This is a genomic window from Streptomyces sp. NPDC058697 (genome assembly GCF_042715345.1).
GTDB classification, from domain to species: Bacteria; Actinomycetota; Actinomycetes; order Streptomycetales; family Streptomycetaceae; genus Streptomyces; species Streptomyces liliifuscus.
Genome location: NZ_JBHXSU010000006.1, coordinates 484,762 through 542,432, shown reverse-complemented (window position 1 = coordinate 542,432; position 57,671 = coordinate 484,762). Strand labels below are relative to the sequence as shown.

Annotated in this window: 44 protein-coding genes and 1 other RNA gene (2 of these 45 only partly in view); 31 read left to right on the top strand and 14 right to left on the bottom strand. The window is 69.7% G+C overall.

Going from position 1 to position 57,671, the window contains the following annotated elements:
• From ACFWXQ_RS18330 to ACFWXQ_RS18310, 5 genes are all read right to left on the bottom strand, one after another.
• A protein-coding gene (locus tag ACFWXQ_RS18330; protein WP_383953784.1) for a CDP-glycerol glycerophosphotransferase family protein crosses the window boundary here: on the bottom strand, nt 1–801 show its 5' end (the start). Its footprint begins 1,455 nt before the window's first position; the window shows 801 of its 2,256 coding nt (coding positions 1–801); it begins with the start codon at nt 799–801; its stop codon lies off the left edge, out of view.
• A 170-nt stretch (nt 802–971) separates the two neighbouring features.
• The gene (locus tag ACFWXQ_RS18325) at nt 972–1,775 is read right to left on the bottom strand and encodes a carbohydrate ABC transporter permease (protein WP_383953790.1); all 804 of its coding nucleotides are present in this window, start codon (nt 1,773–1,775) and stop codon (nt 972–974) included.
• 107 nt (nt 1,776–1,882) lie between these two features.
• Entirely contained in the window at nt 1,883–3,235 is a 1,353-nt protein-coding gene (locus tag ACFWXQ_RS18320; protein ID WP_383953786.1) for a carbohydrate ABC transporter permease, read from the bottom strand.
• A 9-nt stretch (nt 3,236–3,244) separates the two neighbouring features.
• A complete protein-coding gene (locus ACFWXQ_RS18315) occupies nt 3,245–4,648 on the bottom strand; it encodes an ABC transporter substrate-binding protein (protein WP_383953787.1) in 1,404 nt (467 codons plus the stop codon).
• A gap of 298 nt (nt 4,649–4,946) precedes the next feature.
• Nucleotides 4,947–8,798, bottom strand: coding sequence for an FHA domain-containing protein (locus tag ACFWXQ_RS18310; RefSeq protein ID WP_383955637.1), 3,852 nt, complete (start codon nt 8,796–8,798; stop codon nt 4,947–4,949).
• A 437-nt stretch (nt 8,799–9,235) separates the two neighbouring features.
• On the opposite strand from ACFWXQ_RS18310, the gene ACFWXQ_RS18305 reads away from it, so the two are divergent.
• The 4 genes from ACFWXQ_RS18305 (at nt 9,236) to ACFWXQ_RS18290 (ending at nt 14,613) form a co-directional block, all read left to right on the top strand.
• Nucleotides 9,236–10,906: a serine/threonine-protein kinase gene (locus tag ACFWXQ_RS18305; protein ID WP_383955640.1), complete on the top strand. Its 1,671-nt coding sequence runs from the start codon at nt 9,236–9,238 to the stop codon at nt 10,904–10,906.
• A 181-nt stretch (nt 10,907–11,087) separates the two neighbouring features.
• Nucleotides 11,088–12,332, top strand: coding sequence for a serine/threonine-protein kinase (locus ACFWXQ_RS18300; RefSeq protein WP_386268544.1), 1,245 nt, complete (start codon nt 11,088–11,090; stop codon nt 12,330–12,332).
• 252 nt (nt 12,333–12,584) lie between these two features.
• Entirely contained in the window at nt 12,585–13,691 is a 1,107-nt protein-coding gene (gene prfB / locus ACFWXQ_RS18295) for a peptide chain release factor 2 (RefSeq protein ID WP_189843485.1), read from the top strand.
• A gap of 304 nt (nt 13,692–13,995) precedes the next feature.
• A complete protein-coding gene (locus ACFWXQ_RS18290; protein ID WP_383956743.1) occupies nt 13,996–14,613 on the top strand; it encodes an LPXTG cell wall anchor domain-containing protein in 618 nt (205 codons plus the stop codon).
• Nucleotides 14,614–14,773: 160 nt separating this feature from the next.
• On the opposite strand, the gene ACFWXQ_RS18285 is transcribed toward ACFWXQ_RS18290, so the two are convergent.
• Nucleotides 14,774–14,968, bottom strand: coding sequence for a hypothetical protein (locus ACFWXQ_RS18285; protein WP_055615824.1), 195 nt, complete (start codon nt 14,966–14,968; stop codon nt 14,774–14,776).
• 354 nt (nt 14,969–15,322) lie between these two features.
• Between ACFWXQ_RS18285 and ftsE the strand changes: the two genes are divergently transcribed.
• The 6 genes from ftsE (at nt 15,323) to dacB (ending at nt 21,178) form a co-directional block, all read left to right on the top strand.
• Nucleotides 15,323–16,012: a cell division ATP-binding protein FtsE gene (ftsE, locus tag ACFWXQ_RS18280; RefSeq protein WP_143632723.1), complete on the top strand. Its 690-nt coding sequence runs from the start codon at nt 15,323–15,325 to the stop codon at nt 16,010–16,012.
• 89 nt (nt 16,013–16,101) lie between these two features.
• Nucleotides 16,102–17,019 (top strand): permease-like cell division protein FtsX, encoded by a 918-nt coding sequence (gene ftsX / locus ACFWXQ_RS18275; protein WP_055615826.1) that lies wholly within the window; start codon nt 16,102–16,104, stop codon nt 17,017–17,019.
• Between the two features lie 67 nt (nt 17,020–17,086).
• Nucleotides 17,087–18,253 carry a S41 family peptidase gene (locus ACFWXQ_RS18270; RefSeq protein ID WP_383943587.1) on the top strand — a complete coding sequence of 389 codons (1,167 nt, stop codon included), beginning with the start codon at nt 17,087–17,089 and terminating at the stop codon, nt 18,251–18,253.
• A gap of 105 nt (nt 18,254–18,358) precedes the next feature.
• On the top strand, nt 18,359–18,892 hold the full coding sequence (gene smpB / locus ACFWXQ_RS18265; RefSeq protein WP_186001021.1) for an SsrA-binding protein SmpB: 534 nt from the start codon (nt 18,359–18,361) through the stop codon (nt 18,890–18,892).
• Nucleotides 18,893–19,043: 151 nt separating this feature from the next.
• Nucleotides 19,044–19,431: a transfer-messenger RNA gene (ssrA, locus tag ACFWXQ_RS18260) on the top strand.
• 133 nt (nt 19,432–19,564) lie between these two features.
• Nucleotides 19,565–21,178, top strand: a complete 1,614-nt coding sequence (gene dacB / locus ACFWXQ_RS18255; protein ID WP_383943585.1) for a D-alanyl-D-alanine carboxypeptidase/D-alanyl-D-alanine-endopeptidase — start codon at nt 19,565–19,567, stop codon at nt 21,176–21,178.
• 73 nt (nt 21,179–21,251) lie between these two features.
• On the opposite strand, the gene ACFWXQ_RS18250 is transcribed toward dacB, so the two are convergent.
• From ACFWXQ_RS18250 to ACFWXQ_RS18225, 6 genes are all read right to left on the bottom strand, one after another.
• On the bottom strand, nt 21,252–22,259 hold the full coding sequence (locus ACFWXQ_RS18250; protein ID WP_383943581.1) for a LacI family DNA-binding transcriptional regulator: 1,008 nt from the start codon (nt 22,257–22,259) through the stop codon (nt 21,252–21,254).
• Between the two features lie 2 nt (nt 22,260–22,261).
• Entirely contained in the window at nt 22,262–24,532 is a 2,271-nt protein-coding gene (gene yicI / locus ACFWXQ_RS18245; protein WP_383943578.1) for an alpha-xylosidase, read from the bottom strand.
• A 34-nt stretch (nt 24,533–24,566) separates the two neighbouring features.
• Nucleotides 24,567–25,388: a carbohydrate ABC transporter permease gene (locus ACFWXQ_RS18240; RefSeq protein WP_383943575.1), complete on the bottom strand. Its 822-nt coding sequence runs from the start codon at nt 25,386–25,388 to the stop codon at nt 24,567–24,569.
• Entirely contained in the window at nt 25,385–26,389 is a 1,005-nt protein-coding gene (locus ACFWXQ_RS18235; protein WP_383943572.1) for a carbohydrate ABC transporter permease, read from the bottom strand. The genes ACFWXQ_RS18240 and ACFWXQ_RS18235 overlap by 4 nt, the downstream gene beginning before the upstream one ends.
• Nucleotides 26,386–27,684 carry an ABC transporter substrate-binding protein gene (locus tag ACFWXQ_RS18230; RefSeq protein ID WP_383943569.1) on the bottom strand — a complete coding sequence of 433 codons (1,299 nt, stop codon included), beginning with the start codon at nt 27,682–27,684 and terminating at the stop codon, nt 26,386–26,388. The genes ACFWXQ_RS18235 and ACFWXQ_RS18230 overlap by 4 nt, the downstream gene beginning before the upstream one ends.
• Before the next feature lie 178 nt (nt 27,685–27,862).
• Nucleotides 27,863–29,425 carry an MFS transporter gene (locus ACFWXQ_RS18225; protein WP_383943566.1) on the bottom strand — a complete coding sequence of 521 codons (1,563 nt, stop codon included), beginning with the start codon at nt 29,423–29,425 and terminating at the stop codon, nt 27,863–27,865.
• 83 nt (nt 29,426–29,508) lie between these two features.
• Here ACFWXQ_RS18225 and ACFWXQ_RS18220 point away from each other — a divergent pair, with 83 nt between their 5' ends.
• The 12 genes from ACFWXQ_RS18220 to ACFWXQ_RS18165 all read left to right on the top strand — a co-directional run bounded on the left by ACFWXQ_RS18220 (nt 29,509) and on the right by ACFWXQ_RS18165 (nt 45,993).
• Entirely contained in the window at nt 29,509–30,480 is a 972-nt protein-coding gene (locus ACFWXQ_RS18220; RefSeq protein WP_383943564.1) for a LysR family transcriptional regulator, read from the top strand.
• A 485-nt stretch (nt 30,481–30,965) separates the two neighbouring features.
• The gene (locus ACFWXQ_RS18215; protein WP_383943561.1) at nt 30,966–32,189 is read left to right on the top strand and encodes a hypothetical protein; all 1,224 of its coding nucleotides are present in this window, start codon (nt 30,966–30,968) and stop codon (nt 32,187–32,189) included.
• A complete protein-coding gene (locus tag ACFWXQ_RS18210) occupies nt 32,189–34,384 on the top strand; it encodes a glycosyltransferase (protein WP_383943558.1) in 2,196 nt (731 codons plus the stop codon). The genes ACFWXQ_RS18215 and ACFWXQ_RS18210 overlap by 1 nt, the downstream gene beginning before the upstream one ends.
• A gap of 317 nt (nt 34,385–34,701) precedes the next feature.
• Nucleotides 34,702–35,937: an acyltransferase gene (locus ACFWXQ_RS18205; RefSeq protein ID WP_383943555.1), complete on the top strand. Its 1,236-nt coding sequence runs from the start codon at nt 34,702–34,704 to the stop codon at nt 35,935–35,937.
• 281 nt (nt 35,938–36,218) lie between these two features.
• Nucleotides 36,219–36,908: a hypothetical protein gene (locus ACFWXQ_RS18200; RefSeq protein ID WP_383943590.1), complete on the top strand. Its 690-nt coding sequence runs from the start codon at nt 36,219–36,221 to the stop codon at nt 36,906–36,908.
• Nucleotides 36,896–37,933 carry a hypothetical protein gene (locus ACFWXQ_RS18195; RefSeq protein WP_383943552.1) on the top strand — a complete coding sequence of 346 codons (1,038 nt, stop codon included), beginning with the start codon at nt 36,896–36,898 and terminating at the stop codon, nt 37,931–37,933. The genes ACFWXQ_RS18200 and ACFWXQ_RS18195 overlap by 13 nt, the downstream gene beginning before the upstream one ends.
• 832 nt (nt 37,934–38,765) lie before the next feature.
• Nucleotides 38,766–39,083 (top strand): hypothetical protein, encoded by a 318-nt coding sequence (locus tag ACFWXQ_RS18190; protein ID WP_384093027.1) that lies wholly within the window; start codon nt 38,766–38,768, stop codon nt 39,081–39,083.
• The gene (locus tag ACFWXQ_RS18185) at nt 39,080–40,435 is read left to right on the top strand and encodes a hypothetical protein (RefSeq protein ID WP_383943546.1); all 1,356 of its coding nucleotides are present in this window, start codon (nt 39,080–39,082) and stop codon (nt 40,433–40,435) included. Before ACFWXQ_RS18190 ends, ACFWXQ_RS18185 begins: the two co-directional genes overlap by 4 nt.
• Before the next feature lie 735 nt (nt 40,436–41,170).
• The gene (locus ACFWXQ_RS18180; protein ID WP_383943544.1) at nt 41,171–41,890 is read left to right on the top strand and encodes a hypothetical protein; all 720 of its coding nucleotides are present in this window, start codon (nt 41,171–41,173) and stop codon (nt 41,888–41,890) included.
• 28 nt (nt 41,891–41,918) lie between these two features.
• Nucleotides 41,919–43,076 (top strand): hypothetical protein, encoded by a 1,158-nt coding sequence (locus ACFWXQ_RS18175; RefSeq protein ID WP_383943541.1) that lies wholly within the window; start codon nt 41,919–41,921, stop codon nt 43,074–43,076.
• Between the two features lie 148 nt (nt 43,077–43,224).
• The gene (locus ACFWXQ_RS18170) at nt 43,225–44,607 is read left to right on the top strand and encodes a nitrate/nitrite transporter (RefSeq protein ID WP_383943538.1); all 1,383 of its coding nucleotides are present in this window, start codon (nt 43,225–43,227) and stop codon (nt 44,605–44,607) included.
• 156 nt (nt 44,608–44,763) lie between these two features.
• Nucleotides 44,764–45,993: a uroporphyrinogen-III synthase gene (locus ACFWXQ_RS18165; RefSeq protein WP_383943535.1), complete on the top strand. Its 1,230-nt coding sequence runs from the start codon at nt 44,764–44,766 to the stop codon at nt 45,991–45,993.
• Here ACFWXQ_RS18165 and ACFWXQ_RS18160 read toward each other — a convergent pair.
• Entirely contained in the window at nt 45,942–46,523 is a 582-nt protein-coding gene (locus tag ACFWXQ_RS18160) for a DUF1772 domain-containing protein (RefSeq protein WP_383943532.1), read from the bottom strand. The two genes, ACFWXQ_RS18165 and ACFWXQ_RS18160, sit on opposite strands and share 52 nt — an antisense overlap.
• Before the next feature lie 245 nt (nt 46,524–46,768).
• On the opposite strand from ACFWXQ_RS18160, the gene ACFWXQ_RS18155 reads away from it, so the two are divergent.
• From ACFWXQ_RS18155 to ACFWXQ_RS18130, 6 genes are all read left to right on the top strand, one after another.
• Entirely contained in the window at nt 46,769–47,368 is a 600-nt protein-coding gene (locus tag ACFWXQ_RS18155; RefSeq protein WP_383943529.1) for a CGNR zinc finger domain-containing protein, read from the top strand.
• A 195-nt stretch (nt 47,369–47,563) separates the two neighbouring features.
• Entirely contained in the window at nt 47,564–48,085 is a 522-nt protein-coding gene (locus tag ACFWXQ_RS18150) for a sigma-70 family RNA polymerase sigma factor (protein WP_010039908.1), read from the top strand.
• A gap of 38 nt (nt 48,086–48,123) precedes the next feature.
• Entirely contained in the window at nt 48,124–48,894 is a 771-nt protein-coding gene (locus ACFWXQ_RS18145) for a zf-HC2 domain-containing protein (protein WP_383943526.1), read from the top strand.
• Nucleotides 48,895–48,976: 82 nt separating this feature from the next.
• The gene (locus tag ACFWXQ_RS18140) at nt 48,977–51,472 is read left to right on the top strand and encodes a HelD family protein (protein WP_383943523.1); all 2,496 of its coding nucleotides are present in this window, start codon (nt 48,977–48,979) and stop codon (nt 51,470–51,472) included.
• A 416-nt stretch (nt 51,473–51,888) separates the two neighbouring features.
• Entirely contained in the window at nt 51,889–53,304 is a 1,416-nt protein-coding gene (locus ACFWXQ_RS18135) for an NAD-dependent malic enzyme (protein WP_383943520.1), read from the top strand.
• A 453-nt stretch (nt 53,305–53,757) separates the two neighbouring features.
• On the top strand, nt 53,758–54,039 hold the full coding sequence (locus tag ACFWXQ_RS18130; RefSeq protein ID WP_007382399.1) for an HU family DNA-binding protein: 282 nt from the start codon (nt 53,758–53,760) through the stop codon (nt 54,037–54,039).
• 339 nt (nt 54,040–54,378) lie between these two features.
• On the opposite strand, the gene murA is transcribed toward ACFWXQ_RS18130, so the two are convergent.
• Nucleotides 54,379–55,725, bottom strand: coding sequence for a UDP-N-acetylglucosamine 1-carboxyvinyltransferase (gene murA, locus ACFWXQ_RS18125; protein ID WP_055614624.1), 1,347 nt, complete (start codon nt 55,723–55,725; stop codon nt 54,379–54,381).
• Nucleotides 55,726–55,976: 251 nt separating this feature from the next.
• Between murA and ACFWXQ_RS18120 the strand changes: the two genes are divergently transcribed.
• The 3 genes from ACFWXQ_RS18120 to ACFWXQ_RS18110 form a co-directional block, all read left to right on the top strand.
• A complete protein-coding gene (locus tag ACFWXQ_RS18120) occupies nt 55,977–56,549 on the top strand; it encodes a YqgE/AlgH family protein (RefSeq protein WP_055614623.1) in 573 nt (190 codons plus the stop codon).
• Nucleotides 56,550–56,578: 29 nt separating this feature from the next.
• Nucleotides 56,579–56,878, top strand: coding sequence for a DUF3039 domain-containing protein (locus ACFWXQ_RS18115; RefSeq protein WP_143632673.1), 300 nt, complete (start codon nt 56,579–56,581; stop codon nt 56,876–56,878).
• 338 nt (nt 56,879–57,216) lie between these two features.
• A protein-coding gene (locus ACFWXQ_RS18110; RefSeq protein ID WP_383941991.1) for an extracellular solute-binding protein crosses the window boundary here: on the top strand, nt 57,217–57,671 show its 5' portion. Its footprint extends 832 nt past the window's final position; the window shows 455 of its 1,287 coding nt (coding positions 1–455); the start codon lies at nt 57,217–57,219; the stop codon falls past the right edge of the window.

The window sequence follows — 57,671 nt, the reverse complement described above, 5'->3', positions numbered from 1 at the left end:
GCGCTTGAGGAACACGGCCGACAGATGGTCGACCATGCGGTGGAACAGGACCGGCCGCCAGTGCGCCAGTTCGGGGTGCGCGTCGAGATGCGCGAAGACCCGGTCGTACTGGTCGAAGATGTCGAAGTGCCTGCTGCTGACCGTGCCGAGGATGTTCCCCCGGCGGCGCTGGCGGTAGTGGACGCAGACGCGGTCGAGCGTCGCGATCGTCCCGGCGGCCATCAGGACCGGGGACGTCCAGGGGGTGTCCTCGTAGTAGCCGGGCGGGAAGGCGAAGCCCTCTCCGGCGATGAACTCCCGGCGGTACGCCTTGTTCCACACGACCATGAGGACCTTCAGCAGCCCCGGCCGGTCGTCGAGCGTGAATGGCGCCGGCGCGTCCTCGGTGAGCTGGCCCGCCTGTACGTTGCGTACCGTCTCGCCCGACCAGAAGGTGCGCGCGTAGTCGTAGACCAGGACGTCCGGGTCGCCGGTCTCCTTGACGCGGTCGGCGATGGCCCGCAGGGCGTCCGGGGTGAGGGTGTCGTCGCCGTCCAGGAAGATCAGGTAGTCGCCGGTCGCGTACCGCATACCGGCGTTGCGGGCCCGGCCGAGGCCCACGTTCTCCTTGAGGTGGACGGCCCGCACACGGGGGTCGGCGGCCGCGAACTCGTCGATGATCGCGCCGCAGGCGTCGGGTGAGCAGTCGTCGACCGCGATCAACTCAAGGTCGGTGAAGGACTGTTCGAGAACGGATGCCATGCACTCGTGCAGATATGCCTGCACCTGGTACGCGGGGACAATGACACTGAACCGGGGCAAGGGACATCCTTGTGTCGGCGCGGGCATACTGCCCGGAAACGGCCGAAGGGGTTACCGGGTTACGCCGGATGCGGCATGTGGGGGACCCCGGGTGAACGCGAAGGGGCGGACCGGTGACGGCCCGCCCCTCGCGATGTGTACTCCGGGTGCCCGACCCGGGTGTCCGGACGCTACTTCACCGCGCCCGCCATCACACCGGACACGAACTGCCGCTGGAACGCGAAGAACACGGCCAGCGGGATCACCATCGAGATGAACGCGCCGGGCGCGAGCGTCTCGATGTTGCCGGAGAACTGACGGGTCTGCTCGGTCAGGGCGACCGTCAGCGGCCGTGATCCGGAGTCCGAGAAGACCAGCGCCACCAGCATGTCGTTCCACACCCACAGGAACTGGAAGATGCCGAGCGACGCGATCGCGGGCGCGCCGAGCGGCAGCACCACGGTGGTGAACAGGCGGGTCTCGCTCGCGCCGTCGAGCCGTGCGGCCTCCAGGAGTTCACGGGGGATCTCCGCGAAGAAGTTCCGCAGCAGGAAGATCGCGAACGGCAGGCCGAAACCCACGTGGAACAGGACGACACCGATGATGGTGCCGAAGATCCCGAGGTCACCGAAGAGTTCGGACAGCGGGATCAGGGCGATCTGCACCGGCACCACGAGCAGCGCCACCACGGCCAGGAACCACCAGTCGCGGCCCTTGAAGTCCATCCAGGCGAAGGCGTATCCGGCCATGGCCCCGATGACGATGACCAGGGCGGTGGCCGGCACGGTGATCCAGATCGTGTTGAGCAGGGAGTCGGTGATCGCCTCCTTGCCGAGCAGGGTCGAGTAGCTCTCGGTGGTGAGCTGGGACGGCTTGCTGAAGACCGTCCACCAGCCGGAGTCGGCGATGTCGGTCGGGTCACGGAAGGACGAGGCGAGCAGCCCGACCGTCGGCGTCACCCAGAGCAGTGCGACCAGGATGAGGAAGACCCGCATCACACCGCCGGTTGCGCCGCTCGCCAGCCTGGAGACGAGCGACCGCTCGGGCGGACCGGCCGCTTCCGCGGTCTCCGGCGGGGCTTTCAGAGGTACGGAGGGTGCGGTCACCGTCGGCGCTCCCTTCGCAGTCGGCGGATGTTGACGATCATCACCGGCATGACGAGCAGCAGCAGGACCACACCGATCGCGCTGGCGAGGCCGAGGTCTCCGCCACCGCCGGTGTACGAGTTGTAGAGCTGCAGGGCCAGGACGTTGGCCTCGTCCTGGGTGGGCTGCGGGGCGATGATGTAGATCAGGTCGAAGATCTTCATCACGTTGATGATCAGCGTGATCAGCACGACCACCAGGACCGGAGCGAGCAGAGGGACCGTGACCCTGCGGAACACCTGCCATTCGTTGGCCCCGTCGACCCGGGCCGCCTCCAGGAGGTTGCGGTCCACCCCGGCGAGACCCGCCGCGATGAGCACCATCGCGAAGCCCGCCCACATCCACGCGTACGAACCGATGATGGCCGGTGTGATCAGGCTCGGGCCGAGCCAGTCGACGCCGTTGTAGGGCGCCGCGAAGTTCGAGGACGGCAGGCGTAGTTGGGCACCGTCGGCGGAGGCCGGCAGCGTGAACGTACCGTCGTCGCCCGCTTTCGCGGAGGCCACGACCTTGCCGTCCTTGACCGCCTCGACCTTGATGCCCGGCAGGGCCTTCTCACCCGCGTCGACGGCGCCCTTCTCACCGCCGCCGCCCAGTTTGAAGTCCAGCCAGACCGTGCCGGACACCCCGTCGCCCGAGGCCTCGGCGGGCTTGGCGTCCCCGGGGCTGCCGGGCACCTTGTTCGGGGCGATGCCGACCAGCGGGATCAGGGCCGGGGAGCCGGCGCTCACCGTGCCCGTGGAGGTGAAGGAGCCCCCGCCGGACGCCTTGAGGTCGCTCTCGGCCGAAGGGCGTGCCTTCGGATAGACGGACGACTCGGCGAAGGTGTCGTGCACCCCCACCACCACGGCGTTCGCCACCCCCTGATCCGGGTCCGCCTCGTACACGAGCCGGAAGATGATGCCCGCGGCCAGCATGGAGATGGCCATCGGCATGAAGATGACGAGCTTGAACGCCGTTGCCCAGCGCACCCGTTCGGTCAGCACGGCGAAGATCAGACCGAGCCCGGTGACCAGCGCCGGGGCGACCGCGACCCAGATCGCGGTGTTCTTGACCGCGGTGAACGTGGCGTCGTCCGTGAAGATGTCGCCGTAGTTGCCCAGCCCCACGAAGCCCGAACCGTCGGCGTCGTACAGACTGCGCCAGATCGAGTACCCGATCGGGTAGACCACGAGCGCGCCGAGCAGCACGATCGCGGGCAGCAGGAACAGTCCTGCCACCCACGGCCGGGTACCGATCACGCTCTTGCGTTTTCCGGCGGGGGGCACCGGACTCGCCGGGCCCCCCGCCGTCGCCACCTGCGACGACATGGGCTGCCGTCAGCCCTTGTACGCCTTGGCGGCGTCCGCTTCGAGCGCCTGCTGCGCGCCCTCGACGTCCGAGGGGGTCTTGAGGAAGTCCTGCAGCGCCTTCCACTCGCCCGCGCCCTGGGTGCCACCGAAGGCGGCCGGGGCCTGGTCGGACATGTCGAAGCGGAACTCGTCGCCCGCGTCGAGCAGCGCCTTGGCGATGTCCCCGGCCACGGCGTCCTTGTAACTCTTCAGGTCCATCTCCTTGTTGGGGGAGATGAAGCCGCCCTGCGCCGCCCAGATCTCGGCCGCGTCGGTCGAGGCGAGGAAGGTGATCAGGGCCTGCGAGGCCTTGTCGTCCTTCAGGATCACGGCCACGTCACCACCGCTGACCACCGGCGACTCGTCGCCGACCGCCGGGAACGGGAAGACCTTGGCGTCCGTGCCGATCTTGGCCTTCGTGTCGGCGTTGATGTTCGCCGCGACGAAGTCGCCCTCGTAGACCATGGCGGCCGGGGTGTCGCCCGAGAAGGTGTTCGTCACGGACTTGGGGAACTCGGTGCGCAGCGCGCCGGCCCTGCCGCCCGCGATCAGGTCGTCCTTGCCCCACAGCTGGGCCAGCGTGGTCAGGGCCTCCTTGACGGAGGGGTCCGTCCACTTGATCTCGTGCTTCGCCAGCTGGTCGTACTTCTCCGGGCCCGCCTGCGAGAGATAGATGTTCTCGAACCAGTCGGTGAGGGTCCAGCCGTCCTGGCCGCCGATGGAGACCGCGGGCGAACCGGCGTCCGACAGCGTCTGCGCGGTCTGGAGGAACTCGTCCCAGGTCTTGGGCTCCGCGGTGATCCCGGCCGCCTCGAACGCGGCCGTGTTGTACCAGACCAGGGACTTGTTGGCGGCCTTCGCGTAGACGCCGTACTGCTTGTCCTTATAGGCGCCCAGGTTTTTCCAGCCCGCCGAGAAGTTCTTGTCGATCTGCGCCTGTGCCTCGGCGCCCAGGGGCTTGACCCAGCCCTTGTCGACGAACTGGTGCAGCACACCGACCTGCGGCAGGAACGCCACGTTCGGCGGCTTGCCGCCCTGGATCTTCGTGCCCAGGAAGGTGGACGTGTTGTTGCCGGTCGGCACGAAGCTGACCTCCGCGCCCGTGCGCTTCTCGAACTCGTCCAGGACCTTGGTGAAGTTGTCCTGCTCGGGGCCGGTCCAGACGGCCGCGACCTCCAGCTTCTGGCCGTCGAGCTTGGGGAGCTCGACACTGGCGGCGCTGCCGGTCTCGCTTCCCCCGCCTCCTTCGTCGCTCTTGTCGTCGTCACCGCCGCACGCCGTGAGCGTGAGCGCCATCGCCCCCGCGACGACGGCGGCCGCGGTTCGCGCGGTCCTGCCCAACTTGTGCGACTTGTTGTGCGGCCTGTGTGTACGGAGAGTGTTGCTGCGCATGACTTGCCCCGTTCTTCGTCGAACGTCCGAGCGCTGTCCCGTGCGCTCTTGGTCTACGCCCGTGCGGTTGGGGGCGGCAAGAGCGCCTGCGCTGTCAAGACCGTGATCGTAACCGCGTCGTGACGTGGGGACTTGGGGGCGTGCCCTGGACCCCGAGGGGGGTGAGATTTCGGGTGCGGGTCCGGCCGTGGCTGATCGCGCAGTTCCCCGCGCCCCTGAAGACCTAGGGGCGCGGGGAACTGCGCAGTCTTTTGGGGGTTCGGGGGCGGAGCCCCTGAGGCAGCCCCCGAACCCGCCGCTAGAGAAGCGACGGCACCTCCGTCGCTGAGACGGAGCGGGCGGCTCGCTCCAGGGCGCTGGCCAGGAGGGCCAGGTCCGTGGGCCCGTTGCCCAGCTCACGGACGGGTCGGCGCGCGGGAGGATCGCCCATGCGGGCCCACTCCAGCGGGACGACAGTCGGACGCAGAGTCGCCGTACGAGGAATACGCCCCGTGACCCGGCCCCCCTGGAACGGCGTTGACCGACCGGCCGGTCCGCCGAGCCTCCCCCGCCCGGCCGGGGGCTCCTCCGGCCCGGCCACCACCGCTTCGAGGACAACCCGAAGCGTCGCCCGCCGGGCCAGCTCCGTCTCGTCCGTCCGCTCCCCGCCCCCGGTCGCCGCCACCAGATGCACCCCGAGCCGCTCCCCGTCCCGCGCCACGGCTTCCAGCGCCCGCACGACCGAACCGGCGGCCGGGCGCCCGGGGGAGCCCAGCGCGGGGGAGAGCAGCGCGTCCAGGTCGTCGACGACCACAACGAGCCGGGGGAGCGGAGGCCCCGTGTCCGAACGGGGCCGGCTTGCGACGGGACGCAGCCGGAGGGTGGAACTGGAGGACGTGTCGAGATCCCCGGCACCGGCGGACCCGCCGGCCGTACCGCCCTGCCTGGCCGCTCCCGAACCAGCCGATCCAGCGGATCCAGTCGCACCCGCCGAACCCGAACCTGCGGACCGCTGGGCGACGACACGGCCCGACGCCCCCTGCCGGTCCTGCCGATCCTGTCGCGCCTGCCTGTCCTGCCGGTCCTGCAGGGAGTGCCACTCGGCGAAGTCGAGCCGGCCGAGCAGTTCGGCCCGCCGCTTCAGCTCGGCGGCCAGGGACTGGGCGAACTCCCGCATCCGTACGGGATCGTGGGCGCCCAGATGCGTCGTGACGTGAGGCAGGTCCGTACACACCTGGAGCCCGTCCCCGCGCGCGGCCGCGCCACCGCTGCCCGTGCCGTCCCGGCCGTCGATGAGCACGATGCCGAGCCGGTCGGGCCGTTCCGCGGCGGCGAGCGAGGCGGCCACCGAACGCAGCAGTTCCGTACGCCCGCTGCCGGAGGGGCCCTCGACCAGCAGGTGCGGTCCCTCGACCGCGAGGTCCGCGCAGACGGGCCCGCGGGGACCGGCGCCGAGCACGGCCGTGGCCCGGCCGCCGAGCGCCTCCGGGTCGTCGGCCGCGTCCGCCCAGCGCGCCATCAGCGACGCCGGGGTGGCCCTCGCCAGGCCCAACTCGTCCAGGAGCCGGGCCGCTTGGGGCAGCGGCGCGGACACGCGGGTGTGCCGCTCGCCCGCCACGCCGTCCGCGCGGAGCGGCGCCAGCGCCCGGGCGAACCGCTCGGCCCAGGCCATGGACACGGCGTCCACGGCGGCGACCGTGCCATGGCCCACCGGCCCGCCCTGCGCGAGGGATGCGGAACCGCCCGCCTGCTTGCCGTGCGCCACACGCAGCAGGCGCAGCGCTGTCGCCACGTCCCCGCTGAGCAGCGCGACGGCACCGCACTCCCGGAAGGCGGGCGAGGCCGCGCAGGCAGCCTCGTACGTGTCCGTCACCGGTGAGGCGGGCGACGCGGCCGGCGTCTCGACGAGACAGATGACGTGGATCCCGGCCTGCGGCCCCTCGGCCGCGAGCCGTGACACGGCCTCCCGCACACCGGCCGACCCGGGGTCCCCGTCCACCACGACGACGGTGTGGGGGCCCGGCCACTCGGTGTCCGACGGATCGTCGGACCGCGCCCAGGAGGGCCGCCTGGCCCGCCCTCGGGCAGCCGCGTCACTGGTCTGCGTACCGCTGCGGGGGAGTCCCAGGTGGGTGATGTTGCTGTCGCGTGCGGTGGGGTGGGCGCGGGGCAACACCGGGCCGGCGGAATCGGTGCGCTCACCGGCGCGGGTCGGGTCGCCGTCGGACGGGTGCCTCGACCGGGCCCCACCGTCGGAGGAGGAAGAAGAGGTGGAGGCAGAGGGAAAGGTGGACCCGGGGCGGCCGCTCGCACCGCCGTCGTGGACCCCGTGGCCCCGCTCGCCACCGCTCGGCCGTTGTACGGCCGAGAACGCCCCGCTGTCGTCCGGTGAGCCGTCGCCCAGGCGAAGCCCTCCGCCGGTGGATCCGGTGGACACGGAGGCCCGGCCCACCTCCGCCAAGTGGTCCTCAAGCCTGCGGACCAGCTCCTCCGTACGTGCCGTCGCCTGTTCGCGGTCGTAGGCGAGGAGGAGACGGCAGTCCTGGCCGTGGGTGGGACGGAGATGGGGGAGCCAGCCGAGCCAGGACCACTCGGCGGTGCGCTCCTCCACGGACCGCGAGCGGTCCGTGCTGATCAGGGTGATTTCCAGGGCGTCGGGCGAGTGCAGCGCGGCGAGCTGGGCGACCACCGCGCGGGCGAGCCCCGAGAGACGGCCGCGCGGCCCGGCCAGGCCCAGCGCCCCGACCTCGCGAAGCCCCGCGGTCACCGGCACCGAGGGGAGCAGGCCGGAGCCGTCGGGCGCGCTCCGGTCCGCCGTGCCGAGCCGCACCGTGAGCGTCTCCGGGTGTCCCGGGCCGCGCTCCCACAGCCGCGGGTCCGGTCCGAGCGCGGCAAGCAGCAGTGCGGCGGGATCGGGCCACCGCTCGGGAGCGGACGCGCCCGCGACGACTGGTTCCTCGGCTGCCGGTGTCTCGTACGCGTCCTCGTACGCCTCGTCGTGCTCCGTGTCCGGCTCGTCGCTCCGGCCGCCCGCCAGCCGCCGGGCCCAGGCGGAAAGCCCGCCGCGCTTGCGCACACCACGCGGCACGGTTGTCCCCCGGAGGGGAGTGCCTTTTCGGCCGCCCTCACCGGGTGCGGGTACGTCCGCGTTCTCCTCGGAAGCCGCTGTGGAAGGCGCTCCGGAGTCCGTGCTCTCGATCCGGGGCGGCCTGCCCTGCCCCGGCACGACGGTCGGGTCTGCGGGCGTGCGCCGCTGAGGCGAGGACGTGGTCCCGGCGGGCCCATGGGAGCGCCCGCCCTCGGCGGAGCCCCACCCGGCGGTGCCGTACCCGTGATGCGTCTCGGCGGTCGGCGGCGCGACCTGGAAACGGGACGCGGCCTCCGGAGCGCCCCCGCCGTCGTCCCTGTCGCCCCCGTCACGCGCGTGGGGCACCCTCGCCGCTCCGGCCGCCTCACCTGGTGCCGGCGCCGGTGCCTGCTGTTCCGTACGACCGGACGTGGCCGTCGGCTGTTCCCGCTCGGGGGTCTCCGGTGCCGTCACGACCCGGACGTGTCCCTCGCCGTCCGGCGCGGTCTCCCGCACGACGGCCGGTTCGCCCGCCGGGGCCAGGCGCAGCGCGGATTCGCCCACCCGGAGGAGTGCTCCAGGCGCGAACCGCACCTGGCGCTCGCTCACGCGCCGGCCGTCCAGCGTCGTGCCGTTGGTGGAGCCCAGGTCCGCCACCGACACACGGCCGTCCGCCGCGACCGTCACGGCGCAGTGCAGGCGGGAGACGTCCGGGTCGTCCAGCGGCACGTCGGCTTCGGCCGAGCGGCCGATGTCGATCCGGCCGCCGTGCAGGAAATGGACGCCTCCCGCATCGGGTCCGGCCACCACGCGCAGCTGGGCCGCGGCGGGGTCGAGGTCGGGACCGGGCTCCGAGGGGGCGCCGAGCGACAGCACGGCGCCGTCCATGAGAGGTGGCTCACCCAGCGTGCAGCGCTGCGCGTCGAGCCGCTCCGCCCCCGCGTACAGCACCCCGGCTCCCTCGCCCCCGACCGCCGAGGCGAGGCCCGAGGCCACCGCCGCGAGCGCGGTCCCGGCGGGTGCTGTCACCAGCACGTCGCAGGACGCGGGGCGTCCCTCGGGGCGCGTCCCCAGCGGGTCTACGACGGTCAGCCGGATCTGCATCGCCGTCAGCGGTCCCTTCTGTCGCGGGCGCCCGCGACGAGGCTGCACCGCGGTCCCCCACCGCAGATTCCCCCACCGCACACGGGCACTTCGGCCAGTACGGGAAGCATCCTCGCACCTGCCACTGACAACACGCCCGTCCTCCACCGGCAAGTGATCTTGATTGGTCGGCTCTGCCCGCAAAAGTGCCTGACCAATGCCCGAGCGATGTCCGCTTGAGATCGGTCACGTCAAGATGCGGCAACCAAACCACCCAAAGCGAGCGTCTTTTCATCGAACACATACAGGAACGCCTTACGTAATGCATGGGCAGGCGGGGTGAGGGAAACCGCAGCGGGACGACAGCCCGGTGCCACGTTCGACGGCACTACAGTGGGTCGGAACCACCCGCAGCAGGGTGGACGGATCAGTCAGGCAAGCAGCAGGGAGCGCATGACGTGCGGCCGGTAGGGAGCAAGTACCTCCTTGAGGAGCCGCTTGGGCGCGGCGCCACAGGCACCGTCTGGCGCGCCCGCCAGAGGGAGACAGCGGGCGCCGAGGCGGCAGTACCCGGTCAGCCGGGTGAAACGGTGGCGATCAAGGTCCTCAAGGAGGAGCTCGCCAACGACGCGGACATCGTGATGCGGTTCCTGCGGGAGCGCTCCGTGCTGCTCCGCCTGACCCACCCGAACATCGTGCGCGTACGGGACCTCGTGGTCGAGGGCGATCTGCTGGCCCTGGTCATGGACCTGATCGAGGGCCCGGACCTCCATCACTACCTGCGCCAGAACGGCCCGTTCTCGCCGGTCGCCGCCGCGCTGCTGACCGCCCAGGTCGCCGACGCGCTCGCCGCCAGCCACGCCGACGGAGTCGTGCACCGCGACCTCAAGCCCGCGAACGTCCTGCTCAAGCAGGACGGCGGCCAGATGCACCCGATGCTGACGGACTTCGGCATCGCCCGTCTCGCCGACTCCCCGGGCCTGACCCGCACCCACGAGTTCGTCGGCACGCCCGCGTATGTCGCGCCCGAGTCGGCCGAGGGCCGCCCGCAGACCTCCGCCGTCGACATCTACGGCGCCGGAATCATGCTGTACGAGCTGGTCACCGGCCGTCCCCCGTTCGGCGGCGGATCGGCCCTGGAGGTCCTGCACCAGCACCTGAGCGCCGAGCCGCGCCGGCCCTCCACGGTCCCCGACCCGCTGTGGACGGTCATAGAGCGCTGCCTGCGCAAGAACCCCGACGAGCGGCCCAGCGCCGAGAACCTCGCCCGTGGCCTGCGTACGGTCGCCGAGGGCATCGGCGTGCATTCGAACTCCGCGCAGATCGCCGCCGCCGAGGCCGTGGGCGTCCTGCTCGCCCCGGACCTGGCGCCCGCCGCCGTGCCGGGCGACTTCGGTGCCGCCGACCCCACCCAGGTGCTCCCACAGGGCGCCGCCTCGTACGACCCGAACGGCGCGACCAGCGTCCTGCCGCACACCGGCGCCGCCGACCCCACCGCCGTACTGCCGAACCGTGGTGCGGCCGACCCGACGTCCGTGATGCCGCCGGTGCCGCCGGGACAGCCCGGGGGCGGTCCCGAGGACCCGCACCCCTGGCAGAACCAGCTGCGGGCGGCCCGCGACCGCAACGAACCGACGCAGATGCAGCCGTACCTCGACCCGAACGAGGACCCGCTGCGGCGGCGCCCGCAGCGCCAGGTCGCCAGGCCCCAGCAGCAGCCACCGCCGCAGCCGAGGCCCCAGCAGCCCCAGCAGCGCAGGCAGCGGCCGCCCCAGAACCAGCCCGGTTACGGCTATCCGCAGCAGGGACAGCAGCCCCAGGGGTACGCGCCCCAGCACCAGCCTCAGCAGCGGCAGGCTCCGCCCCAGCAGCCTCAGCAGCCCGCGCCGAGGCCGCCGCGCGAGCCCCGGCAGCGCAGCTCCAACCCGATGAAGATCCCCGGGCTCGGCTGCCTCAAGGGATGCCTGTTCACCGTCGTCATCCTGTTCCTGGCCGGGTGGGCGATCTGGGAGTTCAGCCCGCTCCAGGGCTGGATCGGCACGTCCAAGAGCTACTGGGGGCAGCTGACGGACATGGTCGGCACGGTCACCGGCTGGGTCAAGGACCTGGACAACGGTTCCGGGGAGTAAGTCTTCTCAGGTGCCAATAAGCCTTTTCAGGTATTTCAGAGCATTGCCCCTTCAAATCCCCGGAACCGCGGTGCGGTTCTGGGGATTTGTCGACACCTGGGGGGTGATTTCTGTCGCCGAAGAGGAGGTTGGCGCTCTGGGCGCGTAGCTTTATCGGCAACACGCGCCCGTAGGAGCAGTCTTGGTACGGAAGATCGGCAGCCGGTACACCGCCAACCAGATTCTGGGGCGGGGCAGCGCCGGCACGGTGTGGCTCGGCGAGGGGCCCGAGGGCCCCGTCGCCATCAAGCTGCTGCGCGAGGACCTCGCGTCCGACCAGGAGCTCGTGGGCCGTTTCGTGCAGGAGCGGACGGCCCTGCTGGGCCTGGACGACCCGCACGTCGTCTCCGTACGGGACCTCGTGGTCGACGGCAACGACCTCGCCCTGGTCATGGACCTCGTCCGCGGTACGGATCTGCGGACCCGGCTCGACCGGGAGCGGCGGCTCGCGCCCGAGGCGGCCGTCGCCATCGTGGCCGACGTCGCGGACGGACTCGCCGCGGCGCACGCGGCGGGGGTCGTGCACCGGGACGTCAAGCCGGAGAACGTGCTGCTCGACATGCAGGGGCCGCTCGGACCGGGCGGCTCGCACCCCGCGCTGCTCACCGACTTCGGGGTCGCCAAGCTCATCGACTCACCGCGGCGGACCCGGGCGACGAAGATCATCGGTACGCCGGACTATCTGGCGCCCGAGATCATCGAGGGGCTGCCCCCGCGGGCGGCCGTCGACATCTACGCGCTGGCGACCGTGCTGTACGAACTCCTTGCCGGGTTCACGCCGTTCGGCGGGGGACACCCGGGGGCGGTCCTGCGGCGGCACGTCACCGAGACCGTTGTCCCGCTGCCCGGGATTCCCGAGGAGCTGTGGCAACTGCTCGTGCAGTGTCTGGCGAAGGCGCCCGCGTCCCGCCTGCGGGCGTCCGAGCTGGGCGAGCGGCTGCGGGAGCAGTTGCCGATGCTGGCGGGGATGCCGCCGCTGGACGTGGACGAGCCGGAGGGGGACGAGGACGGGGGCGGCGGGTACGACGACGCTCCCGCCGAGCCGCAGGCTCCGCGGGAGCGGGTCCGGCGTGGGGCCGTTCCCCTCGTGCCCGGCGCCAAGCCGGACTCGAACCGGGACACGCATACGTCGATGAGGGTGCCCGGGCCCGACGAGCTCGCGGGCGGCGCCCGTGGGACGGCCCGGGCGCCGCGGGCCGCGGGGGCGCCGCGGCCGGGGTCCGCGCGCCATCGGGCCGCCGCGGCTCGGCGTCGGCGGATCACGTTGGGGGCGGCGGGGGTGGCGCTCGTCGCCGCGGTGGGGGTTGGTGCGTGGCTTGCCACCTCGGGGGACGACGCCGGCGCGACGCCCTCCGAGACGGAGACGTCGGCACCGGCTTCGCCCTGACGGGCCGATTGTCGTTTGTCTGGTGCGGGCCCGGTGGGGGCTGGTCGCGCAGTTCCCCGCGCCCCTTAAGAGCACGGGGCTACCGCCCCTAAAGACGAAAGGCAGGGGCGGTAGCCCCTCTTTCGTCTTTAGGGGCGCGGGGAACTGCGCGCTCAGCCCCCACCGGCCCGCACCCGACAAACCGAGCCCCGCCAAACACAAGCCCCCCGTTCCACCGGCGGAGCCACTTCGTGGAGCCGTTACGCTGGAGGCGTGGCAGTCGTCGATGTATCCGAAGAGCTCAAGTCCCTCTCCTCGACCATGGAGTCGATCGAGGCCGTCCTGGACCTCGACAAGCTGAGGGCAGACATCGCCGTGCTCGAGGAGCAGGCGGCAGCGCCGTCCCTGTGGGACGACCCGGACGAGGCGCAGAAGATCACCAGCAAGCTGAGCCACCTCCAGGCCGAGGTGCGCAAGGCCGAAGCGCTCCGCGGGCGTATCGATGATCTCAGTGTCCTCTTCGAGATGGCCGAGGAGGAGGACGACCCGGACACCCGCGCCGAGGCCGAGACCGAGCTCACCGCCGTCAAGAAGGCGCTGGACGAGATGGAAGTCCGCACCCTGCTCTCCGGGGAGTACGACTCCCGCGAGGCCCTCGTCAACATCCGTGCGGAGGCCGGTGGCGTCGACGCCGCCGACTTCGCCGAGAAGCTGCAGCGCATGTACCTGCGCTGGGCCGAGCAGCACGGATACAAGACGGAGGTCTACGAGACCTCGTACGCGGAAGAGGCCGGCATCAAGTCGACCACCTTCGCCGTCCAGATCCCGTACGCCTACGGGACGCTGTCGGTGGAGCAGGGCACGCACCGGCTGGTGCGCATCTCGCCCTTCGACAACCAGGGCCGCCGCCAGACCTCGTTCGCGGGTGTGGAGATCCTTCCCGTCGTCGAGCAGACGGACCACATCGAGATCGACGAGTCCGAGCTGCGGGTGGACGTGTACCGCTCGTCCGGGCCCGGCGGCCAGGGCGTCAACACGACCGACTCCGCGGTGCGGCTCACCCACCTCCCCACCGGAATCGTCGTCTCCTGCCAGAACGAGCGGTCGCAGATCCAGAACAAGGCGTCCGCGATGAACGTGCTGCAGGCCAAGCTCCTCGACCGGCGCCGGCAGGAGGAGCAGGCCAAGATGGATGCCCTCAAGGGCGACGGCGGCAACTCCTGGGGCAACCAGATGCGTTCGTACGTCCTGCACCCGTACCAAATGGTCAAGGATCTGCGCACGGAGTTCGAAGTCGGAAACCCCGAGGCCGTTTTCAATGGCGAGATCGACGGGTTCCTGGAGGCCGGAATTCGCTGGCGCAAGCAGCAGGAGAAGTAGGCGACATTTGTAGACGTCGTTTTGTCGACAGGGCAACTGTCATCCATCGGACGGCAGTTGCCCTTTGTGTAGGCCGATGTCTGGGTTTTACATCACACTCACATGACGCTGTGCCGGTCAAAAGAGCTTGATCTGGACATCGCGGTCGCAACGACCTTGACGTTGCATTGAAAAGTGGGAAAGCTGACGCGCGGCATGCGTATCTCTGGGGCGCATGTGAACCGGGAGCTCCACGGAGCTTTCCCCGACGTCGCGGCCCCGGGCGCTGCACCATTGACGATGAGCTACTGGGGGTAGCAACCAGATGACCAAGAAGACGCGTATCCGGATCGCGCGGATAGCCGCCGGCGCGGTGATCGCCGCCGGTGCTTCGCTGACCGCCGCCGGTGCCGCTTCGGCTCTCGACGTCGGTGTCGAGGTGGGCGGTCTGAACGTCGGCGCCACCGCCGACCAGAGCGGTGTCGAGGTCGGCATCGGTGTCGAGGACCCGACGACCCCGGCCCCGACTCCCACGGAGCCGACCGAGGAGCCGACGGTTATTCCGACGGACCCCACCGAGGAGCCGCCCACCGAGGAGCCCACGGAGGAGCCGACCGAGGAGCCCACCGAGCCGACGGAGGAGCCGACCGACAAGCCCACCTCTGAGCCGAGCGACCCGGGCAACGACAACGGCGGCAGCACCGGTGGCAACGACACCGACCCCGACGGCGGCTCGCAGCCGGTCGAGCAGGGCGCGGGCAAGGAGAGCCTGACCGACACCGGTTCGGACACCTCCGCCCAGGGCACCGGTGGCGAGCTGGCCGAGACCGGCGCCGCCGAGAACATCACGTACCTGCTGATCGGCGCCGCGACGATGATCGCCGGCGGCATCGGCTTCCGTATGCTGCCCCGCCTCATGAACGGCCGCGGCGCGGCTGCCTGACGGACGTCATGGGCGTACGCGCTAGTGAGTGCGTGACGTGAGTGCGTGAGAAGGGCCCGGAGCTTGAAGCTCCGGGCCCTTCTTCATGTCTTGTCCGCGCCGTGTGCCGTCCGCTGCCGCCGTGCCTCGTGCCGTGCCCCGCTCGTGCCTCGCGCGCGTCCTACGCGGTCTGGTGGGCCAGCAGTGCCACTGCCGCGATCAGGATGGCGAGCAGTGCGATCAGCGCCATGGGGTTGAGGCCGCCTCCGAAGGGGCCCTCCTGCTGCAGCCGCGCTCGGTTCGCGCGGCAGACGGGGCAGCGGCCCTCGTTCACGGGCGCGGCACAGTTCGCGCACACCAGCCGGTCGTACGTCATGCGCTCGCCCTCCTTGCACCGGTTCCACGTACACAACGCTCTCGGGAACGGATACGTTCCCCCTCCACTGTGCCAGGTTCCTCCGGAGGGTGCGCGGGTTCTTGTGCGGGGGCTGGGCAGGGCGCCTCCTGAGGGGTGGCTTGCGTTGTCCCGCGGCTACAGGCTGTGTGTGGCTGGTCGCGCAGTTCCCCGCGCCCCTTACGGGGCGGGGTCCTCGAGCCCTCTTCTCAGGTTGCCCCGCACAAAAGCGCACAACCCTTGCGCAACCTCTCCCGGCGACTGCGCGCGTGTACCCGGGTCGCGTATGGTCACGCTCATCTAGCCCCGATATCCCCGACGGCCTGTGGTGCATCCGTGATCCGATTCGACAACGTGTCCAAGGTCTACCCCAAGCAGACCCACCCCGCTCTGAGGGATGTGTCCCTGGAGGTCGAGCGAGGCGAGTTCGTGTTCCTGGTGGGGTCCTCCGGCTCCGGAAAGTCCACCTTCCTGCGGCTGATCCTCCGCGAGGAGCGGACCAGCCACGGTCAGGTGCACGTCCTGGGCAAGGACCTCGCGCGCATCTCCAACTGGAAGGTGCCGCAGATGCGCCGCCAGCTCGGGACGGTGTTCCAGGACTTCCGCCTCCTGCCGAACAAGACGGTCGCCGAGAACGTGGCCTTCGCGCAGGAGGTCATCGGCAAGTCGCGCGGCGAGATCCGCAAGTCCGTGCCTCAGGTGCTCGACCTCGTCGGGCTCGGCGGCAAGGAGGACCGGATGCCCGGTGAGCTGTCCGGCGGTGAGCAGCAGCGGGTGGCGATCGCGAGAGCGTTCGTCAACCGGCCCAAGCTGCTGATCGCGGACGAGCCCACCGGAAACCTCGACCCGCAGACCTCCGTCGGCATCATGAAGCTGCTCGACCGGATCAACCGGACGGGCACGACCGTCCTGATGGCGACGCACGACCAGAACATCGTGGACCAGATGCGCAAGCGCGTCATCGAGCTGGAGAAGGGCCGACTAGTCCGCGACCAGGCGCGCGGCGTGTACGGCTACCAGCACTGACCGCGACCTCCCTCACGCTCTCGGCGCCACCGCAGAGCAGGGGGGAGGACTCCCCACGCATCCGCCACGGAAAGGCCTGAGAAGACGCCATGCGCGCCCAGTTCGTTCTGTCGGAGATCGGTGTCGGTCTCCGCCGCAATCTGACGATGACCTTCGCGGTCGTCGTCTCGGTCGCCCTGTCCCTAGCCCTGTTCGGCGGTTCGCTCCTGATGAGCGACCAGGTGAACACGATGAAGGGCTACTGGTACGACAAGGTCAACGTCTCGATCTTCCTCTGCAACAAGAGCGACGCGGAGTCCGACCCCAACTGCGCCAAGGGAGCGGTCACCACCGAGCAGAAGAAGCAGATCGAGACCGACCTCGACAAGATGTCCGTCGTCGAGACCGTCTCGCACGAGTCCAGCGACCAGGCGTACAAGCACTACAAGGAGCAGTTCGGCGACTCCCCGCTCGCCGCCTCGCTCACCCCGGACCAGATGCAGGAGTCCTTCCGCATCAAGCTGAAGGACCCGGAGAAGTACCAGGTCATTGCGACCGCCTTCGACGGCCGTGACGGCGTGCAGTCCGTGCAGGACCAGAAGGGCATCCTCGACAACCTCTTCGGGCTCCTCAACGGCATGAACTGGGCCGCCCGCGCGGTGATGGCGATGATGCTCGTCGTCGCGCTGATGCTCATCGTCAACACGGTGCGCGTCTCCGCCTTCAGCCGTCGGCGTGAGACCGGGATCATGCGCCTGGTGGGCGCCTCCGGCTTCTACATCCAGGCGCCGTTCATCATGGAGGCCGCGGTCGCCGGACTGATCGGCGGCGGGGTGGCGTGTGCCTTCCTGCTGATCGCCCGGTACTTCATCATCGACCACGGTCTGGCCCTGTCGGAGAAGCTGAATCTGATCAACTTCATCGGCTGGGACGCCGTTCTCACCAAGCTGCCGCTCATCCTCGCGACGAGTCTGCTGATGCCCGCGCTTGCCGCGTTCTTCGCGTTGCGCAAGTACCTGAAGGTGTGACGCATGACAAGAGGGCCGTACCGGCAAGCGCCGGTACGGCCCTTCTCGTTGTCCTAGACTCACCGGCATGTCAGGCCGTGACCTGTTCTGTCAGCCCCGCCGCTTCGGCCGCGGGGCGGCCCTGACGTTGGTCTTCGCGAGCGTTCTCGCGGCGGGCGCCGCGACCGGCTCGTTCGACACCTCGGGCCGCAAGAGCGCCTCCCCGGCCGGCAGGTCCGCCCCGGCGGGTCACCAGGAGGACGTCGCCGACGCCGCCGCCGAGGCGATGGCCGACGGCAAGTCCCCGGTCGAGGCCGCCGAGCGGGCCGTCAGCCGCAGCGGCGACCGCTGGGGCGCGGTCTACTCCCCGGGCGAGTACGAGGAGTTCGAGGAAGCCCTCGACGGCCAGTACACCGGCGTCGGCCTGTGGGCCAGGCGCGAGCGCGACGGACGTATCGAGGTGACCCGGGTGCAGTCCGGCTCACCCGCGCAGGCCGCCGGCATCCGGCAGGGCGACCGGCTGCGCAGCATCGACGGCCATCGGGTCGACGGCAGGCCCGTCACGGAGGTCGTCTCATTACTGAGGGGCGACGCCACCGACGCGAGCGCCGGAACGACCGTCGCTCTCGGCCTTGAGCGCGGCACGCGCGCGTGGCGCGAGACTCTGCGCCGGGCCCGCCTGTCCACCGACTCCGTGACGGTCCGCGAACTGCCCGGCGGCGTCACCGTGATCAAGGTCGCCGCCTTCACCAAGGGCTCCGGAGACCTCGTACGGACCGCCGTGGCCGACGCCCCCACGGGCACCGGGGTCGTCCTGGACCTGCGCGGCAACTCCGGCGGCCTGGTCACCGAGGCCGTCACCGCCGCCTCCGCCTTCCTCGACGGCGGCCTCGTCGCCACGTACGACGTGAACGGCGATCAGCGAGCCCTGCACGCCGATCCCGGCGGTGACACCACCAGACCCCTGGTCGCGCTCGTCGACGGCGGCACGATGAGCGCGGCCGAGCTCCTCACCGGGGGCCTGCAGGACCGCGGCCGCGCGGTCGTCGTGGGCTCCAGGACCTTCGGCAAGGGCTCGGTCCAGATGCCGAGCCGGCTGCCCGACGGCTCCGTCGCAGAGCTGACCGTCGGGCACTACCGCACCCCCTCAGGTCGGGGTGTCGACGGCCGCGGCATCACCCCCGACCTGGAGGCCGAGGAGGGCTCGCTGGAGCGGGCCGAGACCGTACTGAGCGGGCTCGGCGACCCCTCGTAGCCGACCCGGACCCGGTATTCCCGGCCGACGGTCCGCCTCTCCCGTAATCGGCTTTCCCTCGTGGGCCCCTCTAGTGCGAAAATGGCCAGCACTATGAGCAAGGGCATGTACGTACCGAAAGAATCCCAGCCGAAGCAGGGAGGGGGCACCTCAGGCAAGGTCAAGGACGGCAAGCGCAAGATCGTCGCGCAGAACAAGAAGGCGCGGCACGACTACGCCATCATCGACACCTACGAGGCCGGGCTCGTCCTCACCGGCACGGAGGTGAAGTCCCTGCGCCAGGGCCGGGCCTCGCTGACCGACGGCTTCGTCCAGATCGACGGGAACGAGGCGTGGCTGCACAACGCCCACATCCCGGAGTACAGCCAGGGCACGTGGACCAACCACACCGTGCGCCGCAAGCGGAAGCTGCTCCTGCACCGCGAGGAGATCGACAAGCTGGCGTCGAAGTCCGAGGAGACGGGTCACACGATCGTCCCCCTCGCCCTGTACTTCAAGGACGGCCGCGCGAAGGCCGAGATCGCGCTCGCCCGGGGCAAGAAGGAGTACGACAAGCGGCAGACGCTCCGCGAGAAGCAGGACCGGCGGGAGTCGGACCGGGCCATCGCCGCGGCCAAGAGGAAGCAGCGGGGCGAGTAGCAGCGGGCCGGGTGGCGGGCCGGTGGGCGCCTCGCCGCCGGGAATACGGTGGCATGGGTGCGCGTTGGTCACGTACGATGGCACTGCACCTCATAGCGGGTGCGCACCTCTTCGCTTGGAGAAGTTCCGGAGAGGCTTGAAAAATCAACATGGGGATGATCGGTTTCGACAGCGGATGTTGAAGCAGGGGAAGCGTGTCGAGGAAGCGGCAATGATCTCGTTAACCATATGTCGCAACCAATAATCGCCAATTCCAAGAGCGATTCCCAGTCCTTCGCCCTCGCTGCCTAATAACAGCGACTGAAGGACCCTAAAAGGGTGTCAGCCCGGGGGTGTTCCCGACCCGGACCCTGGCATAATCTAGGGAACTAAACCATCGAGCCCGGTCACGGGGTTCGATGGGAAATCAAACAGTGACTGGGCCCGTCGGCGACTTGTTCGCGTGATCACCGGGGCCGAGAAAATCGAAGCGAACTGCACACGGAGAAGCCCTGATTCTGCACCGGTGGACGCGGGTTCGATTCCCGCCATCTCCACTCATCCCATGTTAAGCAAAGGCCCCGCTGCCCAGGCAGCGGGGCCTTTGTCGTGTCCGGGCGGTTGCACCGTGCGCGGTTTCGCTGCCGGACGCCTACTGTCCACGGGGCCCGTCGTCCGGGATGCTCCTGTGGCATGAGCAGACCCGTGAGTAGAACCGCGAAGAGTTCTGGGGAGCGCGTCGACTCCCGTATGAAACGGTGGATCTGGCCCGTCGTGATCGGGCTCGCGGCGGCCGCGCTCGGTTCGGGTTCGCCGGCCGGTGCGGACGCCGACCGGAGCGGACTGCCGGAGGCCATCGACACCATCCTCGGGGACAGCCGGATGGAGGGCGGGACGGCGAGCGTCGTGGTCGCCGATGCCACGAGCGGCGACGTGCTGTACCAGCACCGGCCGACCGAGCGGCTGATGCCCGCCTCCAACACCAAACTGCCCACCTCGGCCGCGGCGATGGAGATCCTCGGCCCCGACCACAGGTTCACGACGGACGTCCTGACGAACGGCAGGCGGCAGGGCCCCGTCCTGCGCGGCGATCTGTATCTGCGCGGCAGCGGCGACCCGACCGCACTCGCCAAGGACTACGACAAACTGGCCGCCGACCTCGCCGCGTCGGGCGTCACCCGTGTCGACGGGCGGCTCCTCGCCGACGACACCCGCTTCGACAGCGCCCGCCTCGGCCGCTCCTGGGCCGCCGACGACGAGTCTGCGTACTACTCGGCGCAGATCAGCGCGCTGAGCGTCGCGCCCGACACCGACTACGACACCGGGACCGTGATCGTGGAGGTCGCGCCGGGCGCGGCGGCCGGGGACGAGCCGACCGTCACCGTCACACCGAAGACGGACTACGTCGACCTGGACGTCCGGGCCACGACCGTCGCCGCGGGCGGCTCGAACGACCTCACCGTCGAGCGGGAGCACGGCACCAACACCATCGTGGTCAGCGGTACGACGCCCGTGGGCGGCTCCGGCGCCACGGAGTGGGTGAGCGTGTGGGAGCCCACCGGGTACGCGGCCGCCGTCTTCCGGGACGCGCTCGCCGCGCACGGGGTGAAGGTGACCGGGCCGACACGGCTCGGGCGCGCCACACCTGCGGGGGCACGGCAGCTCGCCTCGCACGCCTCGATGCCGTTGAAGGACCTGCTGATCCCCTTCATGAAGCTGTCGAACAACATGCACGCCGAGATCCTCACCAAGGCCATGGGCCTGAAGGTCTCGGGGGAGGGGAGCTGGAGCGCCGGGCTCGCCGCCGTCAGCGGTTACGTGAAGGGCGTCGGCGTCGAAACTGGCAAGCTGCGGCAGGTCGACGGCTCGGGGCTCTCCCGGATGAACAACTTCACCGCCGGCCAGTTCGCCAAGCTGCTGCTCGCGGTACGGGCCGAGCCCTGGTACGCCGACTGGTACAAGTCCCTGCCGGTCGCCTGCGGCCCCGACCGGTTCGTCGGCGGCACCCTGCGGACCAGGATGTGCGGGACGCCCGCAGCGCTCAACGCCCGCGCCAAGACCGGCTCGTTGACCGGGGCGTCCGGGCTCTCCGGGTACGTGACGGACGCGGACGGGCGCGAACTCGTCTACAGCATCGTGCTCAACAACTACCTCGCCTCCTCCGTGAAGCCGCTGGAGGACGCGATCGTGGTGACACTGGCGCGGTCCACGGCGGATGCGGCCGTACTCGTGAAGCCCGGCAGCGCACGGGCGGCCGAGCGGAACGGGGACCTGGAGTGCTCTTGGCGCAAGCCGGTGGAGTGCTGAGCGAGTGGTGAAGGGGTGAGGTGCGGTCCAGGGCGTCTCTTCGACGCCCTGGACCCAACAGGGCTCGGGCCGGTCAGGGCCGCGGCATCGTGCTCGCCCGTACCGTCAGCCGTGGCGACAGCAGCGTGGCCTCCGGTACGGCCGTGGCGCCGCCGAGCTTCCTCATCAGCAGTTCCACCGCTCCCGTGCCCACCTCGGCGGTCGGTATGGCGATCGAGGTGACGGGGACGCGGGTCTGTCCGGCCACCTCGTCCGGGCAGATCGCCGTGACCGACAGATCCCCAGGGACCCGTAGGCCGAGGGACTCGAACGCGTCGATCAGCGGCTCAAGGACCGGCTCGTTGTGCACCACGACACCCGTCAACGCGGGCCGCTCCCGCAGGAGTTGCTCGGCGACCTGGCGGGCCGCCGCGGGTGCCGCCTCGCACGGGTGCACCGAGGAGGACAGGCCGTTGCGGTCGGCCGCGGCCGTGAAGCCCTGGACCACCCGCTGGGCGAACCCGGTCTCGCGTACGTACACCTCGGGTGGCGAGCCCACCAGGCCGATCACCCGGTGTCCGAGGCCCGCGAGATGCTCGACGCACAGCTCGCCCGCCGCCCTGAAGTCCAGGTCGATGCAGGTCAGCCCGGCGGGCTCGGCCGGGAAGCCGATGAGGACCGACGGGCGGTCCAGGGCGCGCAGCAACGGCAGGCGCCGGTCGTGGAGTTGGATGTCCATCACGATCAGCGCGTCCACGAGGGCGGTGTCCGCGACCCGGCGCAGCCCGTCCTCGCCCTCCTCCTGCGTGAGCAGCAGTACGTCGTGGTCGTGCCGGCGCGCGGCCGTCACCACGGACACCGCGAACTGCATCACCACCGGCACATGGATGCCGGTCCGCAGTGGCACCACCAGCGCCAGCACGTTCGACCGGCTGCTCGCGAGGGCCCGGGCGCCCGCGTGCGGCCGGTAGCCCAGTTCGCGGATGCTGTCCTCGATGCGCTGCCGGGTCTCCTCGGAGATCGGGCGCTTGCCGCTCAACGCGTACGAGACGGTACTGGCGGACACTCCCGCGTGCCGTGCCACGTCGGTGATCTTCACCATGCTCAACCCCGCTCCGACTCGGGGCCCAGTTCGAGGGAGAGGAACCCGGTCCCGGCCTTCGCCCGCGCCACCCGTTCCCCGGCCGCAAGGGCCCAGGGCGCCGACGGATTGCTCGACGAGGCCCGCAGTGTGTCACCTTCGCGTACGACGGTGAAGGTCACGCCGTCCACGGGCACCGTGACCTGCGCGCCGCGGTCGAGCCCGTACACGTGCAGGGTCACCCCGTCCGCGTGGGGATAGTCCGGCCGGTCAGCGACGGCTCCCACCGGGATCACCGCGCCCGGTCTGACGAGGAGCGGCACGCTGGAGAAGCCGTGCTTCTCACACACCCAGCGCGGACCGGTCACCGGCCGGCCGGTGAGAAAGTGGGTCCAGGTGCCCTCGGGCACGTAGTACGACACCTCGCCGTCGTCGGAGAACACCGGCGCGACCAGCAGGTCCGGGCCGAGCATGTACTGCCGTTCCAGGTGCGCGCACCCGGGGTCGTCCGGGAACTCCAGGAGCATCGCGCGCATCATCGGCACACCCTCCGAGTGCGCGGTGCGGGCGGCCTCGTACAGATACGGCATGAGGCGCAGTTTCAGCCGGGTGAACAGGCGCAGGACGTCCACGGCCTCCTCGTCGAAGAGCCAGGGGACCCGGTAGGAGGAGCTGCCGTGCAGGCGGCTGTGCGAGGAGAGCAGGCCGAAGGCGAGCCACCGTTTGAAGAGGGCCGGGGTCGGGGTGCCCTCGAAGCCGCCGATGTCGTGGCTCCAGTAGCCGAACCCGGAGAGGCCGAGCGACAGCCCGCCGCGCAGCGACTCCGCCATCGACTCGTACGTCGCCTCGCAGTCGCCGCCCCAGTGCACGGGGAACTTCTGGCTGCCGGCGGTCGCCGAGCGCGCGAAGACGACGGCCTCGCCCTCGCCGCGGTGCTTGCGCAGCACGTCGAAGACGGTCCGGTTGTAGAGGTAGGTGTAGTAGTTGTGCATCCGCTCGGGGTCGCCGCCGTCCGCGTACGCCACGTCGAGCGGGACCCGCTCCCCGAAGTCGGTCTTGAAGCAGTCGACGCCCTGCGCGAGCAGCGCCTCCAGCTTCGAGGCGTACCAGTCGCGGGCGGCCTCACTGGTGAAGTCGACCAGTGCCATGCCCGGTTGCCACAGGTCCCACTGCCAGACGCTGCCGTCCGGCCGCTTCAGCAGGTGGCCGAGGGCCTTGCCCTCCGCGAACAGCGGGGAGCGCTGCGCGATGTACGGGTTGATCCAGACGCTGATGTGCAGCCCGCGCTCCTTCAGCCGGGCCAGCATCCCCTCCGGGTCTGGGAAGACCCGCGGATCCCACTCGAAGTCGCACCAGTTGAACTCCCGCATCCAGAAACAGTCGAAGTGGAAGACGGAGAGCGGGAGTTGACGCTCCTTCATGCCGTCGATGAAGGAGGTCACGGTCGTCTCGTCGTACGACGTGGTGAAGGACGTCGACAGCCACAGCCCGAACGACCAGGCGGGCGGCAGCGCCGGACGGCCGGTGAGCGCCGTGTACTTGCGGAGAATGTCCTTCGGGCTCGGGCCGTAGATCACGTAGTACGTCAACTGCTGTGTCTCGGCGCTGAACTGGACCCGGGACACCGCCTCCGAGCCGACCTCGAAGGACACCCGGCCCGGATGGTCGACGAACACGCCGTAGCCCGCGTCCGTCAGATAGAACGGCACGTTCTTGTACGCCTGTTCCGTGGCCGTGCCCCCGTCGGCGTTCCACATGTCGACGACCTGGCCGTTCTTGACGAGTGGCCCGAAGCGCTCGCCGAGTCCGTAGACCTGGGTGCCCACACCGAGGTTGAGCTGCTCGCGCAGATAGTGGCCGCCCGTGCCCGCGTCCCGCATGATGCCCATGCCCTTGGCGCCGCTGGTGGTCAGGGTGCGGCCGTCCGCGAGGAAGTCGACGTGCCAGGGGCCGGTGCGGCTCACCCGCACGGACAGGGCGCCCGCGGTGAGGGTCGCGGACTCCTCGTCGTACTCCGCGTGTGCGGTGAATTCTTCTTTGCCCAGCTCGAATTGGGGGCCGCGCGACTCCTCGCCCTCGAAGTGTGTGAACGTGACGCCGATGACGTCCGGCATCGGCGCGTGTGCGCTGATCGTCACGACCGGTCCCTTCAGCAGGTCGCCGCGGTGCCGGATGGGCTGCGTCGGCGCGTGGATCGCCAACACGCCCTGCCCGGCGGTCACATCGAGGACCTCGACCGGATGGGCGGCGCTCACGCCCTCGCGCAGCATCCAGTAGCCGTCGGTGAACTTCACACGCACACCCCTTACTTGACCGCGCCCACGGCGGTCATTTGACCGCGCCCACGGCGATGCCGCGGGTGAGCGTCCGCTGGAAGACGAGGAAGAAGACGAGGGCGGGCAGGACACCCAGGAGCGCGGCCGCGTTCGTCATCGTGGCGTCCATCAGGCGCTGGCCCTGGAGGACGCCGAGCGCCACCGACACGGTCTGGTTGTCGTTGGAGATCAGCATGACCAGGGGGAGCAGGAACTCGTTCCAGGTCCAGATGAAGAAGAAGACCAGGAGCACGCCGATGGTGGGGCGGCTGACGGGCACCACGATCCGCCACAGCACCTGCCACTTGTTCGCCCCGTCGATCCGGGCGGCCTCGATGATCTCGCGCGGGAACTGTCCGAGGACGGAGGCGAGGAGATACGTGCCGAAGGCGGCCTGGATCACGACGAAGACGATGATCACGCTCAGCCTGGTGTCGTACAGGCCCGCTTCCTTGCTCAGGTAGTAGACCGGGTAGACCAGCGCCTCCTGCGGCAGCATGTTCGCCAGCACGAAGAAGGCGAGCACCCAGGTGCGGCCCCTGATGCGGCCGACGCCGATCGCGTACGCGTTGAGGACCGACAGGACGACGGCGCCCAGGGCCACCGACCCGCTGATGAGCACCGAGTTGACCAGCTTCTGCCCGAAGTCGACGCGCTGCCAGAAGTCCTTCAGGCCGTCGAGGTAGACGCCCTCGGGAAGGCTGAGCGGGCCGTTCGACGAGTACTCGGCGGGCGACTTCACCGCGTTGACGGCGACGATCAGGAAGGGCAGGACCATGAAGAGGGCCCCGATGAACAGGGCTACGAGGACGGGATAGCGACGGGCGGCTGTCATCGCACGACCCCCTGCTCGGCATCCTCGGCGCGGGTCTGGAGCTTCAGCCCCGCGAGGGCGAGGACGAGGATGATCACGGTCAGCACGGTGGAGATCGCGGCGCCGTAGCCCACCTGCGTCTTCTCGAAGAACGTGGTGAAGGAGAAGTAGGAGGGCACGTTCGTCGCCCCGCCGGGCCCGCCTTTCGTGAGCACGTACACCGCGCCGAAGACCTTGAGCGCGGCGATCGTGCACCACAGGAGCACGACGTAGATCTCGGGTCTGATCTGCGGCAGCGTGATGTGCCAGAACCGCCGCCACCAGCCCGCCCCGTCCAGCTCGGCGGCCTCGTACAGCTGGGGGTCTACGCGTTGCAGGCCCGCCATGAAGACGACGAGTGGGAAGCCGATCTGCACCCAGACCATCACGCCCATGACGGTGTAGAGGGCGAGGTCGGGGTCGCCGAGCCAGTCCTGCTGGAGGCCGCCGAGGCCGATGGCCTTCAGGAGCTCGTTCAGCGAGCCGTTCTCCGGCGCGAGGATCCAGCTCCACACGATGCCCGCGACCGCGATCGGCAGGACCTGCGGCAGATAGAAGCAGGCCCGCAGCACGGCGACCGTCCGGCTGCCGAAGTGCTTGCCGACGAAGTCGAAGAGGGCTGCGGCGAGGACGAGTCCGACGACGGTCGGTACGGCCGCCATCGCCACGACGATGAACAGGCTGTGCCGGAAGGACGCCCAGAACTCCGAGTCGTCCATCAGCTCCCGGTAGTTGGCGAGCCCGGTCCACTTCGGTGTACCCACGCCCTGCCACTCGGTGAAGCTCACGCCCGTGTTCATCAGGAACGGCACGACGATGACCGCGAAGAAGGCGAGCACGCCGGGGAGCAGGAACAGCGCGTACGAGTCGCGGGGGCGGCGCGGTCCCTTCGCGCGGTGATGCGCTTCGACAACATCACCGCCTCGACGACTGCCTCGTCCGCTCCGACTGCCTCGGCCGCCCCGTTCGACGGTGACCGTCATGGGGCCTGTACGCCCTTCTCGTACGCCGATTCCACCGCGTCCAGGTAGGCGTCCGGTTTCGCGCTTCCCGTGATCAGCTTCTGGGTCTCGGAGACGAGCACGTCGTAGAAGCCGGCGACCGGCCAGTCGGGGTAGAAGGCCAGCCCGTCCCGCTCGGCGAGGGTGTTGAAGTTGGCGATCAGCCCCTTGGAGCGCGGGTCCGTGATGGCGGCGGGGTCGGCGGCCACCGGGACTCCGCCGTTGTTGCCGAGCAGGTTCTGGATCTTCTTCGACATGGTGATGTCGATGAAGTCGTACGCCAGCTCCTTGTTCTTGGCGCCCTTGGGGACCACCCAGAGGTTGCCGCCCGAACCGAGGGTCATGTTCGACTCCGGCCACAGGAAGGTGCCCCAGTCGACCTTGCTCTCGGCGACGAACCGGCCGTACCACCAGCTGCCGGAGAACAGGATCGGGCTCTTGCCCTGGATGAAGGAGACCCCGGCGTCCTCCGCCTTCGTACCGGTGGACTTCTCGCTGATGTAGCCCTTCTTCACCCAGTCCGCGAAGGTCTCGGCGCCGTACGTCCAGGCGGTGTCATGGAAGTCGGGCTCGCCCTTGTAGAGCTCGTACGAGTCCACCCAGGCGCGGTCGGCCTTCGACAGGGCCAGTTGGTAGAGGTACTGGTGGGCGATGTACTCGGCGCCCGCGTTGGCGAGCGGGGTGATGCCCTCGTCGACGAACCTGTCCATGGCGGCGGTCAGTTCGTCGAACGTCTTCGGCTCGGCGATCCCGTACTTCTTGAAGAGGTCCTTGTTGTAGAACACCATCGTGTACTCGGCGTAGTTGGGGATTCCGTACCACTTCCCGGAACCCATCACGCCCTTGGCGTCGTACTGGCTGGTGGTCCGCACACCGGCGCTGAGCTTCTTGTCCCAGCCGCGCTTGGCCGCCTCCGCGGACAGGTCGGTGAGCAGCCCCTGTTGGGAGAGGTGCCCGGCCGTCGCGTTGCCCTTGTTGTACTCCATGAGGTCGGGCGCGTCATTGGAGTTGAGGACCATCGGGGCCGTCTTCTGGATCTGCTCGAAGCCCTTCTCCTCGAACTTCACCTCGACGCCCGGATGGGTCTTCTCGAACTCCTTGATGGCCTCCTTCCAGGCCACACCCATGGCGCTGTTGGGCGCCTCGTAGTGCCACAGCTTCAACGTCTTCCCGTCGGAGGACCCGCTGCCCGAGTCACCGCCGCAGGAGGCCAGCAGCAGGGTGGTGCTCATCACCAACGCGGCCGCGGCCGTCACACGCCTTCGTGCCGTCAACATCCAGTGCCTCCGGGGGAGTCGGATGGGTATCGGGACATCACGCAGCGCTCATCGAATCGTTTCGATGCGCGACGTCGAAGCGCTTCGACGGGGGAACGTATGTGGGGGCTGTGAGCGCGTCAATGGGGTGCGCGCGAATTGGGGCGGGTGTTCGGGGGGTCGGACGGGCGGGGCGTCTTCAGCGTTGGGCCTCGGCCTGGGCTTGGGCCTGGGCTTGGGCCTGGGGCTGGGGCTGGGGCTGGGGCTGGGGCTGGGCTGGGTCCGGGGCCTGGGTGTGGGCTGGGTCCGGGGTTGAGGCCGGGGTTGAGGCTGAGGCCGGGGCTCGGCGGCCCGTCGTCGTCGTGACGGAGATCAGGAGGGCGGTTGCCGCCGCGGCGACCGGTACTCCGTAGCCGGTGGTCACCGAGACGTGCTCCACAGCCCAGCCGCCGGCCGCCGCCCCGCAGGCGATCCCGCCCAGCAGCCCCGTCACCGCCAGGGTCATCCCCTCGTTCAACCGGCCCTCGGACGTGCGGTGCTGGACCAGGGTCATGCCGGTGACCATCGCGGGGGCGGTCGCCATCCCCGCCACCAGCAGCGCCCCGGCGAGCACCACGAGGGAACCCGTGAGCGAGGCCGCCAGCAGTGGCAGCCACATCAGGAGGGCCATCGCGGCGAGGGTCCACGGGTGGCGCCGCCCGGCCGGGCCCGACGGCTTCAGAGCCCCGTAGAGGAGCCCGGCGGCGCACGATCCGGCGGCCTGGAGCCCGAGGACGATCCCGGCCGCCGCCCGGTGCCCCTGCGCGTCGGCGTACGCGATCGTCACCACCTCCATCGAGCCGAACACCGCTCCGGTGGCGAGGAATCCGACCAGCAGCGGCGGCATCCCGGGTGCCCGGACCGGCGACCGCGTCGCTGTGCTCGTACGGCCCCGGGCGGGCGGTTCCGTCGAGTGCTGGGCGGCGAAGGTGAGCACGCCGGTCAGCAGCAGGGCGACCCCGACGAGGGTGCCGGCCTCCGGGAACAGCGCCCCGCACAGGAACGCGGCCAGCACCGGCCCGAGCATGAAACACAGCTCGTCGGCGGCCTGCTCGAAGGAGTTCGCGGTGTGGAGGCGTACCGGATCGCCCTTCAGGAGATGCGCCCAGCGTGCCCGGGACATACCGCCGGTGTTGGGCGTGGTGGCCGTGGCGGCGTACGCGGCGAACAGGGTCCAGTCGGGCGTCCCGTACCGGACGCAGAGCACCAGCGCGAGCGAGCCGAGCGCGGCGACCGCCGTTGCGGGCACGGCGATCCGCGCCTGTCCGTGCCGGTCGACCAGCCGTGCCGTCCAGGGCGCCACGACCGCCGTCGCCGCCAGCCCGGTCGCCGTGACGGCACCGGCGAGCGCGTATGAGCCCCGCGCCCCCGCGATCATGATCACCGCACTCACGCTGAACATGCCCATGGGGAGCCGCGCGACCAGGTTCCCGAGGGTGAAGGCCCGGGTGCCGGGGATGGTGAAGAGGCGGCGGTACGGGTTGCGGCGGAACGGGTTGCGGCGGTACGGGTTGGGGTCGCGCCGAGGCCGCCCTTCCGGGCGGGAGGTCCGTCGCCGCGGTCCGAAATCGGCCAGCACCAGGCTGTCGGCGGTGACGGCGGGGACGGTCGTACGTGCGTCGGGGTGGGGGAGGAGGCGGGGTCGGGGGTAGGGCCGAGGGGGCTGCTGGAGAGGTGGTCGGGGTAGTCGGGCTGGTCGGGTTGGTCGGGTTGGTCGCGGCATGGATCAACGTTCGCCCGGGCCTTCGGCGGGGGTCCAACACTTACTCCGTACCGATTCACGCACCCGCGTTGTAGGTTCGCCGGATGCCCGCCCACCTCGACCCCCGCCTGCTGCGCGCCTTCCTCGCCGTCGCCGAGGACCTGCACTTCACCCGCGCGGCCGCCCGGCTGTACGTCGCCCAGCAGGCCCTCAGCCGTGACATCCGGCGGCTGGAACGGGAGTTGGGCGCCACCCTCTTCGTACGCACCACCCGGCAGGTGACGCTCACCCTCGACGGCGAGCGGCTGCTGCCCTACGCGCGGCGGGCGCTGGAGGCGCAGGACGAACTGCTTTCCGCCTTCGGGCCGCCGGACGCCGAGCGGCCCCTGCTCGTGGACGTGAACAGCCCCGGGCTGGTCTCCGGGCGCGTGCTGGCCCTGGCCCGTGAACTCGCCCCCGACTGCGAGCTGATGACCCGCTTCGAGAGCGGCCTCACCGGCGCCGCCGCCGAGCTGCTCGCGGGGCGGCTCGACGCGTCTTTCGGCCGGTTCGCGGGCCTGGACCCGGCGGTCCGCGCCCGCCTGGAACAGCAGCCCGTGCGGTACGAACCCATGGCTGTCGTGCTGCCGGAGGACCACCGACTGGCCGAAATGGATGCCATACCACTCGACGCGCTGGCGGGCGAACAGGTGTACGCAGGAGCCGGGAATCCCCGGACGCTGGAGTGGACCGACCTCGCCCGTCAGCTTTTCGAGGGACGCGGGATCGAGGTCGCGGCGCCGGCGCCGCTCGCCGTCGGCACCGAGGAGTTCCAAAGGATCATGGCCAAGAAACGAAACCCCGTCCTGGCCGTGATGGATTTTCCGGCCATGCCGAAATCCGTCCTCCGGCCCCTGGTCGACCCCGTTCCGCTGTCACCGGTGTCGCTGGTGTGGCGGAAGGGACTGGTGCATCGTGGAGTGGAGGCGTTGCGCACCGCGGCGGCTCGGCTTGCGGGGGCGGAAGGGTGGCTGGAGCGCCCTTCGGAGGGTTGGATTCCGGCCACAGATGCACTCATCATGATGAGCCGGGGCTGACACAGAACCCTCACTGTTGCTTACGTGCGCTACATTCATGGGCCGGGTGCAGTGTGATAAAGGGGGCGCTCGGGCCGGATGGGGGTCCGGTCCGGACGACGAGTACGAGTGCCCGGGTCGTACATCGCACCCCTGTGAACCAGTCCCGTGGGGGGATGTGCGTGCGCGTGGAAAGTTGGCGGGAAGACGCCCAACCGGGTCGGAGCGATTCCGATCACCGGAGCGAGGGTGGAGCCGATCCTTCGGCCCGTCGTAAGGACAGTCTGTCGTTCCGTGGTGAGGCCGGTCAGGCGGCTGCTCGGGAGACCGATCAGTCGTTTCGCAACGACCCCGGTGGCGACGAGTTCGGCGGCAGACCCGCCGACCGTGGGGACTTGGGCCATGGGGACTCCGGCCGTGGTGATTCCGGCCGGCGGGATTCCGGCCGGCGGGATTCCGACCAGCTTGACACCGACCGGCGTGAAACCGACCGGCGTGAAACCGATGTGTGGTTCCGCCGTGCCGCGGCGCCGTCGGTACCGCGACAGAGAGACGACGAGCCGGTCGATTACGAGCCGGACGACGACGAGCCGAACGACGAGCCGAACGACGGGCGGAACAACGACGTGCTGAGCGACGACCGGCGCGGTGAGAGCCTGCGCGGTGACGGCCCGTGGAGCGACGGCGAACACCGGACATACGGCGAGCGCGGGGAACGCGGCGAGCGCGGGGAACGCGGCGATCGTGGTGAGCGCGGCGAGCGCGGCGAGCGCGGGGAACAGAGAGACGGTGATCCGGGCGTGAGCCGGTCGCAGCCAGGCCGGTCCGTGGGGTCCGCCGGTTCCGCCGGGGCTGTCGGGGTTGTCGGGGCCGTGGGCCCCGTCGTTTCCACCGAGCCCGTCATATCCACCGAGCCCGCCGGGTTCGGCGGATCCAGCGGGTCCAGCAAATCCAGCGGATCCGTGTGGGACGACGCCGACTCCGACGCCGCCCAGGATTCCTGGCAGGAGTCCGAGCACCCCGAGCACACCCATGACCCGCACGAGGTCACGGTCCAGCTCGACGGTGTGGGACGGCAGCTGGAGGACTGGCTCGTCCAGCAGGCCAAGGGTGCCCCCAGCACCAAGGAGGCCTCGGACGGCCCCGTCTTCGTCGACGAGACGGGCCGCCGCAGCCGCAGGTACCGCAGGATCGGCATGGCAGTCGGCACGGCCTGCGCGGTCTACGCGGTGGTCATCCTCGCCACGCTCATGTCGGGCAACTCCAGCGCGCCCTGGCTCCCCGAACTGGGCCAGGAGCAGGAGGACAAGCCGGCCGGAAAGGTCGAGATCCCGCCGCTGCCCGCCGACTCCGCGGACCCGTCCGGCTCGGTGGTCCCCTCGCCCGGCGTGACGCCGTCGGCGGGTGGCACGGTGAGCAACGCGCCGGGCGCCGGCACCTCGACGGGCCCGTCCGCCAGTCCCACGGACACAGGGAAGAGCGCCGACCCGAAGCCGTCGGCGACCAACACGAAGCCCACCACACCGAAGCCGTCGAACACCGCGCCGTCGAACACGCCCCCGGTCACGCCCGACCCCGAGCCGAGCGTCACCGAGAGCAGCGACCCGTCGAATCCGCCGGCCGGTGGCGACACCGACACGGTCGCCGGTGACCCGCTCACGCCCGGGCCGGTCGTGTCGCCGGACCCGAGCGCCGCCCCCACCGCACAGTCCCCGGAGAACACCCTCTGATGGCACCCCGCACCAGCCGCCGCGGTGCAGAGCGGGGCGCCGTCCGGCGTCGACGCCTGCCCATGCGCTATCTACTGCCCTCGCTCATCCTCGTCGCCCTGATGGCGATGCTGATGCTGCGCGGCTTCGTCCACAGCGAGATCCTCGCCGACCACCGCGTCCAGTCGCCGGCCGCGTCCGACCGGGTCCCCAAGGAGATCCTGGAGGGCGGCCCGGTCATCGACACCCGGAACGGCCGGGAGGACAGCGTGGGCGTCCCGGACCGCGAGCTGGTCCTGACGTTCGACGACGGCCCGGACCCCGAGTGGACGCCGAAGGTGCTCGACGTCCTCAAGAAGAACGACGCGCACGCGGTCTTCTTCATCACCGGCACCATGGCCTCGCGCTACCCGGACCTCGTCAAGCGCATGGTCGACGAGGGCCACGAGATCGGCCTGCACACCTTCAACCATCCCGACCTCTCGCTGCAGTCGAAGAGCCGCATCGACTGGGAGCTGTCCCAGAACCAGCTCGCGCTGGCGGGCGCGGCCGGCATCCGGACGTCTCTCTTCCGGCCGCCGTACTCGTCGTTCGCAGGCCAGATGGACAACAAGTCGTGGCCGGTGACCGAGTACATCGGCAGCCGTGGATACATCACGGTCGTCAACAACACCGACAGCGAGGACTGGCGCAGGCCGGGCGTCGAGAAGATCATCAGCAACGCCATGCCCAAGGGCGGCAAGGGCGCCATCGTGCTCATGCACGACTCCGGCGGCGACCGCTCGCAGACCGTGGCCGCGCTCGACCGGTTCGTCGGCGGCCTCAAGGACGACGGCTACCGCTTCGACACCCTCACGACCGCCCTGAAGGTGCCCAGCGCGCACACCGAGGTCGGCGGCCTCGACCTGGTGAAGGGCAAGGCGTGGGTCCTCGCGGTCCAGGCCTCCGAGAACACGACCTCCGTGCTGGTCGTCGGCCTCGCCATCATCGGTGCCCTCGTCCTCGCCCGCTTCGGGCTGATGCTGCTGCTCTCCGTGCTGCACGCGCGCAAGGTCCGCCGCCGCGGCTTCAGTTGGGGCCGGCCGATCACCGAGCCGGTCTCCGTCCTGGTGCCCGCCTACAACGAGGCGAAGTGCATCGAGCAGACGGTCCACTCGCTCGTGGCGAGCGATCACCCCATCGAGGTGATCGTCATCGACGACGGGTCGAGCGACGGCACCGCGCGCATCGTCGAGAACCTGCGCCTGCCGAACGTACGCGTCGTGCGCCAGCTCAACGCGGGCAAGCCCGCCGCCCTCAACAGGGGTGTGGCGAACGCCCGTTACGACCTCATCGTGATGATGGACGGCGACACCGTCTTCGAACCTGCCACCGTCCGCGAGCTGGTCCAGCCCTTCGGCGACCCGAGCGTCGGCGCCGTCGCGGGCAACGCGAAGGTCGGCAACCGCGACTCGCTGATCGGCGCCTGGCAGCACATCGAGTACGTGATGGGCTTCAACCTCGACCGCCGTATGTACGACATGCTCAACTGCATGCCGACCATCCCGGGCGCGGTCGGTGCCTTCCGGCGCTCCGCGCTCAAGCGCGTCGGCGGCATGAGCGACGACACGCTCGCCGAGGACACCGACATCACCATCGCGATGCACCGCGACGGCTGGCGGGTCGTGTACGCGGAGAACGCCCGCGCGTGGACCGAGGCCCCGGAGTCCGTCCAGCAGCTGTGGTCCCAGCGCTACCGCTGGTCGTACGGCACGATGCAGGCGATCTGGAAGCACCGCAGGGCGGTCATCGAACGGGGCCCGTCGGGCCGCTTCGGGCGGGTCGGCATGCCCCTGGTGTCCCTCTTCATGATCCTGGCCCCTCTCCTGGCCCCCCTGATCGACGTGTTCCTTCTCTACGGGCTGGTGTTCGGCCCCACCGAGCAGACGATCCTCGCCTGGTTCGGAGTCCTGGCGGTCCAGGCGATCTGCGCGGCGTACGCGTTCCGCCTCGACAAGGAACGCATGACCCACCTCCTCTCCCTCCCGCTCCAGCAGATCCTGTACCGCCAGCTCATGTACGTCGTGCTGCTCCAGTCCTGGATCACCGCCCTGACCGGCGGCCGGCTGCGCTGGCAGAAGCTCCGCCGCACGGGCGCGGTCGGGCTTCCCGGCGCCGCGGGCCCGGGCGGCGCCGCCGCCCAACAGCCGGAGATGGACCGGAGGCCGGTCGGATGAGCGCACCGCCCCCCGGAAGTCCGTGGCCGGAACCGGCCGGAACTTCCGGCACTTCCGGCAATCCGTGGCCGGGCACGGACACAACCACTGGAGCAGGCACAGGTACCGGAATCGGTACGGGTACAGGTACCGGAATCGGTACCGGCACAGGCACATGGGCCGGACAGGACACCTCGATGCACGACTCGTACGACGGGACATTCCCCGGCCCCGCCACAGCACCGGCTTACCCGGACGGAGGTCCGACGGCGACGAGGCCGGGGCCGGGGCCGGGGCAGGGTTCGGGTGCCGTGCCGGGGGCGGGCTCGGGGTCGTACGTGGGGCAGAACCCGGAACCGAACTCCGCCTCGAACTCCGCTTCGGGCGCTGCTTCGGGCGCTGCTCCGGACTCCGCCAAGCGTTCCGGCCCCGTCCGGGACCGCTACTTCGATCTGCTCCGGGCGCTCGCCCTCTTCCGTGTGGTCCTCTACCACCTCACGGGCTGGGCCTGGCTGCCGCTGGTGTTCCCGTCCATGGGCGTGATGTTCGCGCTGGCCGGAAACCTGATGGCCCGCTCGCTGAAGCGCCCGGCCCCGCAGGTCATCCGCAGCCGAATCCGTCGCCTCATCCCCCCGATCTGGCTGCTCGGCGCGATCGGCGTCACCGGCATGGTCCTCCAGGGCTGGGGCCCGGACGAGGACGGCCACCCGGGCTGGTGGCTGCTCCACCTCACCTTCTGGATCCTCCCGATCAGCGATCCGCCGTACGCGGAGGGGCTGCCCGGAATCCACGGCTTCATCGGCGACAACTGGGCCTCGGACCTGGCGGGCCCGCTCTGGTACGTCCGCGCGTACCTCTGGTACGTACTGCTGTCGCCGTTCCTGCTCCGCGCCCTGCGCGCGCTGCCGGTGGCGACGATCGCGGCGCCGATCGCGCTGTCGGCGGCGTTCCAGCTCGAGTACCTGTCGCTGCCCGGCGAGCGGATCCCTTCGGCGCTGACGGACTTCAGCACGTTCGGCGCGTGCTGGATCCTCGGTATGGCGCACCAGGAGGGAATCCTTCAGCGGCTCCCGCGCTATGTGGTCCCATCGGTCGCCCCGGCCATCGCGCTGCTGGGCCTCTGGTACGCCACGAACAACAACTTCACCGAGGGACACGACCTGGACAGCATCCCGCTGGCTCAGGCCCTCTGGTCCTGCGGCACCGTGATGCTTCTGCTGCACTTCAGCCCGTCCTGGTCGGAATGGCCACGCCGGCTGCGCCGCTGGGACAAGCCGATCACCCTGCTCAACTCCCGTGCCGTGACGATCTATCTCTGGCACAACGTCTGCATTCTCATCGCGGCGACGCAGTGGGACCGCCTGTGGAACTTCGACGTGCTGTGGCAGAACGTGCCCTGGCTCCTGGAAAGCCCCTGGCCCGTCCTCGCCCTCACCTGGGTCCTCATCGGAGCCTGCGTCTTCTCCTTCGGCTGGGCAGAGGACCTGGCGGCCAAACGCCGCCCACAGCTGTGGCCGACGGGATCGAAGAAGCGGGTCGCCGGCTCGCGGGGGCATCGGGCTGGGGCGCGGTAGGGGTGGGTAGGCCCGGTGGGGCTGCGCCTGGTGCTGGCGCAGGGCGTCGCGCTACCTAGCGTCGCTTCACTTGGCCTTGCCTCGCCCCGCCTCGCCTCGACCCGCGTTGTCTCGCATCACGCTGTTTGCGCGGGCCAAGTCAGGGACTTGGCCCGCTATTTGGCGTAGCTTTTTCGGTGATCTGGTGTGCCGGATTGCCAGCTTTGGTGACCATTTAGTCATGGCGTCGACGTAATTCGCTCTGGTGTCGGTCGAGCCCCCTCGGTAGCGTGGCTGCGCTCATGACCCCCTCGCCCCACCGGGAGCCGTCCGTGAACCGCCGCCCCACCCTGCTCGCAGCGATCGCGCTGACCGCCGCCGCGGCCCTGTCGCTGTCCGCCTGCGGTAGCGACGACAGTTCCAAGGACAAGGACAACGACAAGATCGCGGGCGCCGACACAGGAAGCGAGAAGTCGGCTTCGCCGAGCGCTTCTGCTCCAGCGGCCGCGGGGCGGCCGAAGATCGAGCTGCCTTCGGATCTGACGATGACCTTCGAAGGAGGCAAGACGGGTGACGCGGTCAAGGACGCAGTGCTTGCAGACAGCGCTGACCGTATGCGCTCGGTCAACGCCGCCATTGCGGGTACCGACCCCAAGAGCGAGGCGCTGAGCTTCTACAACACCGGCCGGGCGCTGGAAGCTGCGGTGACGTGGGTTGGAAAATTCAAGGACGCCAAGCTCGGGATCATGGGCAAGGTTCGGTACTACAGCCGGACCGTGACGCTCGACGGCAACAATGCCGCGGCGGCCCTTTTCTGCGCTGATGAAAGCAAGGGGTATGCCAAGGACCTCAAGACGGGCAAGGCCAAGGTCACCACACCGTCCAACGAGGACTTCATCCTCTACAACACGCGGCTGGAGAAGAACAGTGACGGTGTGTGGCAGACCACGCGCATCGTGTCGACGGCGGGAGCGAAGCAATGCCTGAAGTGAAGCGAAAGGTACTCGGCGGCTTCGTCCTAACGCTGCTGTTGACGACTCTGGGGACCCCGAGCGCCTGGGCCAAAATCACGCCCGACGGCAGCCGGGAGACTGATACGGACGTTTCGGCGGACGTCAATGGCGACAAGCTCACGTCCACTGCTGGTGCCGTTGTCTTCGACCGATCGAAGAACGGATCCGGGCAGTCGGCCGGTCCGGTCACCTCCACGGCGTCCAACTGGACTCCGCCCGCCTGCTATTACGCCCCCAAGTACTCCCCGGACCAGCTGAAGAATTACCTGGAGCCGATCTGGGAGGCGGGCTCGACCGGATACGAGTGGGACGCGGAGCAGCGCAAGAAGTTCGTCGGTGGTGACCCGTACAAGGACTTCAACAAGGACAAGGCCGGCGAGGGCTACTTCTGGGCCTCCTACGTCACGGAGGGCAGGGAGGGCGATCCCGGTGCGCTCGACTGCACCAGGGACTACTTCTGGGTGGACACGGGCGACCCGCCGCCGCCCGAGATCCCGCAGGCGATCACCCCCGAAATGCTGGCTCAGCTCGCCTACGCGGAGATACGCGTGCCCTCGACCAAGGTCGAACTTGCCCCGGAGGGCACCACAAAGGTGAACCTGCCGACGTGGGCGTGGCTGGACGCGGCGGACTTCAAGCCGGTTTCGGTGACGGCGTCCGTCCCGCTGCTGGGCGTCCAGGCGACGACCACGGCCGAGCCGATCTCCTTGAAGATCGAACCGGGCACGGCCGACGCGACGACCTACCCTGCCTCCGGCGTGTGCGAACTCAACGGCGACCAGATCGGCGAGGCCTTCGCGAAGGGCAAGGCGGACGAGACCCCGCCGTGCGGTGTGAAGTACCTCCGCTCCTCGGGCGACGACTCCTACAAGCTCCAAGCGACGGTCACCTGGAAAATCCACTGGACTGGCACCGGCGTGAACGGCGACCAGCCTTTGCCGGACGGCGAGTTCGGGGCCGACCAGGACGTGATCGTCCAGGAGATCCAGGCCGTCAACCGCTGAGCGCTAGGCGGTGAGCACTCGCAGTGCCCGGGCTCGTTTTGCAATGGAGGCAGAGCCCGGGTCCGGCGAGCGAATACCCCGCAAGGGGCACTGTCTGAGACGCGCGGGCAAGACCGTTGCCCCCTTCGGGGCAGGAATTCCTTCGGTGAGATCGAGGACGGCGAGGTGGTGTGGAGCCACCGCGCGTGATCGCCCCACTCTGCGACGCAGGACCGGCTGCTTGTCCGCGTTCCCAGCCCCGGCCGTCGGCCACTGGGGGACCCGGACCGGCTCAGTCCCTGGCGATTCTGTTGCCGAGGCGGCCGAGTGGAAACGGGAGCGGAATGCGGGAGTTCCACATGGACCAAGTCAAGTAGTTGGTGGCTGGGCCGAAGTTATACGAGGGTCAGTGGGAGCGAACCTGCCCGGCGTGCCGAAGCTCATCAGTCCGTACCTACGTGTATCGCAGCGACATCAGGCGTTACCTCGATACTTCTCGTGATGCGGGCTTCCTCCCCAGCGGGGGAGTGGCAAATGCCGACCCCGAAGGGCAAGTTGCCAGCGCCCGCCGACTCCTTCCTTGCCGGGGAGGCCGTGGCGCCACGGCCTCCCCGGCTGTTTGGACGCACCCCAGTTGCGATGACCGCGAGGACCCACCTTTTGGGTGAACCTGGGCGAGGCTCCTTGTCGGCATCCGAGCAGGCACCAGGGAGAGGAACGCGTCCGTGCGGCAGACTCCGGGCTGTCAACTAGTGCCTACGGCGACGGTCATGGCCGGCCGGGACAGCGCGAGAAGCAGCTAGCCTCCCTCCCCTGCACAAATGGCATGCGGCGATCGGGGGAGCAGGGGCGCGTGGCGGAGCGGCTGGCTGTTGACGGCGATGAGCTCGGGCGGTTCATGAAGCTGCTGAACAGGTCGACCGATTCGCTCAAGGGCGTGAGGAAGGCGTTGTCCGCGGCGACCATCACCGGACTGGGTACGGATGATCTCGATTCCGCGTGCGAGGAGTTCCAGGAGGACTGGAAGTACGGCTCGGAGGAGATCGGCAAGCAGACCGAGGACCTCGCCGAGATCATCGGCAAGAGCCGGGACAGTTACCGCGAGGTCGACAAGGCGCTGGAAGAAGCGCTGAAGAAGGCCGGGAACGGTAAGAGCGGGGACCAGAAGTGACGTACACGGTCGGCGTCGAACCGCGGCCGGGGGCGCCCCTCGACGCCGAGTACGTCGCCGATCGGGGTAAGCCCCAAGGGCTCAAATCCGCGCCGCACATTCCGAACCCCGACTATCCCAACCTGGGCTTCAACCCCGTACCGGGCAGCACCGAGACGGTGAGCGGCCTGCACAAGAAGCTCGCCGGTTGCGCGAAGGTCCTCGAAGACACGCGTGACCTGGTCACCAGGCTGATGGACGGCAGTTACTGGAAGGGCGACGCGGCCGTCGCCTTCCGGGAGCAGCTCGATGGCGGTCCGCTGCCGCTGAATCTGAAGAACGCCGCGCGGTCCATCCGCAAGGCGGCCAAGCAACTGAAGCTCTGGGAGGGCGAACTCGACGACTTCCAGCGCCGCGCGAAACGCCTGGACGAAGAGGCGAAGGACGGGCGCGCCGCCGTCGACACTGCGGAGGGCAAGGCGACCAGAGCGGGCGACGACCCGGCTCTGGACAAGAAGGGCACCGCGCACGACGACGCCCAGAAGGCCCTGACCCGCGCGAACACAGCCGTCGACGAGGCGGAAGCCGACCTTGAGAAGGTCCTCGGCAAGGCTCGGAAGCTCGCCGAGGAACATGAGCAGCAGGCTCACTACCGGGCGGGCAAGATCCGGGACGCGACGAAGAAACTGGCGCCGCACGAGCCGGGGTTGTTCGACTCGGCGATGGACTGGCTCGGCGACAATCTTCCGGACATCCTGAGCCTTGTCGCCGGTGCCATCGCTGTCGTCGCGATCATTTTTGCAGGGCCGTTGGGCATTGCGCTGGTGGCGGCGTTGATGCTTGCGGCGTCGGCGCTGAGTTTGACGTCGCTGGGTCTGCGGCTCAGTGACGACGAGACGTGGGAGTCGCTGAAGGACGGCTTCACCAAAGGTGAGTTCGATGCCGACTTCTGGAGCAACGCGGTCTCGGTGGGTGCCGATGCGATGGGTGCGCTCCCGGGTATCGGGGCAGTCGGCAAGGGGGCGTTCAGTGGCACCCGGGCACTTACCCGGAGCACGGAGTCACTCAGGCCCTGGCAGATGGCAAACACTCTCGGTACGAAGACCATGGACGAGGCGCGGGCCATCGCCGGCCTGGACAACCCGCTGATCGCGCGGGCGGTGCGAGGCCTCAGCAACCCTGAGACAGCGGCCAGGGCCGTGGGTGCGACTTCGGGCCTGGTCGGCGTGGGCACTGGAGGTTACGGCCTGTACAACACAGTGGTGGACGCGGATGACGATGGCATCAAGCACGGCACCGTTGCAGGTATCGACGGCACGCGACTCATCCTCGACAACGGCGGGATCCTCGGTCTTGCCCGCCATGTCTTCTGACATTCCCTGTACGAAGAGAGAAAGCCCGTGAACCCCACTGACTGTCGCGCTGCTTGGGACCATCCGCCGACTCGCCGGGCTTGGACAGGGCACATGGTCATGAACGTCATCGGCCTCATCGGCTGGATCGCCACGTGGGTCGGTCTGCTGTACGTGCTGATCGTGTTCCTGTCCCAAGGGTTCGTCTTCCTATTCGTGTTGCCGCTCTGCTACTGCGTGTACCGAGCGCTCATTCAACTCCGGTACTTCCCAACGGCCTTCCGTATGGTGCGAGTACTGCGGACATATCCCTGGCAGGTTCTTGCCCGAGTGCCTCGCGGATTGGACGAACACTCAGAGGCGGAAGACGGTGGGATTTGGGTTGAGATTCCCAATCCTGCAGGGCCCGGGAAGGGAATTCCGCTTGTCTTCGTCAAGCATCACCGTGCCTATTGGTGGATGAGGCGAATCGGGGGCCCTCGTACCAAGCCCGAACTCAAGGCCCAACTGGAGCCCCTCTGGTTCGCCGGGGACCCACGTTTCCTCGGTGTCCTTGCTGCGCCGGCCACCGGCGGCGATGCCCCCCGGAGACTGCACTTCCTCTATCAGCCCTCCGCCTTGTCCAAGACCGTTCCTCGTCGGCAGTGGGAGGACGTCAGTCCGGCCGACCTTGAGCGCGCCCGCCGTGTGGGGGCGCTGTTTCCCAGCACCGTCCAGAGATCCCGCTAGCACCGTCTGTCATCGCAGGACAGGTTCATGAACTCCCCCACCTTCATCCTTCACGATTCAGTCAATGACCCCGATGCGGAACTCTGGTTCGTCGAACCTGCGGGCTTCACCGCCCTCCCGCTCGGCGCTCTGCTGCCCGAGCCCGGCTCTCCGGCCGCTGAGGAACTGCGTACCGCCGCCGCTCCGTTCCTCGACGCGGCGCCGAACGAGTTGGCTCGCCAGCAGTTCATCGCGCACTTCGCGTCGGGGCAGCAGGTGCTGGGGGCGCTGCGTGAGGTGGGCACTGTCCACTGCTCGATCGGCCTGCACCGCGACGACGTCGAGGAGCTGGGCACGAGCAACGGGCAGCCGCTGCTTTCCTTTTTCACACTCTCCTGGCGCGACACGGTCGTGGCGCCTCGCGGCGTCACAGCTGCCCGTGCGGTGACTGCCGTCGAGGGGTGCGCGCACGTCGAGTATCTCGAACTACCCTGCGGCCCCGCCACGATCAGCGAGACCGTAGTTACGCCCTCCGTCGACAGCGGTCTTCCACAACAGCCGCTCCTCCAGGTCCACGCCAACCTCCCGCACCCGGACTGCAAGCGTCTGGTCGTCCTCGTGCTGAGTACGACAGCCGTGGCCCGCCGCGAGGAGTACCGCGCGATCCTCCAACAGCTGGCGGAATCGGTCAGCTTCGACGATCCCATTGATACCGGGACCGATCGAGGCGCCGCCGCAGCCGTGGATAGGCTGCCCCCCGAACAATGATCACCCGCCCCCAACGGAGTACACCCCCATGAGCAACCGCCAAGTGCAGAAGATGTTCCAGCTCATGGCGGGTGGTGGAGCCGTTGAGGTGACCAGTGCCATGGCGTCCGTGAAGAAGTTGGCGCGGCTTGCCTTCGTTGCGCAGCAGTTCGGGTACGAGTACGCGGACGTGCGGCAAGGGGGTGGGCACAACGGCGCGCTGAAGATGCTCATCGTGCCCGATCCGAGCCCCCACGCCCGGCAGCGGGCCGCCCAGAACCGGGCCCAGTTTCCGCAGGCCGCCAGTGGTGGGCCCCTCCCGCCCTTCGTGCCCGACGCCCTGGAACTCCTCAAGGCGCGGATCAACTTCGACCTGACCGGCAAAAGTGCCGAGAAACGCATGCTCTACGGGGCCCTCGGCGGCACCGTCGGATGTGTGATTCTGGCCATGCGGACCGGTGGTGACGGTGTCGCCTTTGCCGGGTCCGGGGTCGTGTGGGCGCTGCTCCTCGGGGTCCTCGGCATCGGGTTCGCCGTCACACGCAAGCGCAACGCGAAGTTCGCGGCGCGCCTGCGGGCCGCCGGGTTCACGCCGGTGACGGACGAGACCGGGCGGGTTCGCTACCTGCCGCAGGGCGCGCAGGCGCCCGGGTACGCGAACCCCCTCCCCGGGTACGCGACCCCCCAGCCCGGGCATGCGAACCCCTTCGGCGGAGCCGCCGGAACCCCCGGCGCGGGAGGCCCGTATGCACCTCAGCCCGGTGCCGGCGGTCCGTATGCACGTCAGCCCGTCACGGGAGGTCCGTATGCACCTCAGGCCGGTGCCGGCGGTCCGTACGCACCTCAACGCGGTGCCAGCGGCCCGTACGCACCTCAGCCCATCACGGGCGGCCCATACACACCTCAACCCAGCGCCGGAGGCCCCCACGCTCCCCAGCCCGGTGTCGCAGTTCCCCACACACCCCCGCCCGTCGCCGCCATTCCCCCCACACCCCAGCCCACCGCATCCCCCTACTCCCCAGGCCCGTACGCCACCCCTCAACCCTCCGGCCCGTACGCTGCACCCCAGCCCCCCGGCCAGTACAGCGGCCCCCCAGCCCCTCCCCACGCCCACCCCGACCCCGTACCGCCCCAGCCGCAGGCGTACCCCCACCCCGTCCCTCCTACGAACCCCTACACGGGCCCGCAGTCACCCCCTCACCAGTAGAAACCCCCCACCCCCCGAAAAAACCCTCACCGCGCCCCCCGCCCCGGGGTGAGAGCAACGTTCCTCGGCGGTCACCCGTTGGCACAGGGCGGAAACGCGTCGTCCCTACCTTCGGGTGGACCAGCCGGAGAAATTGTGGAGGCGTGAGATGACAGCCCCGAGCAGCAGCATCGCACCGCGCAAGGGGGGCCGCTGGATCGAGCAGTGGGACCCGGAGGACGAGACCTTCTGGAAGGAGACGGGGGAGAAGGTCGCCCATCGGAATCTCTTCTTCTCCGTGCTCTCCGAGCACATCGGGTTCTCGATCTGGACCCTGTGGTCCGTCATGGTGCTCTTCATGGGGCCCGAGTACGGGCTCACCCCGGCCGACAAGTTCTTCATCATCTCCATGGCCACGCTGGTCGGCGCCATCGTGCGAGTGCCGTACACCTTCGCCGTCGCGCGCTTCGGTGGCCGGAACTGGACCATCGTCGCGGCGAGCATGCTGCTCGTTCCGACGATCGCGGCGTTCATCGTGATGGAGCCGGGGACGTCCTTCGGGACCTTCCTCGTGTGCGCCATGCTCGCCGGTGTGGGAGGCGGGAACTTCGCCTCCTCCATGACCAACATCAACTCCTTCTTCCCGTTGAGGAAGAAGGGGTGGGCTCTTGGGCTCAACGCCGGCGGTGGCAACATCGGGGTGCCCGTCGTGCAGCTCGTCGCGCTCGCCGTCATCGGAGCCAGCGGCGGTCCGCGGGTGCTGCTCGGGATCTACATTCCGCTGATCGTCGTCGCCGCCGTGCTCGGCGCCCTCTACATGGACAACATCACGTCCGTGAAGAACGACACCGGTGCTGCCAAGGAGGCGGTGAAGGACCCGCACACCTGGATCATGTCCTTCCTCTACATCGGGACGTTCGGGTCGTTCATCGGATACAGCTTCGCCTTCGGGCTCGTGCTCCAGACGCAGTTCGGGCGTACGCCGCTGGAGTCCGCGTACGTCACCTTCATCGGGCCGCTGCTCGGCTCGCTGATCCGGCCCGTGGGCGGCTGGCTCGCCGACAAGTACGGCGGCGCGAAGATCACCCTGTGGAACTTCGTCGCCATGGGCGCCGCGACCGCCGTCATCGTGGTCGCCTCCATGGAGAAGTCCCTGCCCCTGTTCACCACGGCGTTCATCGTGCTGTTCGTGCTGAGCGGGCTCGGCAACGGCTCCACGTTCAAGATGATCCCCGGCATCTTCCAGGCCAAGGCCACCGCCCTGGGGCTCACCGGCGAGGAGGCCGCGTCCTACGGGCGGCGGCTGTCCGGTGCCTCGATGGGGCTCATCGGGGCCGTGGGCGCGGTCGGCGGTCTCGGCATCAACCTCGCCTTCCGGCAGTCGTTCCTGAGCGTGGGGTCGGGCACCGGGGCCTTCGTCGCCTTCCTCGCCTTCTACGCGGTCTGCTTCGGGGTCACCTGGGCCGTATACCTTCGTCGCCCGGCGTCCGCCGACTCCCCGGCGGTGACCGCTTCCGAGGCGAAGTCGCAGCTCAGCTACGCGGAAGTGTGACGTAACACGGCCGACATCAAGCGGAACCGAGCCTGTCACGCACGATTGACAGGCTCGGTCATCCGCCATGATGCGGGCAAATAGGGCGTTCAGTGGACGCCCCAACCCAGCGGGTGACGCAGGACGAACACCACTCCAGCGGGACGAGAGCCAGCCATGTACGAAGAGCAGCGACCGGAGCAACGCCCTGAGCCACGACCCGAGCAGCGAGCAGAGCAGCGACCCCAGGAACGTTCAGAGCAGCGAGCCGACCGGCCCGGGCACGGGCCCCTCGCCGGGTTCACCGTCGGTGTGACCGCCGCCCGCCGTGCCGACGAACTCGGAGCCCTGCTCCAGCGGCGCGGCGCCGCCGTCATGCACGCGCCCGCCCTGCGCATCGTGCCCCTCTCCGACGACAGCGAGCTGCTCGCGGCGACCAAGCAACTGCTCTACGAGGCCCCGGACATCGTGGTCGCGACCACCGCGATCGGGTTCCGCGGGTGGGTCGAGGCCGCTGACGGGTGGGGGCTGGGAGGGGATCTCCTCGACACGCTCCGCGGAGTCGAGCTGCTCGCCCGCGGACCCAAGGTCAAGGGTGCGATACGGGCCCAGGGGCTGACCGAGGAGTGGTCCCCGTCCTCCGAATCCATGGCCGAGGTGCTCGACCGGCTGTTGGAGGAGGGGGTCGAGGGGCGCCGGATTGCTGTCCAACTGCACGGTGAGCCGCTGCCCGGGTTCGTCGAGTCGCTGCGGGCCGCCGGCGCGGACGTCGTCGGCGTGCCCGTGTACCGGTGGATGCCGCCGGAGGACATCGGGCCCGTCGACCGGCTGCTCGACGCCACGGTCACCCGCGGTGTGGACGCGCTGACCTTCACCAGCGCCCCGGCCGCCGCCTCGCTGCTGGGCCGCGCGGAGGACCGCGGGCTGCTGCCCGAACTGCTCGCCGCCCTCAACCACGACGTGCTGCCCGCCTGCGTCGGCCCGGTCACCGCGCTGCCGCTGCAGGCCAGGGGCATCGACACGGTCCAGCCGGAACGCTTCCGGCTCGGCCCCCTCGTACAGGTGCTGTGTCAGGAACTGCCGTCCCGGGCGCGAACGTTGCCGATCGCCGGTCACCGGGTGGAGATCCGGGGGCACGCCGTGCTGGTGGACGACCTGCTGCGGCCCGTGCCGCCCGCCGGAATGTCGCTGTTGCGTGCGCTGTCCCGGCGGCCCGGCTGGGTGGTGGCCCGCGCCGAACTGCTGCGGGCCCTGCCCGGCGCCGGCAAGGACGAGCACGCCGTGGAGACCGCGATGGCCCGGCTGCGTACGGCACTGGGGGCGCCCAAGCTGATCCAGACCGTCGTCAAGCGCGGCTACCGGCTGGCGCTCGACCCGGTGGCCGACTCCAAGTACGGCGACGACTGACGACCGCTCCGGCCGTAACGCCCGTACAGCACCAGAGCCTGCGCGAGCAGGCCGAACGCCACGATGTGCAGTACGGCGCGTACGACGTTCCAGGCCACCCACGGGTCCTCGAACCTCTCGCGCACGGCGGCCGGATCGGCCGTCGTGGCCGGATTTCCGGCGTCCATGATCTCGTTGTTCAGCGGGATGTTGAAGACGACGGTGACCAGGAACGCGAGCGCGTAGGTGACGAGTGCCGCGAACACCCACACCCGGACGCGTGGCGAGCCGCGCAACTGCCAGGCCGAGAAGGCCGTCAGCAGCAGGGCGCCGTTGAAGCTCAGGAGGAACACCGGGTTCTGGATGACGTCGTTGATGTTCTGGATGACCTCGATGTAGGTGCGGTCGTCGCTGCGGGCCAGCGCCGGCATGACGTTGTTCGCGTACGCGTAGAACAGCCCGGCGACCAGACCCGTGACGACCGTGGCCGCGACCAGTACACCCCCGGCGGTCGAACGCCGCCCCTTGTTGCTCTCCGTGGTGGTTGCCATGTCTTTCAGTCAACCGGCGGGCCCCGGCGGACGACATGCTTCGGACGCGCGCCCGCATAAGCGGACGTCCAGCAGGGGGAGGGGCGGGCGGCGCGAGGGAGGGTACGGCCCGGCGCGGGGCTTCCCGCCGCGCGCGGGGGAAGGCACTGTAGGGAGTACGGGCCCTGCACGGCCCCCTCCCGTACCCCCACTCACGACCACTCACCGGCCCCGCATGGCGGCAACCCCAAGGCGGTGACAGGCACATGGCACTGGGCACGGCCACAGCCACGGCCTCGTACGAGCTGCGGTTCGACTCCGGACGGATCTGTCTCGATCTCCTGGCGACCACGCACCCCGAGGAACGGCTCGACTCGGCGGAGCCGTTGCGGGCCTGGATCTCCGGATCAGGACTCGTCCCGGCGGGCACGCCGCTCGCGTGCGTCGACTCCTCCTGGCTCCTCGGGTTTCGCGAACTACGCAGCCATATAGGGCAGTTGGTACGCGTTGAGCCCTCCCGGGATTCCCGGCCCTTCGGTATCGCGCTTGCCCGCGTGAACGAACTCGCCCGCACCGCACCGCCCGTGCCGCACGCGGTGTGGGACGCCGGCGGCTCGCTCGTACGCGCCCTGGACGGCCCGCCGGACCCCGCGGCGCTGCTCGCGGCCATCGCCCGTGACACAGTGGAGCTGCTGACGGATCCGGCCGCCCGCGCGAGCATCCGGCAGTGTGAGGGAGACAACTGCCCCATCGTGTACCTGGATACGTCCAGGGGGCGTCGTCGCAGGTGGTGCTCCAGTGAGGTGTGCGGGAACCGCGAACGCGTTGCCAGGCACCGGCGCAGAGCAGCCCTCGCGCGGGCTTAGAGTTCCTCCGTGAAGGAGAGCCCCCAACTTCCCCACACTCTCCTCACAAAGAATGCCCGTCACTTTGAACACAGCCGCGCCTGCGCCCGTATCCCGGGATGAGCGACCGACTGGGGGATCCCCCGGACACCGGAGGTAGGCGTGCGCAAGGATTCCGCCGTGGCCGATGAACGATTGCCGAGGGCCCGACATCGTATGTCCCAGCCCTCGGAGCCGGACGAGGAGCTGATGCGTGCGCTCTACCGTGAACACGCCGGGCCTCTGCTCGCCTATGTGCTGCGGCTGGTCGCCGGTGACCGGCAGCGCGCGGAGGACGTCGTACAGGAGACGCTCATCCGTGCCTGGAAGAACGCCGGACAGCTCAACCGGGCTACCGGTTCGGTACGCCCCTGGCTGGTGACGGTCGCTCGGCGCATCGTCATCGACGGGCACCGCAGCCGGCAGGCCCGGCCGCAGGAGGTGGACCCGTCGCCGCTGGAGGTCATTCCCGCGGAGGACGAGATCGACAAGGCGTTGTGGCTGATGACACTCTCTGACGCGCTCGACGACCTGACCCCCGCCCACCGGGAGGTACTGGTCGAGACGTACTTCAAGGGGCGTACCGTAAACGAGGCCGCCGAAACCCTGGGGATACCCAGCGGCACGGTGCGCTCACGGGTGTTCTATGCCCTGCGTTCGATGAAGCTCGCACTGGAGGAGCGGGGGGTGACGGCATGAGCACATACGGGGGATACGGAACGGGTAGTCCTGGACCCATGCAAAGTTCGCAAGGGCAGGGCGATGTGCACGAGACGGTCGGTGCCTATGCGCTCGGCATCCTCGACGACGCCGAGGCCACCGCTTTCGAGGCGCACCTCGCGACCTGCGAGTGGTGCGGCCAGCAGCTCGACGAACTCGCCGGCATGGAGCCGATGCTCGCGGCTCTGGCGGATCTGCCCGCTGCTCAGGGCACTCCGGCCATCGGCGAGTCGCTTTCCGCCCGCCCGAGCCCGCAGCTCGCGGACCGGCTGGTCGGCGAGGTCGTGGAGCGTCGGGTCAAGGCCAAGAGGAGCCGTCGTGCGTTCTTCGGGCTCGCGGCCTCGCTGATCATCGGCGGCCCCATCGTCGCGATCGCGGCCACCGGCGGCGACACGACCCAGGAGGCCAAGCCCCTGCAGTCCGCCAGCCCGGCCAAGGACGCCTTCACGCACATGACCGACAAGGTCAAGGCCACGGACCCGACCACCAAGGTCAGCGCCGTGGTGGGCATGGAGGGCAAGGCCTGGGGCACCCATTCGGTCCTGGAGCTGAAGAACGTCAAGGGGCCGGAGAAGTGCTCCCTCATCGCCGTGGGCAAGAACGGCGAGCGGGAGACGGCGACCACCTGGGCGGTCCCGAAGTGGGGCTACGGCATCGCGAACGCCACGACGGAGCAGGCCAAGAACCCGCTCTACGTACACGGTGGCGTCGCCATGAACCCCGAGGACATCGACCACTTCGAGGTCATGACCTTCGCCGGCAAGAAGCTGGTCGAGGTCGACGTGTAGGCGATCAAGAGCGGAAACGTAGCCTCCCGGGCTCCCCTTCGCGTACGGTTGACGGCTGCGATGCACGTCAGAAGGGGGCCCGGTGGCGGCTCAGGTTCAGCAGGAAACGGCGTTCGATCCGGTGGGCGACTCCGTGCGCGACCAGGAGGTCGGAGTCGAGCAGGAACACCTGGATCGGGTGTACCGGCGTCTTGAGGAAAAGATCCACGAGGCGGAGTTCCTGATGAACGACGCCGCCCAGCGCGGCCAGGTCGGTACACCCGGAGCACTCGCGGAGCGTGACGCGCAGGTGTTCCGGGCGGGGATCCACCTCAACCGCCTGAACAACGAGTTCGAGGACTTCCTCTTCGGAAGGATCGACCTCCTCCTCGGCAAGGACGGCAAGAAGGGCCCGGACGGCGCGTACACGGCGGTCGAGCCCGCCGAGGGCGCGGTACGGCCCGACAACACCGCCGAGATCGCGGAGACCCTCCACATCGGCCGCATCGGCGTCCTGGACTCGGACTACTCGCCGCTGGTCATCGACTGGCGGGCCCCGGCGGCCGCGCCGTTCTACCGCTCCACACCGGTCGACCCCGGCCGGGTAGTACGCCGCCGGGTCATCCGCTCCAAGGGCCGCAGGGTCCTGGGGGTCGAGGACGACCTGATGCGCCCGGAGCTGAAAGCTTCCCTCTCCGGCCGCGAACTGCCGGTGATCGGCGACGGCGCGCTGATGGCCGCGCTCGGCCAGGCCCGCAGCCACACCATGCGGGACATCGTCGCCTCCATCCAGGCCGAGCAGGACCTGGTCATCCGGGCACCCGCCGCCTCCGTCACGTACGTGGAGGGCGGGCCGGGCACCGGCAAGACGGCGGTCGCCCTGCACCGGGCCGCCTACCTGCTCTACCAGGACCGCAGGCGGTACGCGGGCGGCATCCTGATCGTCTCGCCCACGCCTCTGCTGGTCGCGTACACCGAGGGCGTGCTGCCGTCCCTCGGCGAGGAGGGCCAGGTCGCCATCCGCGCGGTCGGCTCCCTGGTCGACGGCGCGGAGGCCACGCTGTACGACTCGCCGGCGGTGGCCCGCGCCAAGGGCTCGTACAGGATGCTCAAGGTGCTGCGGAAGGCGGCGCGCGGGGCACTGGAGGCGCCGGGCGGGCCCGGCCAGGGGCCCGCGCGCGGCAGGCGGAACGGGCAGGCGGGCCGCAACGGCCGCAACGGGCAGAACGGGCAGCTCGCATTCGGCGACCCGGACGACGGCTTCGCCGACTTTGACGACTCGGGCGACTCGGGCGACTCCGACGACGAATCGCAGGCTCGCTCCGCCACATCCACCACCCGTCTCCGCGTCGTCGCCTTCGGACGCCGGCTGGAGCTGGAGGCGCCCGAGCTGGACCGGATCCGCCAGAACGCGCTCTCCGGGACCGCCCCCGTGAACCTGCTGCGCCCGCGCGCCCGCAAGCTGCTGCTCGACGCCCTCTGGGCGCGGTCCGGCGCCGGGACCCGGCACACGGACGCCGAGCTGGCGGCCGAGTTGCGCTCCTCGTTCGACGAGGACGTCAGCTCCGAGGACAGCTTCATCGAGTTCGTCGACGCCTGGTGGCCCGAGCTGGCACCGGGTGCCGTCCTGGAGGCGATGGCCGACGAGAAACGGCTCGGCCGCTGGGCGCGGCGGATCCTCAACCCCGGTGAGGTACGGCGGGTCGCCCGCTCCCTCAAGCGGGACGGCCTCTCCGTGCACGACGTGGCCATGCTCGACGAACTCCAGGCCATCCTCGGCACCCCGGCCCGCCCCCGCAGGAAGCGCGACCTCGACCCGCTCGACCAGCTGACGGGCCTGGAGGAGCTCATGCCCGAACGCGAGGAGACGCAGCGCGAACGGGCCGAACGGCTGGCCCAGGAGCGCACGGAGTACGCGCACGTCATCGTCGACGAGGCGCAGGACCTCACGCCCATGCAGTGGCGCATGATCGGCCGCCGCGGCCGGCACGCCACGTGGACCGTGGTCGGCGACCCCGCCCAGTCCTCGTGGTCGGACCCCGACGAGGCCGCCGAGGCCCGTGACGAGGCCCTCGGCACGCGCCCGCGCCGCCGCTTCACGCTCACCGTGAACTACCGCAACCCGGCCGAGATCGCCGAGCTCGCCGCCAAGGTCCTGGCCCTGGCCATGCCCGGCTCCACCTCCCCGTCCGCGGTGCGCTCCACGGGCGTACGGCCGCGTTTTGTGGCAACGAACAATGGACACAGCGCGGTCGTACGGGACTCCCTGGCCAAGACGGTGCGGGAGGAGGCAGCGAGGCTGCTCGACCAGGTCGACGGCACGGTCGGTGTCGTCGTCGCCATGAACCGCCGCGCCGAGGCCGCTCGCTGGCTCGCCGGGCTCGGCGACCGGGTGGTGGCGCTCGGCAGCCTGGAGGCGAAGGGCCTGGAGTACGACGCCACGGTGGTCGTCTCCCCGGCGGAGATCGCCGACGAGTCACCGGCCGGGCTGCGCGTGCTGTACGTGGCACTGACCCGGGCCACTCAGCAGCTCACCGTCGTCTCGGCCGACCGCGACGAACCGGACGCGAACGGGGTGCCGGACCTGCTGCGGGACTGACCGGGCCCCGGCTCGCGGTCCGGCTCCGGCCCGCCCCGCGAGCCGGACCGGACCTTGACCGAAGAACCTTCTCCGTGAACCTCCGGTACGGGAATTGCCTTACGGGGATCGTTTGTTACGGTTGGTGTGGCACCGGCCCGATCCAAGCCCCCGGGCCCAACCTTCGTCGCTACGAGCGACCACTTGCCGCGAGGCGAGCATGGCGGGTCGGTGTCATTGAACGTGTTCCGTTCGACGTGTCGTGAGCGGAAGAGAGGCCCCTGTCACCCAGTGACAGGGGCCTCTCCTTGATTGAGAACAAAACGTTCGCAATCCAGGGCGGCTACCACGTACTCCGCGGTAGGTGCGACGATCGGACGGCAAACCCGCGAACCAGTAGCGCTCGCAGCACCCGGTGAAAGCAGAGGAAGTCGGCCATGGCAACGGCGCCCAGCGTCTCCTACTCGATTACGGTCCGGTTGGAGGTGCCCGCGAGCGGAACCGCGGTCTCCCAGATCACCACGGCCGTGGAGTCCCACGGAGGCTCGGTGACCGGCCTCGACGTGACGGCCTCCGGCCACGAGAAGCTCCGGATCGACGTCACCATCGCGGCGTCGTCGACCGCCCACGCCGACGAGATCGTCGAGCAGCTGCGCGGCATCGAGGACGTGACGCTCGGCAAGGTGTCCGACCGTACGTTCCTGATGCACCTCGGCGGCAAGATCGAGATGCAGTCCAAGCACCCGATCCGCAACCGTGACGACCTCTCGATGATCTACACCCCGGGCGTGGCCCGTGTGTGCATGGCGATCGCCGAGAACCCCGAGGACGCCCGCCGGCTGACCATCAAGCGCAACTCCGTCGCGGTCGTGACGGACGGCTCCGCCGTGCTGGGCCTCGGCAACATCGGCCCGATGGCCGCCCTGCCGGTCATGGAGGGCAAGGCGGCGCTCTTCAAGCGCTTCGCCGGCATCGACGCCTGGCCGCTGTGCCTGGACACCCAGGACACCGACGAGATCGTCGCGATCGTCAAGGCGATCGCCCCGGGCTTCGCGGGCATCAACCTGGAAGACATCTCGGCCCCCCGCTGCTTCGAGATCGAGGCCCGCCTCCGTGAGGCCCTCGACATCCCCGTCTTCCACGACGACCAGCACGGCACGGCGATCGTCGTGCTCGCGGCCCTCACGAACGCGCTGCGCGTGGCGGGCAAGGGGATCGGTGACATCCGGGTCGTCATGTCCGGCGCGGGCGCGGCCGGTACGGCCATCCTGAAGCTGCTGCTCGCCGCCGGCGTCAAGCACGCCGTCGTCGCCGACATCCATGGTGTCGTGCACGCGGGCCGTGAGGACCTGGTGAAGGCCGCCGCCGACTCGCCGCTGCGGTGGATCGCCGACAACACCAACCCCGAAGGGGTCACGGGGACGCTCAAGGAGGCCGTGCGCGGCTCGGACGTCTTCATCGGCGTCTCCGCCCCGAACGTGCTGGACGGCGACGACGTGGCCGCCATGGCCGAGGGTGCCATCGTGTTCGCGCTCGCGAACCCCGACCCCGAGGTCGACCCGGCGATCGCCCGCCAGACCGCGGCCGTCGTGGCCACCGGCCGCTCCGACTTCCCGAACCAGATCAACAACGTGCTGGTCTTCCCGGGTGTCTTCCGCGGCCTGCTGGACGCCCAGTCCCGCACGGTCAACACGGAGATGATGCTTGCGGCCGCAACCGCCCTGGCGGACGTGGTGACCGAGGACGAGCTCAACGAGAACTACATCATCCCCAGCGTCTTCAACGACAAGGTCGCGGGCGCGGTCGCCGGTGCGGTCCGCACCGCGGCGAAGGCGGCGGGCGCGACGGCCTGAGCCTTCTGAGGGCTGCCGCCCCTGAAATGGACCGGACTGGGTAGGGGAGCCGGGGCGGGGAAATTCCCCGCCAGGTGGCGACTGTGACGGTTGCCACCCGGCCCCCGTACCGGCGCGTCGCCGGACGCGGGGCGTCAGGCCGCCTCTAGGGTGGCGGCCATGGCTCAGTCCCTGAGGGCCCACCAGGCCTTTCAGGCCCTGCGGTCCGCTGCCGGGAACCGACGGAGCGTCACCAATTCGAGGCCGTGGCGCTTTTCGTGTGACTCCCAGGGGTGCCGGATTGGCTTTCCCGCCGCAGGTGGGGGCAGGATGCGTCTTCGGGCGCGAGGGTCCGGCCACGGACCCGGGTCCGGGGACCGACGAGGAACCTGGCAGCATCGGCTTCGACGTGCCCAATATGCGGCTCCGCCGCGTGGCACGCCTCAACGGCAAGAAGAACACGGGAGTAACAACATGAACCGCAGTGAGCTGGTGGCCGCGCTGGCCGACCGTGCCGAGGTGACCCGCAAGGACGCCGACGCCGTTCTGGCCGCCTTTGCCGAGACCGTCGGTGAGATCGTCGCCAAGGGCGACGAGAAGGTCACCATCCCCGGCTTCCTGACCTTCGAGCGCACCCACCGTGCCGCTCGCACCGCGCGGAACCCGCAGACCGGCGACCCGATCCAGATCCCCGCCGGCTACAGCGTCAAGGTCTCCGCGGGCAGCAAGCTCAAGGAAGCCGCCAAGGGCAAGTGACCTTGCCGTCTACACCTCGCGGGACGGTGTTCGGCAGGTAGTAGCAGGTAGGTAGGCAGTAGCAGCAGGATGTGCGATGGGGCGGCACCCGGGATCCGGGTGCCGCCCCATCGCTGTTGCGCCTACCAATGGCCTCGAACGCCGACCGGGCCGAACAGCGCCCGGCCGGGCCGAGTGCCGCCGGCCAGGACGACTCTCGCTAGCCGAGCGCCTTGCCCGGCAGCTCCACCTTCGCGCCCAGTTCCACCAGCTTTTCCATGCTGTGTCCATCCGGGGGACAACCCCCGGACCCCCAGCCGGTAGCGGGACTGCCGTGAGCCGGTACGCGCCGGCGGGCTGTCAGCCGAGCGCCTTGCCCGGCAGTTCGACCTTCGCGCCCAGTTCCACGAGCTTTTCCATGAAGTTCTCGTAGCCGCGGTTGATCAGGTCGATGCCGTGGACGCGGGACGTGCCCTGGGCCGCCAGCGCGGCGATGAGGTACGAGAAGCCGCCGCGGAGGTCGGGGATGACCAGGTCGGCGCCCTGGAGCTTCGTGGGGCCCGACACGACCGCCGAGTGGAGGAAGTTGCGCTGGCCGAAGCGGCAGTGGGAGCCGCCGAGGCACTCGCGGTAGAGCTGGATGTGCGCGCCCATCTGGTTGAGCGCGGAGGTGAAGCCGAGGCGGGACTCGTACACCGTCTCGTGGACGATGGAGAGGCCGGTCGCCTGCGTGAGGGCGACGACGAGCGGCTGCTGCCAGTCCGTCTGGAAGCCCGGGTGCACGTCCGTCTCCAGCGCGATGGACTTCAGCTGGCCGCCCGGGTGCCAGAAGCGGATGCCCTCGTCGTCGATCTCGAAGGCACCGCCCACCTTCCGGTACGTGTTCAGGAACGTCATCATCGAGCGCTGCTGGGCGCCGCGGACGTAGATGTTGCCTTCGGTCGCCAGGGCCGCGGAAGCCCAGGAGGCGGCCTCCAGACGGTCCGGCAGGGCCGCGTGGGTGTAGCCGCCGAGCTTGTCGACACCGGTGACACGGATGGTGCGGTCGGTGTCCATCGCGATGATCGCGCCCATTTTCTGCAGAACGCAGATCAGGTCCTCGATCTCCGGCTCCACGGCCGCGTTCGACAGCTCCGTCACGCCCTCCGCGAGGACGGCCGTCAGCAGCACCTGCTCGGTCGCGCCCACGGACGGGTACGGCAGCGTGATCTTCGTGCCGCGCAGCCGCTGCGGAGCCTCCAGATACTGGCCGTCCGCGCGCTTCTCGATCGTCGCGCCGAACTGCCGCAGCACCTCGAAGTGGAAGTCGATCGGCCGGCCGCCGATGTCACAGCCGCCCAGGCCCGGGATGAACGCGTGCCCGAGGCGGTGCAGGAGCGGACCGCAGAGGAGGATCGGGATACGCGACGAGCCCGCGTGCGCGTCGATGTCCGCGACGTTCGCGCTCTCCACGTGCGACGGGTCCATGACGAGTTCGCCCGGCTCCTCGCCCGGACGGACCGTCACACCGTGCAGCTGCAGCAGCCCGCGTACGACCCGCACGTCACGGATGTCGGGGACGTTGCGCAGTCGGCTCGGAGCACTACCGAGCAGCGCGGCGACCATGGCCTTCGGTACGAGGTTCTTCGCACCGCGGACACGGATCTCGCCCTCCAGCGGGGTTCCGCCGTGGACAAGGAGTACGTCGTCTGAGCCGTTGACGGTCATGTATCTCGCGTTCCGGTTGGTTGGGCAGGGGCGAAGAAGCAAGCGTAATGGCCGCCTACCCCCCTTCAGTAAGCCCAAGGGCGCCCCAGGGACGTCATAGCTTTGCCACAACACGAACCGCTCCTAAACGGACACACGGGGTCACCGTCGAGGTCGTGCGCTCCACCTGCATCTGTACGCCCTGAGCTGCATTCACCCGGGTACGGGTATTGCCTCCCCCCGCACGGGGAAGATGCGGGATCATGTCTCGCATGACCGAGGTGTCCTCGCTCACAGGGCGGCTGCTCGTGGCCACGCCCGCCCTGGCGGACCCGAACTTCGACCGTGCTGTGGTGCTGCTCCTCGACCACGACGAGGAGGGCTCCCTGGGTGTCGTCCTCAACCGCCCCACACCGGTGGATGTGAGCGACATCCTCTCGGGCTGGGCGGACCTCGCGGGCGAGCCCGGTGTGGTCTTCCAGGGCGGCCCCGTCTCGCTCGACTCCGCGCTCGGTGTGGCGGTGATCCCGGGGGGCGCGTCGGGGGAGCGCGCTCCGCTGGGCTGGCGCCGGGTGCACGGGGCGATCGGGCTCGTGGACCTGGAGGCCCCGCCGGAGCTGCTGGCCTCGGCCCTCGGCTCGCTGCGGATCTTCGCCGGATACGCCGGCTGGGGCCCCGGACAGCTGGAGGACGAGCTCGGCGAGGGCGCCTGGTACGTGGTGGAGTCGGAGCCCGGAGACGTCTCCTCGCCCTCTCCGGAACGGCTGTGGCGCGAGGTGCTGCGCCGCCAGCGCAACGAGCTGGCGATGGTGGCCACGTACCCGGACGACCCTTCGCTCAACTGATGCCTCCCGGCTTCAGTACTCTTGCGTCTATGAGCACTCTTGAGCCTGAGACCCAGCCCCAGCGAGGCACTGGGACGGGGACCCTCGTAGAGCCGACGCCGCAGACGTCGCACGGCGACGGGGACCACGAGCGCTTCGCCCACTACGTCCAGAAGGACAAGATCATGGCGAGCGCGCTGGACGGCACGCCCGTCGTGGCGCTCTGCGGCAAGGTGTGGGTGCCGGGCCGCGACCCGAAGAAGTACCCCGTGTGTCCCATGTGCAAGGAGATCTACGAGTCCATGGGCGCCGGCGGCGACGAGGGCAAGGGCGGCGGCGACAAGAAGTAACGCCTCCGGCGTGCCTCCGGTGGCTTTCCGCCCGGTGACCTTCCGCCCGGTGCGGGGGCGCCGGGCGCAGTGGTGCCGTGCCGAGCGGTACCGGCCTGTGCGGCGATGGGCCCCGGATGCGTTCTTTGGGCGCTGCCGGGGCCTTTGCACTGCCCGTGTACGAGCCACTCGTTGCACGGAGTGCTTCGAGTGGTCACAGAGTGGTTGAGACCTCTTGTGGCCATGTTCATGTACTCCATAGCCTCCGACGTGTTGTGCAGCGCAAAACCACCATTGCACGTGCTGCAACGCGCTCCCCCGGAGGACGCCCCGTGAAGCTCTCGAAACTCATCGCCCGAATGGCCGCCCCGATAGCCGCGCTTGTCGTCGCCGGGCTCACGGCCACCGCCTGCGCCCCCGAGTCCTCCGACAACTCCGGGGACAAGGACGAGAAGAGCGGCACCCTGCGGGTGTGGCTCTTTCAGGAGGTCGACACCGCTCCGAAGGAGAAAGTGGTCGACGGTGTCGTCGCCGCCTTCGAGAAGGCCCACAAGGGCACGAAGGTCGACGTCCAGTACATCCCCGTCGAGACCCGCGCCGAGAAGATCAAGGCCGCCTTCAACGACCCCAAGAGCGCGCCCGACCTCATCGAGTACGGGAACACCGACACGGCCGGCTACGTCAAGGACGGCGGACTCGCCGACGTCACCAAGGAGTTCACGGACTGGAGCGAGTCCAAGGACACCGACCCGACCGCCAAGCAGTCCGTCACGGTCGACGGCAAGATCTACGGCGCCCCGTACTTCGTCGGCGT

What these genes read in the sequence shown, in the direction of transcription:
- ACFWXQ_RS18165 (WP_383943535.1), top strand. Translation starts at nt 44,764, where the DNA reads ATGTACGAAGAGCAGCGACCGGAGCAACGCCCTGAGCCACGACCCGAG.
- ACFWXQ_RS18270 (WP_383943587.1), top strand. Translation starts at nt 17,087, where the DNA reads ATGTCAGGCCGTGACCTGTTCTGTCAGCCCCGCCGCTTCGGCCGCGGG.
- ACFWXQ_RS18285 (WP_055615824.1), bottom strand. Translation starts at nt 14,968, where the DNA reads ATGACGTACGACCGGCTGGTGTGCGCGAACTGTGCCGCGCCCGTGAAC.
- smpB (WP_186001021.1), top strand. Translation starts at nt 18,359, where the DNA reads ATGTACGTACCGAAAGAATCCCAGCCGAAGCAGGGAGGGGGCACCTCA.
- ACFWXQ_RS18250 (WP_383943581.1), bottom strand. Translation starts at nt 22,259, where the DNA reads ATGGTGAAGATCACCGACGTGGCACGGCACGCGGGAGTGTCCGCCAGT.
- ACFWXQ_RS18310 (WP_383955637.1), bottom strand. Translation starts at nt 8,798, where the DNA reads ATGCAGATCCGGCTGACCGTCGTAGACCCGCTGGGGACGCGCCCCGAG.
- ACFWXQ_RS18115 (WP_143632673.1), top strand. Translation starts at nt 56,579, where the DNA reads ATGAGCACTCTTGAGCCTGAGACCCAGCCCCAGCGAGGCACTGGGACG.
- ACFWXQ_RS18315 (WP_383953787.1), bottom strand. Translation starts at nt 4,648, where the DNA reads ATGCGCAGCAACACTCTCCGTACACACAGGCCGCACAACAAGTCGCAC.
- ACFWXQ_RS18155 (WP_383943529.1), top strand. Translation starts at nt 46,769, where the DNA reads ATGGCACTGGGCACGGCCACAGCCACGGCCTCGTACGAGCTGCGGTTC.
- ACFWXQ_RS18120 (WP_055614623.1), top strand. Translation starts at nt 55,977, where the DNA reads ATGACCGAGGTGTCCTCGCTCACAGGGCGGCTGCTCGTGGCCACGCCC.
- ACFWXQ_RS18180 (WP_383943544.1), top strand. Translation starts at nt 41,171, where the DNA reads ATGAACTCCCCCACCTTCATCCTTCACGATTCAGTCAATGACCCCGAT.
- ACFWXQ_RS18210 (WP_383943558.1), top strand. Translation starts at nt 32,189, where the DNA reads ATGGCACCCCGCACCAGCCGCCGCGGTGCAGAGCGGGGCGCCGTCCGG.
- ACFWXQ_RS18130 (WP_007382399.1), top strand. Translation starts at nt 53,758, where the DNA reads ATGAACCGCAGTGAGCTGGTGGCCGCGCTGGCCGACCGTGCCGAGGTG.
- ACFWXQ_RS18220 (WP_383943564.1), top strand. Translation starts at nt 29,509, where the DNA reads ATGCCCGCCCACCTCGACCCCCGCCTGCTGCGCGCCTTCCTCGCCGTC.
- ACFWXQ_RS18195 (WP_383943552.1), top strand. Translation starts at nt 36,896, where the DNA reads ATGCCTGAAGTGAAGCGAAAGGTACTCGGCGGCTTCGTCCTAACGCTG.
- ACFWXQ_RS18175 (WP_383943541.1), top strand. Translation starts at nt 41,919, where the DNA reads ATGAGCAACCGCCAAGTGCAGAAGATGTTCCAGCTCATGGCGGGTGGT.
- ACFWXQ_RS18135 (WP_383943520.1), top strand. Translation starts at nt 51,889, where the DNA reads ATGGCAACGGCGCCCAGCGTCTCCTACTCGATTACGGTCCGGTTGGAG.
- ACFWXQ_RS18240 (WP_383943575.1), bottom strand. Translation starts at nt 25,388, where the DNA reads ATGACAGCCGCCCGTCGCTATCCCGTCCTCGTAGCCCTGTTCATCGGG.
- ACFWXQ_RS18170 (WP_383943538.1), top strand. Translation starts at nt 43,225, where the DNA reads ATGACAGCCCCGAGCAGCAGCATCGCACCGCGCAAGGGGGGCCGCTGG.
- ACFWXQ_RS18230 (WP_383943569.1), bottom strand. Translation starts at nt 27,684, where the DNA reads ATGTTGACGGCACGAAGGCGTGTGACGGCCGCGGCCGCGTTGGTGATG.
- ACFWXQ_RS18235 (WP_383943572.1), bottom strand. Translation starts at nt 26,389, where the DNA reads ATGACGGTCACCGTCGAACGGGGCGGCCGAGGCAGTCGGAGCGGACGA.
- ACFWXQ_RS18145 (WP_383943526.1), top strand. Translation starts at nt 48,124, where the DNA reads ATGCAAAGTTCGCAAGGGCAGGGCGATGTGCACGAGACGGTCGGTGCC.
- ACFWXQ_RS18200 (WP_383943590.1), top strand. Translation starts at nt 36,219, where the DNA reads ATGACCCCCTCGCCCCACCGGGAGCCGTCCGTGAACCGCCGCCCCACC.
- ACFWXQ_RS18160 (WP_383943532.1), bottom strand. Translation starts at nt 46,523, where the DNA reads ATGGCAACCACCACGGAGAGCAACAAGGGGCGGCGTTCGACCGCCGGG.
- ACFWXQ_RS18325 (WP_383953790.1), bottom strand. Translation starts at nt 1,775, where the DNA reads ATGCGGGTCTTCCTCATCCTGGTCGCACTGCTCTGGGTGACGCCGACG.
- ACFWXQ_RS18320 (WP_383953786.1), bottom strand. Translation starts at nt 3,235, where the DNA reads ATGTCGTCGCAGGTGGCGACGGCGGGGGGCCCGGCGAGTCCGGTGCCC.
- murA (WP_055614624.1), bottom strand. Translation starts at nt 55,725, where the DNA reads ATGACCGTCAACGGCTCAGACGACGTACTCCTTGTCCACGGCGGAACC.
- ACFWXQ_RS18225 (WP_383943566.1), bottom strand. Translation starts at nt 29,425, where the DNA reads ATGCCGCGACCAACCCGACCAACCCGACCAGCCCGACTACCCCGACCA.
- ACFWXQ_RS18150 (WP_010039908.1), top strand. Translation starts at nt 47,564, where the DNA reads ATGTCCCAGCCCTCGGAGCCGGACGAGGAGCTGATGCGTGCGCTCTAC.
- ftsX (WP_055615826.1), top strand. Translation starts at nt 16,102, where the DNA reads ATGCGCGCCCAGTTCGTTCTGTCGGAGATCGGTGTCGGTCTCCGCCGC.
- ACFWXQ_RS18290 (WP_383956743.1), top strand. Translation starts at nt 13,996, where the DNA reads ATGACCAAGAAGACGCGTATCCGGATCGCGCGGATAGCCGCCGGCGCG.
- dacB (WP_383943585.1), top strand. Translation starts at nt 19,565, where the DNA reads ATGAGCAGACCCGTGAGTAGAACCGCGAAGAGTTCTGGGGAGCGCGTC.